This is a genomic window from Crystallibacter permensis (assembly GCF_025960875.1).
Lineage (GTDB): Bacteria > Actinomycetota > Actinomycetes > Actinomycetales > Micrococcaceae > Crystallibacter > Crystallibacter permensis.
The window spans coordinates 113500-170158 of sequence record NZ_JAODLR010000003.1; the positions used below are offsets into that span (position 1 = coordinate 113500).

General features: G+C 63.3%; 57 protein-coding genes, 2 tRNA genes, 1 other RNA gene and 1 pseudogene (1 of these 61 cut by a window edge). 43 read left to right on the forward strand and 18 right to left on the reverse strand.

Annotation, left to right across the window (positions count from 1 at the left end; translation table 11 throughout):
• Positions 1-8: 8 nt before the first annotated feature.
• The 3 genes from B0G38_RS04660 to B0G38_RS04670 all read right to left on the reverse strand — a co-directional run bounded on the left by B0G38_RS04660 (position 9) and on the right by B0G38_RS04670 (position 3530).
• Complete coding sequence (locus B0G38_RS04660; RefSeq protein WP_264668365.1) at positions 9-1031, reverse strand: 13E12 repeat family protein; 1023 nt, start codon at positions 1029-1031, stop codon at positions 9-11.
• A 198-nt stretch (positions 1032-1229) separates the two neighbouring features.
• Positions 1230-2027, reverse strand: coding sequence for a dioxygenase family protein (locus B0G38_RS04665; RefSeq protein ID WP_264668366.1), 798 nt, complete (start codon positions 2025-2027; stop codon positions 1230-1232).
• Positions 2028-2249: 222 nt separating this feature from the next.
• Positions 2250-3530 (reverse strand): MFS transporter, encoded by a 1281-nt coding sequence (locus tag B0G38_RS04670; RefSeq protein WP_264668367.1) that lies wholly within the window; start codon positions 3528-3530, stop codon positions 2250-2252.
• A gap of 177 nt (positions 3531-3707) precedes the next feature.
• Between B0G38_RS04670 and B0G38_RS04675 the strand changes: the two genes are divergently transcribed.
• Positions 3708-5006 carry an ammonium transporter gene (locus tag B0G38_RS04675; protein WP_264668368.1) on the forward strand — a complete coding sequence of 433 codons (1299 nt, stop codon included), beginning with the start codon at positions 3708-3710 and terminating at the stop codon, positions 5004-5006.
• Complete coding sequence (locus B0G38_RS04680; RefSeq protein WP_264668369.1) at positions 5003-5341, forward strand: P-II family nitrogen regulator; 339 nt, start codon at positions 5003-5005, stop codon at positions 5339-5341. Before B0G38_RS04675 ends, B0G38_RS04680 begins: the two co-directional genes overlap by 4 nt.
• Before the next feature lie 103 nt (positions 5342-5444).
• Here the strand turns inward: B0G38_RS04680 and B0G38_RS04685 are convergent, their stop codons facing one another.
• Positions 5445-6857, reverse strand: a complete 1413-nt coding sequence (locus B0G38_RS04685) for a glucose-6-phosphate dehydrogenase (protein WP_413542032.1) — start codon at positions 6855-6857, stop codon at positions 5445-5447.
• Positions 6858-7099: 242 nt separating this feature from the next.
• Between B0G38_RS04685 and ffh the strand changes: the two genes are divergently transcribed.
• From ffh to B0G38_RS04785, 20 genes are all read left to right on the forward strand, one after another.
• On the forward strand, positions 7100-8686 hold the full coding sequence (ffh, locus tag B0G38_RS04690) for a signal recognition particle protein (RefSeq protein ID WP_264668371.1): 1587 nt from the start codon (positions 7100-7102) through the stop codon (positions 8684-8686).
• A gap of 91 nt (positions 8687-8777) precedes the next feature.
• The gene (locus B0G38_RS04695; protein ID WP_264668372.1) at positions 8778-9311 is read left to right on the forward strand and encodes an NUDIX hydrolase; all 534 of its coding nucleotides are present in this window, start codon (positions 8778-8780) and stop codon (positions 9309-9311) included.
• Between the two features lie 9 nt (positions 9312-9320).
• On the forward strand, positions 9321-10031 hold the full coding sequence (locus tag B0G38_RS04700; protein WP_264668373.1) for an alpha/beta fold hydrolase: 711 nt from the start codon (positions 9321-9323) through the stop codon (positions 10029-10031).
• A gap of 23 nt (positions 10032-10054) precedes the next feature.
• Positions 10055-11284, forward strand: coding sequence for a hypothetical protein (locus B0G38_RS04705; RefSeq protein WP_264668374.1), 1230 nt, complete (start codon positions 10055-10057; stop codon positions 11282-11284).
• Positions 11285-11381: 97 nt separating this feature from the next.
• Complete coding sequence (locus B0G38_RS04710) at positions 11382-12269, forward strand: VOC family protein (protein ID WP_264668375.1); 888 nt, start codon at positions 11382-11384, stop codon at positions 12267-12269.
• Positions 12270-12343: 74 nt separating this feature from the next.
• Complete coding sequence (locus B0G38_RS04715; RefSeq protein ID WP_264668376.1) at positions 12344-12826, forward strand: hypothetical protein; 483 nt, start codon at positions 12344-12346, stop codon at positions 12824-12826.
• A 200-nt stretch (positions 12827-13026) separates the two neighbouring features.
• Positions 13027-13467 (forward strand): 30S ribosomal protein S16, encoded by a 441-nt coding sequence (rpsP, locus tag B0G38_RS04720; RefSeq protein ID WP_264668377.1) that lies wholly within the window; start codon positions 13027-13029, stop codon positions 13465-13467.
• A complete protein-coding gene (locus tag B0G38_RS04725; RefSeq protein ID WP_169996195.1) occupies positions 13468-13710 on the forward strand; it encodes an RNA-binding protein in 243 nt (80 codons plus the stop codon). It abuts the gene before it with no gap.
• A 111-nt stretch (positions 13711-13821) separates the two neighbouring features.
• Complete coding sequence (gene rimM, locus B0G38_RS04730) at positions 13822-14370, forward strand: ribosome maturation factor RimM (RefSeq protein WP_264668378.1); 549 nt, start codon at positions 13822-13824, stop codon at positions 14368-14370.
• Positions 14371-15162 carry a tRNA (guanosine(37)-N1)-methyltransferase TrmD gene (trmD, locus tag B0G38_RS04735; RefSeq protein ID WP_264668379.1) on the forward strand — a complete coding sequence of 264 codons (792 nt, stop codon included), beginning with the start codon at positions 14371-14373 and terminating at the stop codon, positions 15160-15162.
• Between the two features lie 233 nt (positions 15163-15395).
• Positions 15396-15755 carry a 50S ribosomal protein L19 gene (gene rplS, locus B0G38_RS04740; RefSeq protein WP_264668380.1) on the forward strand — a complete coding sequence of 120 codons (360 nt, stop codon included), beginning with the start codon at positions 15396-15398 and terminating at the stop codon, positions 15753-15755.
• A 121-nt stretch (positions 15756-15876) separates the two neighbouring features.
• Positions 15877-16503, forward strand: coding sequence for a signal peptidase I (gene lepB, locus B0G38_RS04745; protein ID WP_264668381.1), 627 nt, complete (start codon positions 15877-15879; stop codon positions 16501-16503).
• Between the two features lie 2 nt (positions 16504-16505).
• Complete coding sequence (gene lepB / locus B0G38_RS04750; RefSeq protein ID WP_264668382.1) at positions 16506-17261, forward strand: signal peptidase I; 756 nt, start codon at positions 16506-16508, stop codon at positions 17259-17261.
• A complete protein-coding gene (locus B0G38_RS04755; RefSeq protein ID WP_264668383.1) occupies positions 17258-17971 on the forward strand; it encodes a ribonuclease HII in 714 nt (237 codons plus the stop codon). The genes lepB (B0G38_RS04750) and B0G38_RS04755 overlap by 4 nt, the downstream gene beginning before the upstream one ends.
• 89 nt (positions 17972-18060) lie before the next feature.
• Positions 18061-18387 (forward strand): DUF2469 domain-containing protein, encoded by a 327-nt coding sequence (locus tag B0G38_RS04760; RefSeq protein WP_074702055.1) that lies wholly within the window; start codon positions 18061-18063, stop codon positions 18385-18387.
• Between the two features lie 130 nt (positions 18388-18517).
• The gene (locus B0G38_RS04765) at positions 18518-18874 is read left to right on the forward strand and encodes a YraN family protein (RefSeq protein WP_264668384.1); all 357 of its coding nucleotides are present in this window, start codon (positions 18518-18520) and stop codon (positions 18872-18874) included.
• The gene (locus tag B0G38_RS04770; RefSeq protein WP_264668385.1) at positions 18874-20421 is read left to right on the forward strand and encodes a YifB family Mg chelatase-like AAA ATPase; all 1548 of its coding nucleotides are present in this window, start codon (positions 18874-18876) and stop codon (positions 20419-20421) included. The genes B0G38_RS04765 and B0G38_RS04770 overlap by 1 nt, the downstream gene beginning before the upstream one ends.
• Positions 20421-21626 carry a DNA-processing protein DprA gene (locus B0G38_RS04775; protein ID WP_264668386.1) on the forward strand — a complete coding sequence of 402 codons (1206 nt, stop codon included), beginning with the start codon at positions 20421-20423 and terminating at the stop codon, positions 21624-21626. The genes B0G38_RS04770 and B0G38_RS04775 overlap by 1 nt, the downstream gene beginning before the upstream one ends.
• An 88-nt stretch (positions 21627-21714) precedes the next feature.
• Positions 21715-22668 carry a tyrosine-type recombinase/integrase gene (locus B0G38_RS04780; protein ID WP_413542027.1) on the forward strand — a complete coding sequence of 318 codons (954 nt, stop codon included), beginning with the start codon at positions 21715-21717 and terminating at the stop codon, positions 22666-22668.
• Positions 22669-22873: 205 nt separating this feature from the next.
• Positions 22874-23377 carry a DUF3145 domain-containing protein gene (locus tag B0G38_RS04785; RefSeq protein ID WP_264668387.1) on the forward strand — a complete coding sequence of 168 codons (504 nt, stop codon included), beginning with the start codon at positions 22874-22876 and terminating at the stop codon, positions 23375-23377.
• Between the two features lie 123 nt (positions 23378-23500).
• On the opposite strand, the gene fabF is transcribed toward B0G38_RS04785, so the two are convergent.
• The 6 genes from fabF to aceE all read right to left on the reverse strand — a co-directional run bounded on the left by fabF (position 23501) and on the right by aceE (position 31519).
• The gene (fabF, locus tag B0G38_RS04790; protein WP_264668388.1) at positions 23501-24736 is read right to left on the reverse strand and encodes a beta-ketoacyl-ACP synthase II; all 1236 of its coding nucleotides are present in this window, start codon (positions 24734-24736) and stop codon (positions 23501-23503) included.
• Positions 24737-24830: 94 nt separating this feature from the next.
• Positions 24831-25076, reverse strand: coding sequence for an acyl carrier protein (locus B0G38_RS04795; protein ID WP_264668389.1), 246 nt, complete (start codon positions 25074-25076; stop codon positions 24831-24833).
• Positions 25077-25197: 121 nt separating this feature from the next.
• Positions 25198-26250, reverse strand: coding sequence for a beta-ketoacyl-ACP synthase III (locus B0G38_RS04800; protein ID WP_413542033.1), 1053 nt, complete (start codon positions 26248-26250; stop codon positions 25198-25200).
• An 11-nt stretch (positions 26251-26261) separates the two neighbouring features.
• Positions 26262-27242 (reverse strand): ACP S-malonyltransferase, encoded by a 981-nt coding sequence (locus tag B0G38_RS04805; RefSeq protein ID WP_264668391.1) that lies wholly within the window; start codon positions 27240-27242, stop codon positions 26262-26264.
• A 94-nt stretch (positions 27243-27336) separates the two neighbouring features.
• On the reverse strand, positions 27337-28614 hold the full coding sequence (locus B0G38_RS04810) for a PucR family transcriptional regulator (protein ID WP_264668392.1): 1278 nt from the start codon (positions 28612-28614) through the stop codon (positions 27337-27339).
• A gap of 163 nt (positions 28615-28777) precedes the next feature.
• Positions 28778-31519: a pyruvate dehydrogenase (acetyl-transferring), homodimeric type gene (aceE, locus tag B0G38_RS04815; protein ID WP_264668393.1), complete on the reverse strand. Its 2742-nt coding sequence runs from the start codon at positions 31517-31519 to the stop codon at positions 28778-28780.
• A 398-nt stretch (positions 31520-31917) separates the two neighbouring features.
• Between aceE and B0G38_RS04820 the strand changes: the two genes are divergently transcribed.
• From B0G38_RS04820 to gndA, 6 genes are all read left to right on the forward strand, one after another.
• A complete protein-coding gene (locus B0G38_RS04820; protein ID WP_264668394.1) occupies positions 31918-32337 on the forward strand; it encodes a DUF3052 domain-containing protein in 420 nt (139 codons plus the stop codon).
• Between the two features lie 4 nt (positions 32338-32341).
• The gene (locus B0G38_RS04825) at positions 32342-32800 is read left to right on the forward strand and encodes a peroxiredoxin (protein ID WP_169996226.1); all 459 of its coding nucleotides are present in this window, start codon (positions 32342-32344) and stop codon (positions 32798-32800) included.
• A gap of 7 nt (positions 32801-32807) precedes the next feature.
• Positions 32808-33695, forward strand: a complete 888-nt coding sequence (locus B0G38_RS04830) for an NAD-dependent protein deacetylase (RefSeq protein WP_264668395.1) — start codon at positions 32808-32810, stop codon at positions 33693-33695.
• A 62-nt stretch (positions 33696-33757) separates the two neighbouring features.
• Positions 33758-33830: transfer RNA gene (locus tag B0G38_RS04835), tRNA-Val, on the forward strand.
• Between the two features lie 157 nt (positions 33831-33987).
• Positions 33988-34944, forward strand: coding sequence for a class A beta-lactamase-related serine hydrolase (locus B0G38_RS04840; RefSeq protein ID WP_264668396.1), 957 nt, complete (start codon positions 33988-33990; stop codon positions 34942-34944).
• 159 nt (positions 34945-35103) lie between these two features.
• Complete coding sequence (gene gndA / locus B0G38_RS04845) at positions 35104-36540, forward strand: NADP-dependent phosphogluconate dehydrogenase (RefSeq protein ID WP_264668397.1); 1437 nt, start codon at positions 35104-35106, stop codon at positions 36538-36540.
• Positions 36541-36607: 67 nt separating this feature from the next.
• On the opposite strand, the gene B0G38_RS04850 is transcribed toward gndA, so the two are convergent.
• From B0G38_RS04850 to msrA, 4 genes are all read right to left on the reverse strand, one after another.
• Positions 36608-37594, reverse strand: a complete 987-nt coding sequence (locus B0G38_RS04850) for a diaminopimelate dehydrogenase (protein ID WP_264668398.1) — start codon at positions 37592-37594, stop codon at positions 36608-36610.
• Between the two features lie 153 nt (positions 37595-37747).
• Positions 37748-38335: a serine O-acetyltransferase EpsC gene (gene epsC, locus B0G38_RS04855; protein WP_169996236.1), complete on the reverse strand. Its 588-nt coding sequence runs from the start codon at positions 38333-38335 to the stop codon at positions 37748-37750.
• A 43-nt stretch (positions 38336-38378) separates the two neighbouring features.
• Positions 38379-39314, reverse strand: coding sequence for a cysteine synthase A (gene cysK / locus B0G38_RS04860; protein ID WP_264668399.1), 936 nt, complete (start codon positions 39312-39314; stop codon positions 38379-38381).
• Between the two features lie 117 nt (positions 39315-39431).
• Positions 39432-39956 carry a peptide-methionine (S)-S-oxide reductase MsrA gene (msrA, locus tag B0G38_RS04865; RefSeq protein ID WP_264668400.1) on the reverse strand — a complete coding sequence of 175 codons (525 nt, stop codon included), beginning with the start codon at positions 39954-39956 and terminating at the stop codon, positions 39432-39434.
• Between the two features lie 100 nt (positions 39957-40056).
• Here msrA and B0G38_RS04870 point away from each other — a divergent pair, with 100 nt between their 5' ends.
• From B0G38_RS04870 to B0G38_RS23300, 3 genes and pseudogenes are all read left to right on the forward strand, one after another.
• Positions 40057-40971 (forward strand): Nif3-like dinuclear metal center hexameric protein, encoded by a 915-nt coding sequence (locus B0G38_RS04870; protein ID WP_264668401.1) that lies wholly within the window; start codon positions 40057-40059, stop codon positions 40969-40971.
• 84 nt (positions 40972-41055) lie between these two features.
• Positions 41056-41577: pseudogene (locus tag B0G38_RS23395) on the forward strand (zinc ribbon domain-containing protein); the annotation flags it as partial.
• Positions 41578-41682: 105 nt separating this feature from the next.
• On the forward strand, positions 41683-41796 hold the full coding sequence (locus tag B0G38_RS23300) for a C4-type zinc ribbon domain-containing protein (protein WP_413542034.1): 114 nt from the start codon (positions 41683-41685) through the stop codon (positions 41794-41796).
• A gap of 34 nt (positions 41797-41830) precedes the next feature.
• Here B0G38_RS23300 and B0G38_RS04880 read toward each other — a convergent pair whose 3' ends face one another.
• Positions 41831-42595, reverse strand: a complete 765-nt coding sequence (locus tag B0G38_RS04880; protein WP_264668403.1) for a YaaA family protein — start codon at positions 42593-42595, stop codon at positions 41831-41833.
• 69 nt (positions 42596-42664) lie between these two features.
• Here B0G38_RS04880 and rnpB point away from each other — a divergent pair.
• From rnpB to B0G38_RS04900, 4 genes are all read left to right on the forward strand, one after another.
• Positions 42665-43052, forward strand: an RNA gene (gene rnpB, locus B0G38_RS04885) — RNase P RNA component class A.
• A gap of 236 nt (positions 43053-43288) precedes the next feature.
• Complete coding sequence (locus B0G38_RS04890; protein WP_169996248.1) at positions 43289-44764, forward strand: glyceraldehyde-3-phosphate dehydrogenase; 1476 nt, start codon at positions 43289-43291, stop codon at positions 44762-44764.
• A gap of 121 nt (positions 44765-44885) precedes the next feature.
• A complete protein-coding gene (locus B0G38_RS04895; RefSeq protein ID WP_074702090.1) occupies positions 44886-45095 on the forward strand; it encodes a hypothetical protein in 210 nt (69 codons plus the stop codon).
• Positions 45096-45225: 130 nt separating this feature from the next.
• Positions 45226-46566, forward strand: a complete 1341-nt coding sequence (locus B0G38_RS04900; protein WP_264668555.1) for a glycosyltransferase family 2 protein — start codon at positions 45226-45228, stop codon at positions 46564-46566.
• A gap of 27 nt (positions 46567-46593) precedes the next feature.
• Here the strand turns inward: B0G38_RS04900 and def are convergent, their stop codons facing one another.
• The 3 genes from def to orn form a co-directional block, all read right to left on the reverse strand.
• Positions 46594-47166 carry a peptide deformylase gene (gene def / locus B0G38_RS04905; protein ID WP_264668404.1) on the reverse strand — a complete coding sequence of 191 codons (573 nt, stop codon included), beginning with the start codon at positions 47164-47166 and terminating at the stop codon, positions 46594-46596.
• 257 nt (positions 47167-47423) lie between these two features.
• Positions 47424-47496, reverse strand: a tRNA-His gene (locus B0G38_RS04910).
• 174 nt (positions 47497-47670) lie between these two features.
• Positions 47671-48285: an oligoribonuclease gene (gene orn, locus B0G38_RS04915; RefSeq protein WP_074702094.1), complete on the reverse strand. Its 615-nt coding sequence runs from the start codon at positions 48283-48285 to the stop codon at positions 47671-47673.
• A 238-nt stretch (positions 48286-48523) separates the two neighbouring features.
• On the opposite strand from orn, the gene mptB reads away from it, so the two are divergent.
• The 8 genes from mptB to B0G38_RS04955 all read left to right on the forward strand — a co-directional run.
• Positions 48524-50053 (forward strand): polyprenol phosphomannose-dependent alpha 1,6 mannosyltransferase MptB, encoded by a 1530-nt coding sequence (mptB, locus tag B0G38_RS04920; RefSeq protein ID WP_264668405.1) that lies wholly within the window; start codon positions 48524-48526, stop codon positions 50051-50053.
• A gap of 94 nt (positions 50054-50147) precedes the next feature.
• Positions 50148-50582 carry a DUF3224 domain-containing protein gene (locus B0G38_RS04925; protein WP_264668406.1) on the forward strand — a complete coding sequence of 145 codons (435 nt, stop codon included), beginning with the start codon at positions 50148-50150 and terminating at the stop codon, positions 50580-50582.
• An 87-nt stretch (positions 50583-50669) separates the two neighbouring features.
• On the forward strand, positions 50670-51518 hold the full coding sequence (locus B0G38_RS04930; RefSeq protein ID WP_169996735.1) for an ABC transporter permease: 849 nt from the start codon (positions 50670-50672) through the stop codon (positions 51516-51518).
• Complete coding sequence (locus B0G38_RS04935; RefSeq protein WP_264668407.1) at positions 51502-52293, forward strand: ABC transporter ATP-binding protein; 792 nt, start codon at positions 51502-51504, stop codon at positions 52291-52293. The genes B0G38_RS04930 and B0G38_RS04935 overlap by 17 nt, the downstream gene beginning before the upstream one ends.
• A complete protein-coding gene (locus B0G38_RS04940; RefSeq protein ID WP_264668408.1) occupies positions 52293-53366 on the forward strand; it encodes a glycosyltransferase family 2 protein in 1074 nt (357 codons plus the stop codon). The genes B0G38_RS04935 and B0G38_RS04940 overlap by 1 nt, the downstream gene beginning before the upstream one ends.
• On the forward strand, positions 53363-54187 hold the full coding sequence (locus B0G38_RS04945; protein WP_264668409.1) for a CDP-alcohol phosphatidyltransferase family protein: 825 nt from the start codon (positions 53363-53365) through the stop codon (positions 54185-54187). Before B0G38_RS04940 ends, B0G38_RS04945 begins: the two co-directional genes overlap by 4 nt.
• Positions 54188-54192: 5 nt before the next feature.
• A complete protein-coding gene (locus B0G38_RS04950) occupies positions 54193-55116 on the forward strand; it encodes a glycosyltransferase family 2 protein (RefSeq protein WP_264668556.1) in 924 nt (307 codons plus the stop codon).
• A 202-nt stretch (positions 55117-55318) separates the two neighbouring features.
• Positions 55319-56659, forward strand: partial view of a bifunctional glycosyltransferase/CDP-glycerol:glycerophosphate glycerophosphotransferase gene (locus B0G38_RS04955; RefSeq protein WP_264668410.1) — the 5' portion only. 1371 nt of this gene lie beyond the right edge of the window; only the first 1341 of its 2712 coding nucleotides appear in the window; it begins with the start codon at positions 55319-55321; its stop codon lies beyond the right edge, outside the window.

Genomic DNA, 56659 nt, shown 5'->3' on the forward strand with positions numbered 1-56659 from the left:
GGCGCCCCTTACCGGACTGCCGGCCGCCGGGTGATCTGTGCTGCCGTTCCCGGCGTCGATGTTGTCCGTGCCGACGCCGCCGTTCCCGTTGTCGGTGCCGGCCTCTTTGTCGGTGTCGCCGGTGCGGAGGAGGTCGCGGGGACGATGCCGTACCCGGCCAGGTGAGCCGGTTCGGAATCGCCTTGGAACAGGGTGCGGTCGGTCATGACCAGCTGGACTTCGATTTTTGCGGGGTTTTCCGCGGGCTGGCCGGTGACGCGTTCGACGAGGATGTCGGCCATCAGCTGGCCCCGGCCTCGTTCATCGCCCTGCGCCTTCAGCCGGTCGGCCTCCTTCACCAGGGCCGCGAGGACGGCCACGCCCTGCACCACCGGCAGCAGGCAGCTCACCTGGGCCATGGTGTCCGGCGCGGGACGGCAGGAGACATGGCGTTCGGTTTCGGCTTTCGCGGCCCGGCGGACCACCGACAGCGGGTCCAGCCGCAGCGCGGCCTGCTTCGCCAACGCCCCGATCCGCTTGTCCCCGCAGCCGCGCAGCGTCTTCGGATCCGAACACAATTCCTCATCGATGCGGGCGCGGTCTTCCACGCTCAGGCACGCGGTCTCGCGGACCAGGATGGTCGCCCGCCACTCATTCAGCCGGCCCTCGGCCAGCGCCTTATACGTGTGCGGCATTTCCCTGATCAGCGTGGTGGCCATACCCAGGTGCTTGCCGCCGCGATTCGGGGAGTCCTTGCGCGCGAGGCCGATCTCCTTGGCCAGGCCCCGCCCCCGCTTCTCCGCCGCGACCCCGGCCGCGGCCCGGGTCTCCTTACGGGAGGCGACAAACGCCTCCGTCTCGCGTGCCTGCGCGGCAGCGGCGGCGGATTTAAGTTCCTCCAGCGCGGTGATCCGGTCAATCCGCACCCCCTCGGAGACGTCCTGGTCCATATCCGCCAGTTCCACAATCGCGGCACGGACCAGCCCCGCACCCGGATCACCGGGAACCGGCTTCACCGGATCCATCTCTGCTGGAACGATTGACTCGAACATACTTTCTATTCTACCGTCGTGTGATGAAGCACACAAGGCATCTTCGAGGCTGTGGAGAAACCGCCGTTTTGGCCGGCGGTTGTGGGATTGTCCGACTCACGGCCGGTCTCGACATTCATGCACAGCACCTGATTTGAGTAGGCCGAGCCCAATGCCGCAAAATGCGCCTTGTCGCTTTCCCGTCTTCGGGGGTGGGGCTTAAGTCAGCGTCCAGGAGCGCTTGGACAGGCCAAACCAGAAGCCGTCGATAGCGGTTTTCGCTTCGATCCCACCCGAGCCGTAAGCGGCGCCGAGTGCTACATAAAGTGGCGCCCAGTGCTCGCTGCGCGGGTGGGCTTCCTGGGCTGCCGGCGCCTTGTTGAGGAAGTCCAAAATCGAGTCCACATCGCCGCGGGCCATTGCTTCTTCTGCCCAATGGTCGAATTCACTTGAGGCGGCCGGCGGTGTGGTGTTCGGGCCGGCGGCAGGGTTGAACCAGCGAAGATTGTGTGTAGTGAAGCCCGAGCCGACTATCAATGTGCCGCGGTCACGCAAAGGCGCCAAGGATTTGCCGAGCTCGAAGAGCCCCTGCGGTTCGAGCGTCGGCATGGACATCTGGACCACCGGCACGTCGGCGTCAGGGAACATTTCCACCAGCGGGACATAGGCGCCGTGGTCCAGCCCGCGGGTCTCATCCTGCTCGACGTGGTGGCCACGGTCTCCTACGAGCCTGGATACTTCTCCGGCCAGTTCGGGGGCCAATGGCGCGTCGTACGTGACGTCATAGTACTTCTGCGGGAATCCCCAAAAGTCGTACACCAGTCCGGTCTTCTGCTTGGTGGCGCTTAACGTCACCGGCGCATTCTCCCAGTGAGCCGACACCATCAGGATGTCCTTTGGCTTTTCAAAAGTGCTTGACCAGTCCGCGAGTTGGGTGGTCCAACGCTCGTCGTCGGCAAGCGGGGGAGCGCCATGGCTGAGGAACAGAACCGGAGGCTGGGTCATCGTGTGCGTCATGAGTCCACCGTACCGCCATTTACTTGAAGGTTCAAGTTAGAGTTGCGTCTCAGCTTCTAGGGCAGATGGTATCCTGGGCGGACGCCGGACGCCGGACGCCGGACGCCGGACGCCGGACGCCGGACGCGGGACGCCGGACGCGGGACGTCGGACGCGGGGCGTCGGACGCTGGAAGCCGGCAGCCAGAGACGGGTCTGGCCTCCTTGCTTCAAGCCGCGGAAATTAGGAGCGGGATCCGTCCGCAGAGGGTTCCGATTGTTGGACGGCGAGGGTCTCCCGGCCGAAAAACAGCCAGAACAGGGCCGCGAGGATGGTCACGCAGCCGGTGACTGCGAAGGCCCAGCCATAGTCCAGTCTGTCCGCGAGGGCGCCGGCGAGGACGGGCCCGACAATGGCGCCGGCATCTGTAGACATTTGGAACACAGCGAGAACTTTTCCACCGCTGCGTTGATTGCCGATGATGTCCGCGACCGCTGCCTGCTGGGCAGGTCCAAGCAGGCCTGATCCGAAACCGGCGATCACGGACACGGCGACAAATACCGGGACCGAGTCGGTAAAACCGATGGCGGCGATCGCCAGCCCTGCAACGGCAAGTCCGGAAATCACCATCGGCCGGCGTCCTATGGTGTCCGAGAGCTTGCCCGAAAACGTCAGCGCCAGCGCGTTGCCCACGGCAAACACTGCCAGGGCCAGTCCGGCGGTTTCCGGCCCTGCGCCCAGGACGGCACCCGCAAAGAGCGGAATCAACGACATGCGTACACCAAACGTGGCCCAGCCATTGGCGAAGGCGGATGCGATGGCGGCCCTGTACCCGGGATCCTTCATCGCTTCGCTCAACGGCATCGGCTGGATAGGGGAGTCCGTGCCGTCAGCGGAGCTGCGTTCGGGCTTCTTCAGCATGACAGCGACGACGGCCGCAGCCACCAGAAGTGCGACGGCGTACACCACGAAGGGAACGCGCAGGCCGAGACCGGCCAACAGTCCGCCCACAACCGGTCCGAGGATGCCGCCCATCAGGAATGTTGCAGCGTAGAGCCCGGAAACTCGTCCACGGCTGTCGGGTGGCGCGAGCCGGAGGATCAGCGCGGTGGCGGAAACGGTGAACATCGTGGAGCCCAGGCCGCCGAGCCCGCGGAACAGCAGCAACTGCCAGTAGCCCTGCGCCAGGGCACAGGCGCCGGTGGAGGCGGCAACGATCAGCAGTCCGGTGAGATAGACCCGTCGTTCACCCCAACGGCCCACGAGTGCCCCGCCCGCCGGGGCGAAGATCAGCCGGGTGAAGGCGAAAACGCTGACAATGATGGACGCTGCCGCGACGCCGACGTCAAAACTCGCCGCAAACTGCGGCAGTACCGGAGCCACGAGGCCGTAACCCAGTGCGATTACGAAGGCGGCTGCCACCAGTACTTTGATGTCGCGGGGGATGGGTGTGGGGCGCGGGCGTGCCGACCGGGGGCGGGCGGGCTCGGCCGAGGAACGGGCCAAGCGGCGGAAGAGGGGCATGGCATCAAGCCTATCCGTGCTGCGAAACATGGCTGAAACATGGTCGTGACACCGGATTTACGGTGGCCTCGTCCTTGTAACGCCCCTGAAACGAAGTGCCGGATCCGCGGAAACAATCGACCGGCAATCTGGAAACCAGATGCGGGATGGTCCCGCCTCGGACGAGAGGACGCGAAAATGGATCTGTCAGCAGGTCACGTCTGGGTGATGATTTCCGCGGCACTGGTGCTGCTCATGACGCCAGGCCTTGCATTCTTCTATGGCGGCATGACCCGTGCAAAAGCCGCCCTGAACATGATGATGATGAGCTTCATTTCCATCGGCCTGGTCGCCGTCGTCTGGGTCCTGTGGGGTTACTCCATGAGCGGCGGCGAGGGGATCGGCCAGCTCTTCGGCAACCCGTTCGCGGCATTCGGCATGCAGACACTGCTGAACACAGAGGACCTGATCGGCGCCGGCTACGGAGCTACCTTCGCGATCATCACCGTGGCACTCATTTCCGGCGCCATCGCCGACCGCGCGAAATTCGGCGCCTGGGCGGTCTTTGTTCCGGTGTGGGTCACCCTGGTGTACTGCCCGCTGGCTTTTATGGTGTGGGGCGGCGGCCTCCTGAGTGCAGAAGGTGCTGTCGGTGCCTGGGCCGGGGAGGCCATTGACTTCGCCGGCGGCACTGTGGTCCACATAAATGCCGGCATTGCTGGCCTGATCCTGGCCCTGATCCTGGGCAAGCGCAAAGGGTTCGGCAAGGATCCGGCCCAGCGTCCGCACAACATCCCGTTCGTCATGCTCGGTGCTGCACTGCTATGGTTCGGCTGGTTCGGCTTCAACGGTGGCGCCGCCGGTACTGCGGAGGAAGCGGGGCTCATCTGGGTCAACACCATGGTGGCGCCCGGTGCCGCGATGCTCGCCTGGCTCGTTGTCGAGCGCATCCGTGATGGTCGGCCGACTTCCCTCGGCGCCGCTTCCGGCGTCGTCTCCGGCCTGGTTGCGATCACTCCGGCCTGCGCGAATGTCTCTCCCATTGGCGCCATCGGTCTAGGCGTCGTTGCCGGTGCACTGGCCGCCCTCGCTGTGGGGCTGAAGTACAAGTTCGGCTATGACGACTCCTTGGATGTCGTTGGCGTCCACCTCGTCGCCGGACTGGTCGGCACGCTGGCCCTTGGCTTCCTCGCCCTCCCAGCGGACGGGGTCGGCGGCGGACTGTTCTACGGCGGCGGACCCGGCCAGCTAGGGGCCCAGACGGTGGCAGCGGTTGTGTCCGTTGTGTTCACCGCGATCATGACGATTGTCATCGGGCTGGCAGTGCACAAGACGATTGGCTTCCGCGTCACCGAGGACCAGGAGGTCATCGGCGTGGACCTGACGCAGCACGCCGAAACCGCGTACGAGTTCGGCGGGCTGGGCACCGGAGGCACTTTTGTGCCGCATCCGGCCACGGACCGCAGCGCGCATATCAAGGAAGAGGTCAAGGCATGAAACTGGTAACCGCTATCATCCGTCCCGAGAAGCTCGACGAGGTCCGCGGGAGCCTGGAAAGTTACGGGGTGCAGGGACTCACGGTCAGCCAGGCCAGTGGCTACGGCCGCCAGCGGGGCCACACCGAGGTGTACCGCGGCGCTGAGTACACCGTTGATCTGCTGCAGAAGGTGCGAGTGGAGGTCCTGGTCGCCAAGGAATGGGCCAACGACATCGTCGATGTCCTGGTTGCCACGGCCAACACGGGACGGGCCGGCGACGGCAAAGTATGGCTTATCGACGTCGAGGAAGCCGTGCGGGTACGCACCGGCGAGCGTGGGGAAGCCGCTATCTAGCCGGACGGCGAGGGGAAACGCTCACTGCACCTCCGGGAGCTGGAATCGAATCATCGGAGCCAGCTTTCGGAGGTGCAGCTTTGTGTGGTCCAGTGCCCTCCCATCAGGCCTCCGTGTCCACGGTCCGCATCGGCGTATCGTCCCTCGATGTTTCCCAGCCAGCCGGTCCGTTCGATCCTGCAGCGTACTCCTCCAGCGGCACTTCGTTGGCCTCCCATGCTTTCAGGACCGGCTCGACAATCCGCCAGCAATCCTCCGCGATGTCCCCGCGGACCGAGAGCATCGGGTCCCCGGTCAGGATGCCGTCCAGCACTTCCCCATACGGCAAGAGATCCGCGGAGTGCAGGTTGGTCTCCATCACCTCGCGGTCGAGCGTGAAGATGTCGCCGGGCCCGTTCACATCGATCTCCAGCCGGAGGGTGTCGGGGCCGAAACCGATCCGCAGGCGCGTGGGCGCATCCACGCCCTTAAACCCGGTGGGCAGATGGTTAACGGGTTTAAAGGTGACAATGGCTTCCTTCTGCTTCTTGCCCAACGCTTTGCCCGAACGCAGGATAAACGGAACCCCGGTCCAGCGGCTGTTGTTGATCGAGACCTCGATCTCCGCCAACGTCTCCGTGTTCCGCGCGGGATCGATCCCCTCTTCGGCCACGTAGTCGGGGATTTTCCGTCCGTCTACCTCGCCGGCCGTGTACCGGGCACGTCGCGTGCTCTTGGCGAAGTCCGGTTTGACCGAACTGGCGCGCAGAACACTGCCGATGTGGTCGCGCAGGTCGCGTTCGTGCAGCGTTGCGGGGGCGTTCAGCGCGATGAGCGCCATGATCTGCAGCAGATGGCTCTGGATCATGTCCCGCAAGGCACCGGCCTTGTCGTAGTACCGTGCCCGTCCTTCCAATGCCAGCGACTCGTCGTAGAAGATTTCGACCTTCTGCACATGCTCATTGCTGAACAGCGGCTCGAGCAACCGGTTGGCAAAGCGCAGGCCCAGGATGTTGAAGACGGTGGCTTTGCCCAGGAAGTGGTCCACCCGGTGGATGTGGTCCTCGGGGACCAACCGCAGCAGCGTCCCGTTCAGCGAGGCAGCCGAAACGCGGCTGGAGCCGAACGGCTTCTCCATCACCAGGCGCGTGCCTTCGGGCACGTCCTCGGGCTTGAGGACCTCGCAGGCCTGCTGGCTGACGGCCGGCGGTAATGCAAAATAGACCGCGGCCGGCCCCTTGACCGAGCTGAGCAGTTCCGCCAGAGCCCCCTCGGCGGTTACGTCCACCATGTGGTACTCGGTGTTTTCCTGTACTTTGCGCAATTCCCGCAGGCCGGCGTCGTTAGCTCCCTGAGTGCAGGACCCGAAGGCTTCGTCGACGCGTTCGCGCCACCGGTCCTGGTCCCAGTCATCGGATCCTGCCCCCACGAGGCTCAGGCCCTGGGTCCGCCCTTGGGCAATGAGCTTTCCGAGTCCGGGCAGCAGCAGCCGTCCGGTCAGGTCCCCGGAAGCGCCCAAAATGAGCAAGGTCCGGATTTCCACGTCTCCGCTGGTAGTTTCTGCGGATTCTGTCCCGGTTGAGGTCTGTTCGGCAGTCACCTTTCCTACCTTGCCATCTATGGCGCCCGATGTCGCCGGTTCGCTGCCATCAAGTGGTCCGGTCGCCGTCGTCGTCCGGAAATTGGGACATTGCCCGCCCGCAGTTGCTACCCTAGATAGTTGAACTCCGGCGCGGCCGGGGACTGTGAGCCTAGATCGACGAAAGAAGTACACGGCGCGTGTTCAATTCACTCTCTGACCGGTTGGCCTCGACCTTCAAGAATCTGCGCGGCAAGGGACGTCTCTCGGAGGCGGATGTCGACGCCACTGTCCGCGAGATCCGGCGTGCCCTGCTGGACGCGGACGTCGCCGTACCGGTGGTGCGTGAATTCGCCGCGCATGTCAAGGAACGTGCACTCGGCGAGGAAGTCTCCGGTGCGCTGAACCCGGGCCAGCAGATCGTCAAGATCGTCAACGACGAACTTGTCAACATCCTCGGCGGCGAGACCCGGCGCATCCGCCTGGCCAAGAACCCGCCCACCGTGATCATGCTGGCCGGCCTGCAGGGTGCAGGTAAGACCACGCTCGCCGGAAAGCTCTCCAAGTGGCTTAAGGGACAGGGCCACAGCCCGCTGCTGGTCGCCGCGGATCTCCAGCGGCCCAACGCCGTCACCCAGCTGCAGGTCAACGGCCAGCGCGCCGGGGTGCCGGTATTTGCACCGCACCCGGGCGTGCAGTCGGAATTTGAATCAGCCACGGGCGATCCGGTCGCCGTCGCCCGCCAGGGTGTGGAGGAAGCCCGCCAGAAGCTGCACGACGTTGTCATTGTGGACACCGCCGGCCGCCTGGGTGTGGACACGGAAATGATGCAGCAGGCCGCGGACATCCGCGCAGCCATCAACCCGGACGAGGTCCTCTTCGTCATCGACGCCATGATCGGCCAGGACGCGGTCAACACTGCCCAGGCGTTCAACGAAGGTGTGAACTTCACCGGCGTCGTGCTTTCAAAGCTCGACGGCGATGCCCGCGGCGGCGCCGCGCTCTCCGTCGCGTCCGTGACGGGCAAGCCGGTCATGTTTGCTTCCACCGGTGAGAGCCTGGACGATTTCGAGATCTTCCACCCGGACCGGATGGCCAACCGCATCCTGGACATGGGCGACATCCTCTCCCTGATCGAGCAGGCGGAGAAGTCCTGGGACAAGGGCGAAGCCGAGCGCATGGCGCAGAAGTTCGCCGACCAGGAAGACTTCACGCTCGATGACTTCCTCGCGCAGATGCAGCAGATCCGCAAGATGGGATCGATGAAGAAGATGCTGATGATGATGCCCGGCGCCGCCGGCATGCGTCAGCAGCTGGAGAACTTCGACGAGCGCGAAATCGACCGCGTCGAGGCGATTGTCCGCTCCATGACCCCGCACGAGCGGGTCGCGCCGAAGATCATCAACGGCTCCCGCCGTGCCCGCATCGCCAAGGGATCGGGCGTCCACGTCTCCGAGGTCAACGGCCTGCTGGAGCGGTTTGGCCAGGCCCAGAAGATGATGAAGAAGATGGCCCAGGGCGGCGGCATCCCGGGCATGCCCGGCATGGCTGGCCCGGGCGGCTTCAGCGGCGGCGCCCGCAAGGGCAAGCAGGTCTCGAAGGGCAAGAAGAAGGCGCGTTCGGGAAATCCGGCCAAGGCCGCGCAGGAACTGCGCGAAGCCGAGGAACGCCGCGCCAACGCCAAAAAGGCGTTGCCCACCGGCGCAGCTTTCGGCCAGCAGCAGGAAGACTTCGATCCGTCCGCACTGAACCTGCCCAAGGGGTTCGAAAAGTTCCTGGGCAAGTAGGCTCGCTGTGGTCTGCGCCGGCACCGGCCGGACCACGGCAGCATACCGTTCCGCATCCTGGTAAGAGTTGGGGCTTCTACGAAGGGCTTTTGTGAGCAGGCACGATCTGAGTGGATTCTATGGTTCCCAATGGAAGCGCCCTGCCAACGTGGCGGTGGTGGTACGCACCGTCAGCGGCTCCATTCTGCTCAGCCCCGATGCCGAAGGCCAGGCATCGTTGCCGGCGGGAATGGTGAAATCGGGGGAGGACCCGCGCTCAACGGCCGGACGCGTCCTGCAGGCAACCTCGCTGTCGCTGCCGCTGGGGCGCATTCTGGCTATTGATTACCAGCAGACGCCGGCCTCCCCGGCGGAAGCCATCACGTTTATTTACGACGGCGGAACCTACGACGGCGGTTCGCTCGCCGCAGTGGCGGGCGGGCAAGCCGAGTTCCTCGCGGCGGACTTGGCGCTGGCCGGACTGGGCTGTCCCCAAGCGGCCCAGCTGAAAGCCGCCCTCGACGCCCATGAATTGCTCTCGGTGCTTGAGCTGCGTGATGGCCAGCGGATCGATACGGTCCAGCGGGACGTGCCGCCACGCGAGCTGCTGCCGGACTTCGACAATACAGTCAGCTCCGGATCCTAGACTGCCCTCATGCAGCGCAGCCGCCCCAAGCCCCGTGTGGTCTTTGTACACGGAACCGGTCGCTTCGGCATCGCCGCCTGGCCGTACCAGCACCGTCTCGCCAGCGCCTACGACTGCCTGTTTGTCCGGCGGCACGGTTTCGCGCCGGATACCGCTCCACTGCGGACGGATTTCGCGGCAGATATGCAAATAGTCGTGGAAAACCTTGGCGACGGCGGCCATCTCGTCGCGCATTCCCAAGGGGCCGTTGCGGCCATGATGGCGGCGGTGGAACGGCCGGAACTGGTGGCCTCCCTGACCCTGTTCGAACCTGCGTGTTTGTCGCTGACCGCGGACCTGCCGGCAACAAAGGCACATCGGACGCGGCTTGAGCCTCTGTTCGCCGCGAGGGATGAGTTGGATGACGAGCAATATCATCGTGAGTTCTCGCGCCTCGTCCTTGGCACGGCGGCGAAGCCTCTGGCCTCGGCTGCGGACCGCCTGCAGGCCAGCCGGCTCCGGCTGCAGGATCCGCCTTGGACCGCCCCGCTGCACATTGTTCCCGGCGTCCGCACCCTCGTCGTGACCGGCGGCTGGGAGCCGCTGTATGAAGAAGTCGCGGAATATCTGGCTACCACCGGCGCGGTGCATCGCCATGCTGCCAACAACCACCGCCCGCAGGACACGCCGGAAGGCCATGGATTGTTGGTCGACTTCCTGGCCACTGGACAGCACAGCTAGCGGGACTTGCTAGCGTTGATGCCATGAGTGAATCAGCCTGGGAGCCCATAACCGGTGAACTTTGGTGGCCCTGGCCACTGGACGAGGCTGGTGTAGCGGCCCTGATGCAAGAGATCACGGACCGTTCGCTGCTCGGTGCTTTCGCGGCAGGCCAGCCGGAGGCGGGCCAAACAGTCATCGAAATGCTGCTCGCCCGAAATGCTGCCGGACGCGTCGCTGTCCTGGATCAGGGCGGCGAAGCCGCTCCCGGCCCCGACTACCGCATGCTGGCCCAAAGTTTCTCGCTGGCCCTCGGCGCGGCAGCGGACGTGGATGGCTTCAGCTACCAAGCCCCCGCAGCAGAGGCCGCGTTCCGGCTGGCCGAGGAGCCTGAGCTGGGAGAATCCGGTGGGACGGATGTGGAAGATCCAATGGTGCTGCGCACTGTGCTCGTGGGGAATATGCGCCACGAAGATCTGATCATGTTTGGAACGCTGAACCGCGTCGAACTCCAGGTGCTGGACGACAAAACCGTGCCCGGCCGCTCTGTGGTGGTTGTGGAAGGGGAAGCCGCGCCCGGGCTCTACAACTGGCCGGCCGAAACCAAGCCATTGGTCGCGTTAATGAATCTGGACGGACTGCGGGCCGTTGAAGTTTGGCTTCCCGGTGCGGTGAACGACCCGAGCAACAACTTGTGGCACGCATGGCAGCCGCAGCCGAAGCCGTTCGCAACCACCGATAAGGCCTCGGCAGAAGCTCTGCGATTGCTCGGAACATTGGTCCGATCCACGGAGCCGAGCACCGCCGGCATCGCCCAAGCCCTCGATCTGGATGCTGAGGCTGAGTCCCGGCTCAGGGACCTGATGCAGGGGCCGGAGGATGGCGAGGTCCTGGCCCGGACAGCGGTGGCCCTGGGGCTGCCGGAACTGGCCGGCCGGCTGGCCGAAGCGCCGGTGGCTGCCGTGGGTCAGCCGGTCATCGTGATGCCCCCGCTGCCGATGGCCAAGGCCTTGCTCGAAGTCATCGCTACTCCCACCTCCGGGCATTCTCCCTTCGCCAAATGGCACCGGACCGTGCTGGCGCACCCGGAGCTGCTGGCCGGAAGCGCGGCCGTGGCAGCCGGCGCCGCAGCAGTACTCTTCCGCGCGGCGGCCAGACACCGAAGTCCCCGCAACGGAATCATGCGCGCGGGAGCGCTGTCGCTGGTCACCGAGGCGGCAGGCGAACTCGTTTTCTACAGCTTCCTCAAGTCCCGGCGGAACCGCCGCCGCTGATCCTGGCCAGGGGCACAGCCGCGCCAGGTGGATGCAGTAGCCGGACCGCAAGCGGCTGGGACTGGAATAAACGTGAAGCTTCAAGTATTCTTTATACATGAACTTTCAAGCAAAGAACCAGGATCTGTTGGCAGGCGACCTCACCATGGGCACCGTAATGCTCAAGGTGGGGGATATGGCGAACATGACCAAGTACTACCAGGACGCCCTGGGCTTGGATCCTGTTGCAGAAGGTCTCGGCGGTGTGTATCTGGGCCGCGGCACCACGCCGCTGGTCCACCTGGCGCCCGCCGCCGGACTCCAGCTGCCGTCGCGCGGCGAAGCGGGGCTGTTTCATACCGCGTTCCTGTTCGACAATCAGTCGGACCTTGCCGCGACTGTCGCCTCTGCGGCCCAAACCGACCCCACGCGTTTCGTCGGCAGCGCCGATCACTTGGTGAGCGAAGCCTTCTACTTCACCGATCCCGAAGGCAACGGCATTGAGCTGTACTATGACCGGCCCCGTGAGCAGTGGGAATGGAATGAGACCGCCACAGGCAAGGAGGTCCACATGGACAGCCTGGCCTTGAACCCCCAGTCCTACCTGCAGAGCCACCTCACCGAGGACTCCGTCCGCCAGCAGCACGACGCTGGCGCGGCCATCGGCCACGTCCACCTGCAGGTTGGCGACACCTCGCTGGCGGAGCAGTTCTACGTCAACACCCTCGGATTCGAGCGCACGGCCGGCTGGCATGGCCAGGCGTTGTTTGTCTCCGCCGGCGGCTACCACCACCATATGGCGATGAACGTGTGGAACAGCCGCGGCGCCGGCCCGCGCAAGGACACCCTGGGCCTGGGGGAGGTGCTGATCCATGTTCCGAACGAGGACGAGGTCGGCGCCCTGGCCCAGCGGCTGGGGAGTGCCGGCGTCAGCCATCATCACACCGGTGCCGAGCTTCGGTTCGAGGATCCCTGGCGCAACCAGCTGCGCGTCGCCGTCTCCTGATCCTGCGCAGTTTGGCCGCGGCCCCGCGCAGGATAGGGTGAAACCAAATGCATCCAATCCGAGGCGGAGGCGCTATGTCCGGAATTACTGAAGTTTTTGTGGCCACCCACGACGCGGCGGTGCAGCGCGCCGCCGCACTTGATAAGGCGCTGGAGGCTGTTGGCGAAGGCGGAGCCCAGGTGGAAGTTCCGGATGCTCCGCACACGCGGATCAATGGCATCACGGATTGGGAAATCGAACGGCTGGGCCAGCTGGCAGGGCAGGCAGTCCATTCCGTCGGCGAGGACGAACTTGCCATTGCCGACGTCGCCAGCGAGACCCTCTATGTTGCGCCGGAATCGATGGTCCGTGCCTTGGCCGACCTGCTGGCCGAAACGTCCGACGACGGTGCCCCCGTCCTGCCTGATGTCGCCGCGGCGTGGGCTTCCGAAGAGGACATGCCGCTCAGTGGCGACGCAGCGGTGGAGTCGGTGAAGCGCATCGGCGAACTCGCTGCGGATGCCGCAGAAGATGGCCGCCAGCAGCTCTATGTCTGGAGCGGTACCGAGTCCGTCTGACCGGCATTCATGGCCGCTCGCGCAGCCAGGGGAGCCGAGTCGCGCGGATTGGGTTGTATCTGGCACAATAGACAGGTACTCGATCTGCGCGGCCCCTCTCTCCGTGCAAGTGTCTTGTCCTTTGAACCCCAACCACGGCCCGCCCCACGGGTGCAGACATACGGGTTCGCCCATTTTTAGAACCAGGAGTGACCACTAAAGTGGCCGTAAAGATTCGCCTTAAGCGCTTTGGCAAGAAGTTCTCAGCCCACTACCGAATCGTTGTCATGGATGCCCGCGCCAAGCGCGACGGCCGTGCCATCGAGGAGATCGGGCTGTACCGCCCCACCGAAGAGCCGTCGTACATCGACATCAAGTCCGACCGTGCACAGTACTGGCTCGGCGTAGGCGCCCAGCCGTCCGAGCAGGTTGCCGCCCTGCTCAAGATCACCGGTGACTGGCAGAAGTTCAAGGGTATTGAGGGCCAGGAAGGCACGCTCAAGACCAAGGCTCCCAAGGAAACTTTCGCTGCTCCCGAGAAGGAGTCTGTGATCATCCCGGAGGCCATCACCCCGAAGGCCAAGAAGGAAGAGGCCGCCGACGAAGCCGCTGCAGAAGCACCGGCTGAAGCGTCTGCCGACGAAACCGCAAAGGCTGAGTAAATGCTGGCTGAAGCGCTCGAACACCTGGTCCGTGGCATCGTTGACAGTCCCGAGGACGTCAAGGTCATGGTGAAGACCAACCGCCGCTCAGACATTATTGAGGTGCGGGTCCACCAGGACGATTTGGGCCGCGTCATTGGCCGTCAGGGCCGCACTGCACGCGCACTGCGCACCGTCATCGCCGCACTTGCGGGTGGCGAGCAGGTCCGCGTGGACGTAGTGGATACTGACCGCCGCCGCTGAGCACGCTTCACATCAGTTATCGCATCCGGCCCCGCACCAGATAATGGTGTAGGGCCGGATGTTTTTGTGCCCCGATTTTCGACCCTCAGACGTAGTTCGACAGGAGATTCCATGCAGGTCCAGATTGCGCGGATTGGCAAACCCCACGGCATTCGAGGCGAGGTCACTGTCCAGGTGATGACCGATGCGCCGGAGGAACGCTTCGTCCCCGGCGCGTCCTTTGTCGTTGAGCCGGCGAGTCTGGGGCCGCTGACGGTTGAATCGGCCCGTTGGAACAAGGACATCCTGCTGCTGGGCTTTGCGGAAGTGGTGGACCGGAACGGGGCCGAGGAGCTCCGCGGCGCCCAGCTGTTCGTTGATACGGAAGATGTCGACGACGATGAAGACGCCTGGTACGAACACGAGTTGGTCGGCCTGCGTGTGCTAGTGGATGAGCAGGAAGTCGGCAAGGTCGCCGCCCTGAATACGTTTCCCGCCCAGGACCTCCTGGTCGTCACTGCAGCCAACGGCGACGAAGTCCTGGTTCCCTTCGTGGAACAGATTGTCCCGGAAGTCGACGTCGAGGCCGGCTTCATCCGAGTCACCCCGCCCGCAGGTCTTTTCGAGCTCAACTCGGACGAGAGCCAAGGCACCCCCGACGACGGCGAGGGGGAGCGCTAAGTGCGCATCGACGTCGTTAGCATTTTCCCCGAGTATCTGGCTGCCCTGGAACTTTCCCTGATCGGCAAGGCACGCCAGGACGGTCTGCTGCAACTGGACGTGCACGACCTGCGGGAGTTCACGACGGACAAACACCGCACGGTGGACGACACACCGTACGGCGGCGGCGCCGGCATGGTGATGAAACCCGAACCTTGGGCGCAGGCCCTCGAATCAGTGCTGCCCTCGGAAGGGTCCCCCCGCCCCGTGCTGATCGTGCCGTCTCCGGCCGGAGAAGTTTTTACGCAGGCGGGCGCCCACGAGCTCGCGGAGGAAGAGCATCTGGTCTTCGCCTGCGGCCGGTACGAAGGCATTGACGAGCGTGTGCTGGACTGGGCCGCGGAAAGATTCACCGTCCGGCCGATGAGCCTGGGTGACTATGTCCTCAACGGCGGGGAGGTTGCCGTGCTGGCCATGGTGGAGGCCATCGGGCGCCTGATCCCGGGTGTGGTGGGCAACCCGGAATCCCTGGTCGAGGAATCCCACTCCGACGGCCTGCTCGAATATCCCGTCTACACCAAGCCTTCGCAGTGGCGGGACAAGGCTGTCCCAGAGGTACTGCTCAGCGGCAACCACGCCAAGATCGCCCGGTTCCGGCGCGATGAGCAACTGCTGCGGACTCTCCAGCGCCGTCCGGACCTGATTGCCCGGCTGGACCCCGCCACGCTGGACAAGGCGGACAAGGCCTTGCTCGAAAGTGCAGGCTACGCTGTTTCGGCAGCCGGCATCGCGCCGCGCCCAACCGCTGGTTGACCCAAGCGGGCTGAATTGGCGGTGCCCGCTGCAGTGTGGCAAAATAAAGACTTGTGTTTGCTGGGTTTGCGCCTGCCACAGGGGGCGTGGAGCCAACAGCCAGACACACCGGCCTGCCATTTCCGGACACGCCGGTCTAATAGATCTTTCGGTATTGATCGTCCTGCCGCGCGCCGGACCCTCATGCCGTGACCAAAGTGGATGACCTGTGGCGTTCACCAGGAGTGATACCAATGCATATCCTCGATTCAGTAGACGCCGCTTCACTGCGCAGCGACGTTCCCGAGTTCCGCGCCGGTGACACCGTCAAGGTTCACGTCAACATCATCGAAGGCAAGAACGCCCGTGTTCAGGTCTTCCAGGGCTTCGTGATGGGCCGCCAGGGCGACGGCATCCGCGAGACGTTCACCGTCCGCAAGGTTTCCTTCGGCGTCGGCGTGGAGCGTACCTTCCCGGTTCACTCTCCGATCATCGACAAGATCGAAGTCCTGACCAAGGGTGACGTTCGCCGTGCCAAGCTGTACTACATGCGCGATCGCCATGGCAAGGCTGCCAAGATCAAGGAAAAGCGCGACTTCAACACTTCCAAGTAGCCTTCCCTTTTCGTAGGGCAGCTTGAACTAAGTGGTGCAAGAAATTCCAGTTCCCCGGGCCTCGTCCGGGGAACATCCAAAACGCCGGTCCGGATTCCCGGGCTGGCGTTTTGTCTTTGCTGTGCTCGCCGCAGCAATCGTGCTCAGCGCGGTGGTGCGAGCTACCCTGATCGACGTCTACTACATACCGTCGGATTCGATGGAGCCGCTGCTGGATACCGGCGACAGGGTACTGGTGTCCCGAACGGATTATGCCTTTGGACCCATCCAGCGGGGCGACCTGGTGGTTTTCGACGGCCGCGGCTCCTTTGCGCCCTTCGACAGCGGCAACCCCGCCTACGTCGACGCGCTGCTGGGGCTGGGGCAATGGTTTGGACTCATTGGCAGCGATACGGTTTACGTCAAGCGGGTCATCGGGCTTCCCGGCGACACGGTGGAATGCTGTGCCCCAGACGGCCGGCTGGTGATTAATGGGGAAGCGGTTACTGAAGACTATGTGTATCCCGGAGATGCCCCCAGCGAGCAGGAATTCGCCGTTGAAGTGCCGCACGATAGGTTGTGGTTGATGGGGGACCACCGGTCAATCTCAGCTGATTCGCGCGTACTGCTGGGTGCGCCCGGCGGGGGTATGGTTCCCTTGGAAAGGGTAATCGGCAGGCCGATGGAAATCGTCTGGCCGCTGGAACGGTCCGGCCCGCTGGAGCGGACCGCTCTTGGCGCCGATCCCGAAACGGACAAAGGAAAGTGAACATGGAGCAGGCGGCAGACAAACGGAAAAACCCGGTTCTGGCGTGGCTGCGCGAAATCGCGGTCATCGTGGCGGTAGCCCTGTTGTTGTCGTTCCTGATCAAGACCTTCCTGTTCCGGGCCTTTTACATTCCGTCTACTTCCATGGAAAACACCTTGGAAGTCAACGACCGCATTTTCGTCAATCTGCTGGTGCCTGAGCCGTTCAGCCTCAACCGCGGGGACGTTGTTGTCTTCCAGGACGACCTCAGCTGGCTGCCTCCGGCCGAATCGAACGGCGACGATGGCTGGTTCCAGCAGGCCCTCACCTTTGTTGGGCTGCTGCCCGATAGCTCGCAGCAGCATCTGGTCAAGCGCGTGATCGGTGTCAGCGGGGACCGCGTGGTCTGCTGCGACGCGGACGGACGGATTACCGTGAACGGATATCCGCTCAACGAGCCGTACCTGCATCCGGAATCCGACAATGCACGCCAGCCCTTCGACGTCGTTGTTCCTGAGGGTAAAATCTGGGTCATGGGGGATAACCGGAACCATTCGGCCGATTCCCGCGAACACCGCGGCGAGGAATCCGGCGGATTCGTTGACATGGATGCGGTGGAAGGCAGGGCAGCCGTGATCGCCTGGCCGTTGGGCCGGATGAGTGTGCTGGGCAGCTATCCGGAAGTGTTCGACGCTGTCCCGGCACCGGACGAAGGGAACCCCGGTCAGGAATCGGGCTCCGTGGAAGAAACCGAACCGGCGCAGGCGGCCAGCCGATGACGCCAAAGGACCCGCACCTGCGCTTCGAGCGTTCGTTCAAGGCGCAGGGCCACCGGCTGATTGCCGGTGCGGATGAAGTTGGCCGTGGAGCCTTGGCCGGCCCCGTCAGCGTGGGCATGGTCCTGATCGACGCCACCACTGCCAAGGCGCTCAAAGGTGTGCGCGACAGCAAACTGCTCAGCGCGCCGGACCGCGAAGCTCTCGTGCCGGTGATCCGGACCTGGGCCGCCGCCTACGGCGTTGGCCACGCCTCTCCTGCTGAAATTGACAGCATGGGGCTGATGGCCGCGCTGCGCCTGGCCGGAACCCGCGCCTGGCTGCAGGTTCTTGCCGTATCCCGGCCGGATGTCGTGATCCTGGACGGCAACTATGACTGGCTCTCGGCACAGCCGCAGGCATCGCTCTTCGAGGTATCCGACGGTGCCGGGTGCGACGCGCCTGTGCACACGAAGATCAAAGCCGATTTGCAGTGCCTTAGCGTGGCCGCCGCCAGCGTCCTGGCAAAGGTGGAACGCGACGCAATGATGGTAAAGCTTGCCGATGACTACCCTGCGTATGGCTGGGAGGCCAACAAGGGCTACGCTACCGGCAGCCACCGGGCGGCCATTCTGGACAAGGGACCTTCAAGCCAGCACAGGCAGAGCTGGCGGCTGACGCCGGACAGTCCGTCCATGGCTGCCGTTGAACTGAGCGGAGCAGGACCGCTCTAACCGGTTCTTCACCCGCGATTACCGCCTCCCATGAGGACCGAAATACGGCGGGGACCACAGACCTAACCGAACTGCGAGAAGATGGTGGCATGAGCGCCGAAGATCTTGAGAACTATGAAACGGACATGGAGCTGCAGCTCTACCGCGAATACCGCGACGTTGCGGGTTTGTTCAGCTACGTTGTGGAGACCGAGCGGCGGTTCTACCTGGCCAACCATGTTGATCTGCAGGCCCGTTCGGCCGATGGCGAGATCTACTTCGACCTGACCCTGCAGGATGCCTGGGTCTGGGATATTTACCGCTCGGCACGTTTCGTCAAAAAGGTCCGCGTGCTGACGTTCAAGGACGTGAACATCGAAGAGCTGACCAAGACCGATGACCTGACGCTGCCCAAGGACGCAGACCTCGGTAACTAGCGTTTTCTCCGCCCGCGGACGGCCCGGTGGATTTTGCACTTTTCCTGCACAGCAATCACGGCCCGGAGCAACGTCCACATAAGTGCCAGGGTCCCTGTGCCACTGCCGTCCGTGCCGCGACGCTGGGTGTATGAGAGCCAAAGACAAACTGGGCAAAGACGGAGAAGACCTTGCTGCCAGGTATTTGGAACAGGCCGGGCAGCGGGTCGTGGACCGCAATTGGCGTTCCGGCACGGGGGAGATCGACATCGTTGCTCTGGAAGGGGCAACAGTTGTCGTTTCCGAGGTCAAAACGCGGCGGAGTCCGGACTACGGGCATCCTCTTGAGGCGATTACGCCTGCCAAGGTCCAGCGACTGCAGATCCTGACCCTGCAATGGCTGCGGGCGCACGGCATGTCGGGCACCGGCTACCGTATCGATGCCGTTGCCATTCTCCATGACGGGCAGACCCCTCCAGTCATTGAGCACGTGAAGGCCGTGGGCTGATGGGACTGGGCAGAACATTCTCTGTGGCACTGGTCGGCTTGTCAGGACACATGGTCGAGGTCGAAGCCGACATATGCCAGACGCTCCCGGCATTTGTCCTCCTCGGCTTGCCGGATGCGTCGCTGAATGAGGCGAAGGACCGGATTAAGGCGGCGGCGAAGAACGCCGGAATACCACTGAGCCGGCGCAAAATCACCGTGAACCTGATCCCGGCTTCGTTACCGAAAAAAGGCTCCGGCTTCGATCTGGCAATCCTGATGTCCGCCTTGCAGGCAGCCGGGGATGTCCGGCCAAGCGGCGGAACCGTGTTCCTCTCCGAACTTGGGCTTGACGGCAGGCTGAGGCCCATCCGGGGCGTGTTGCCGGCCGTCATGGCAGCAGTTGATGACGGCCACCCCGAAGTGGTCGTGGCGGCGGCCAACCGCGCGGAAGCGGAACTGGTCCCCGGCGTCAAGGTCCGGAGTTATGGAACGCTGGCTGAACTGCTCCTTGCCTATGGCGCGGATCCGGTCCCCCTGCTGCTCCCGGTGGGCGATGCAGAGGAAGCTCTGGCCGGACGCGAGAGCCCAACCGCCGGGGACTGTCGCGAACCCGACATGGCAGATATCGCAGGCCAGCACGAAGCCAGAACCGCCATGGAGGTTGCGGCCGCTGGGGGGCACCACGTCATGCTCGTCGGGCCGCCCGGGGCGGGCAAGACGATGCTGGCAGAGCGGCTGCCTGGTCTGCTGCCGGACCTGCCGGACCACCACGCCATGGAGGTCACTGCGGTTCATTCATTGAGCAATACTGCCGCGCATTTGACCCAGTTGTTGCGGCGTCCGCCATTCGAGAACCCGCATCATACGGCCACCACTGCTTCCATCATCGGCGGCGGTTCCGGAGTCCCGCGTCCCGGTGCTGCGTCGAGGGCACACCGCGGCGTCCTCTTCCTTGACGAGGCACCCGAATATGATCGCGCGGTATTGGATGCGTTGCGGCAGCCGCTGGAGAGCGGGAATCTGGTGCTCCACCGGGCAGCGGGCACGGCCGCCTATCCCGCCCGCTTCCAGCTGGTGCTGGCGGCCAATCCCTGTCCCTGCGGGATGGCCAGCGGCAAAGGGTTGGAGTGCAGTTGCACGCCCGTGCAACGCCGCCGGTACTTCGGCAAGTTATCCAAACCCCTGATAGACCGCATAGATCTTCAGCTGCGGCTCAACCGGCTGTCGCTCGCCGACATGGCCGGTGCAGCGGAGCAGGAAGCGAGCCGTACCGTCGCGGCGCGCGTGCGCGAAGCCAGGAGGGCTCAACGGGAGCGGTTGGGGCGTTGGGGCCACGAACTGAACTCGGAGGTTTCGGCCGAGCTGCTCAAGACCGAACTGCGGCTTTCGCCCACGGCAACAGTAGACCTCGACAAGGCCATGGAGCGCGATGTGCTGACCGGCCGGGGCTATGCCCGGGTGCTCAGGGTGGCCTGGACCATGGCCGATCTGGCGGGTCTGGCGGTTCCCGATCGAGACTGCGTCTGCACGGCGCTGGCTTTCCGTCAACAGGTAGGTGCGGCATGATGACGACGACTACACAGGCCGCCGACCGCAGGGCGCGGGCGGCCTTATCACGGCTCATGGAGCCTTCGGACTGGGTGGGACTCGCCCTTGTCGCGGCCGTCGGCGCCCTGGATGGGCTGCGTATCGCGACAGGCGAGGTGAAACCGGGACCGGAGCTGCAGGCTGAGCTCTATCGCCTGCTGAACCGGGAGCAGTCACGCAGCCAACAGGGAATGCTTTCCGAGGCTCTTCAGCGCTGGCATCCGCGGATCAAGGATCTGGACCCGGATCGGGACCTGGCCACGATCGAGCGCCTTGGTGGGGCCGTTCTGGTGCCAGGCGATGAGTCTTGGCCAGTGGCACTTGCTGATCTGGAGCTCGCAGAACCGCTGTGCCTTTGGATCCGCGGGCAACACTCGAACGGAATTCCCCCAGCAGAACGCACGGTAGCCCTGGTTGGATCAAGGGACAGCACGAACTACGGCAACTCTGCTACAGGCGACCTGGCCGCAGGCCTGACCCAGAAGGGCTACTGCGTGGCTTCTGGAGGTGCCTACGGCATCGACGCCCAGGCGCACCGTTCCGCCCTGGCAGCCGCAGAGCCAGGACGTTGGCCAGCCACCGTCGCGATCATGGCGTGCGGGCTGGACCGCTACTATCCGGCGGGGAATGAGGAACTGCTCCGCACCGTGGCCAGCCGCGGTCTTCTGCTCTCCGAACTGCCGCCAGGCGCCGCGCCCACTCGCTGGCGGTTCCTCCAGCGCAACCGATTGATCGCCGCACTGGCCGGTACCACGGTAGTCGTAGAAGCCCGGTGGCGTTCGGGAGCGCTGAACACGGCGCACCATGCTGCAGGACTGGGCCGTCCGGTCGGCGCAGTGCCGGGATCCATCTACTCGGCGAACTCGGCAGGCACGCACCGACTGCTGCGTGACGGCAGTGCAATCTGCGTAACCGACGCTGCGGAAGTCGCTGAATTGGCGGGGCCCCTCGATGCAGGGGCGGCCGCTGAGCAACACGTGCCGCTCTCCGACCACGATGGCCTCAGTGTGGAGGATCTGCTCCTGCTGGACGCACTGCCCGTGAGGCAGGGAACCACGGTCGAGAAGCTTTCGGCTGTAGCCGGATTGCCCATGAGGATGGTGCTGGCGGGGCTCGGGCGGCTGGAAATCATGTCCCTTGCCCAGCAGGATTCGTCCGGTTGGCGGCGGCAACGGCGGGGCTGAACGATGGGCGGTCTTAGCCTTCTAAGTCCTGCAGGAAGCCTACGTGTGGCGTCTTGAGTTCGAGACCGGGATCGAGGACAGTAGAACGATGAATGCTCGTGAGATGCCGGAAGCAGCTTCTAACAGGCCTTGGCCGGAAAGCTTCAGCTCGGCGTTCAACGGGTTTGAAAAGTACCTGACTGCCGAACGTGCTCATTCGGAACACACCACCCGTGCCTATCTGGCGGACCTCCAACAGCTCTTCAACTTCGCGGTGTGCAACTCCATAGCGGATTTAAGCGGGCTCAGTCTGCTGACTCTACGCGCCTGGCTGGGCAGCATGAATATCGACGGCCTGGCCCGGTCGAGTATCGCTCGCCGTGCCGCGTCCGCCCGAGTCTTTACCGCATGGGCCCTGCGCGAAGAGCTCATTGCAAGCGATCCTGCAGTGCGGTTGCAGGCTCCCAAGCGCCAACGGACGCTGCCCCACGTCCTGCAGCGGCGCCAGGTGGAACAGCTGTTCTCGACGTTGGCTTCGGAAGCAGCCGAGGGGCAGCCTGTTCCGCTGCGTGACCGGGCGCTGATCGAACTTCTCTACGCCACCGGAATTCGTGTTGGGGAGTTGTCCGGGCTGGACGTTGACGACCTTGACCAGGACCGCAGGCTGGTACACGTCCTGGGTAAGGGCAATAAAGAACGCGCCGTCCCCTACGGTGTTCCTGCCGCTACCGCGTTGGATGACTGGCTTCGCCGCGGGAGGGGAGCGCTGGCGACGGATGCCAGCGGCCCGGCGCTGTTTCTGGGCCGCCGGGGAAAACGGATCGACCAGCGGCAGGTGCGGGACGTTTCCGCACGCCTGTTTGCCGGACTCGGCGACACCGCGGCCACCAGCCCGCACGCATTGCGCCACAGCACCGCTACGCATCTGCTCGACGGTGGCGCGGGCCTCCGTGCCGTCCAGGAGATTCTTGGCCATGAATCCCTGGCGACTACACAGATCTATACACATGTCTCGGTGGATCGCCTGCGAGCCAGCTATAAGCAGGCGCATCCGCGTGCCTAGTGCGAACGGGAATGGCAACTTGGTAGTTACGCTGGCGGAATTCCCGGACATACGGCAGAATGAGTCACATAATCCATCGGGTTGACGAAATACTAATAGATGTATCGTCGAATCAACCTGAGCAATAGCAGCGTCGGAATCAGATAACTATCCGTGGGCTGAAGGTCGTTGGGGAAGACGTACCTACAGCAAATTGGAGGATGGGATGTCTGTTGTGATGACGCGTGGTGTGCTGTTTGTGCATTCGGCGCCTACAGCGCTATGCCCCCACATCGAGTGGGCCGTCGGATCCGTCGTGGACAAGCGAACGGATCTTGACTGGACCCCTCAACCTGCTGCGCCCGGAATGTTCCGGGCCGAACTCTCGTGGCTCGGTCCACAGGGGACAGGTGCTATGCTGGCGTCCGCCTTGCGCGGCTGGGCCCATCTGCGTTATGAGGTGACCGAAGAGCCGAGCCCCGGCGTGGACGGGGGCCGTTGGTCGCACACGCCCGAACTGGGCATATTCCACGCGGCAACAGATGTCCATGGCAACATCATGGTTTCAGAAGACCGCATCCGCTACGCCTACGAGACGGGCGCCGGTGATCCGGCGGCCGTTTACCATGAGCTCTCCTTGGCGCTCGGCGAGGCTTGGGATGAAGAGCTGGAACCCTTCCGGCACGCAGCCGAGGGCGCACCCGTCCGGTGGCTTCACCAGGTCGGCTGACACTTCTGCACCAAACGCCTTCGCCGCTCATCCAACAGCAAAGCAAAGGAGAGGCTGCTCAGCGATTCGCTGAGCAGCCTCTCCTTTGCCGGTCTGCGGCAGGGATTTTCCGTACCGGTAGGGTCAGGCGTTCCGGAACACGACGACGGCGTTGTGTCCGCCGAAACCGAAGGAGTTGTTCAGCGCCACAATGTCGCCGCTGGGCAAATCCCGGGCGGAGGTCACCACGTCCAGCGGGATCTCCGGATCCTGATTGTCGAGGTTGATGGTCACAGGTGCCTTGCGTTCGTACACGGCAAGGGCCGTCATGACCGATTCGACGGCGCCCGAGGCTCCCAAGAGGTGTCCGGTCTGCGACTTGGTTGCCGAGACCGAGACGTTGTCTACCTGGTTGCCCAGAGCAGCCTTGAGGGCCGTGTACTCGGGTTTGTCGCCCACCGGGGTGGAGGTGGCATGAGCGTTGACGTGGACCACGTCTACGGCCTGAGCGCGGGCGTCAAACATAGCTGCCTTGAGCGCTCGGGTCGCTCCAAGGCCTTCCGGATCCGGGGCAGTGATGTGGTACGCATCGGCGGTGACTCCGGAGCCAGCAAGTTCGGCATAAATACGGGCGCCGCGGGCGAGAGCGTGTTCCTCGGCCTCGAGGACGAGCGCGCCGGCTCCTTCGCCCATGACGAATCCGTCGCGGTCCAGATCGTACGGCCGTGAGGCGTGCTCAGGGTCGTCGTTGCGCTTGGAGAGTGCCTGCATGGCACTGAAGGCGGCAATCGGCATCGGATGGATGGCAGCTTCGGCGCCGCCGGTCATAACGACGTCGGCCTTGCCGGCACGGATGAGATCAACGCCCAGGGCGATGGCCTCGGTACCCGAGGCACAGGCGGAGACAGGAGTGTGGGCGCCGGCGCGGGCGCCCAGATCCATGCTCACCGCTGCTGAGGGGCCGTTGGGCATCAGCATGGGAACGGTCATCGGCAGGACCCGGCGGGGCCCCTTGTCCCGGAGGGTGTCCCAGGCATCCAGAAGTGTCCAGACGCCGCCGATACCGGTAGCGAAAGCCACGGCCAGCCGGTCGTGGTCGATCTCTTCGATGCCCGAGTCCTTCCAGGCTTCACGGGATGCAACAACGGCGAACTGTGTGGACGGGTCCATCCGCTTGGCCTCGACGCGGGTCAGTACTTCGTCCGGCTTGTTCGAGGCCCGGCAGGCAAAGGTTACGGGGAGTTCGTAGCGTGCTACCCAATCGTCTTCAAGGGTGCGGGCGCCTGACACGCCCTTGAGAGCGTTCTTCCACATCGTTGGGACGTCGCCGCCGATGGGCGTGGTGGCGCCAAGGCCAGTGATGACTACTTTGCGTGCCATTTACTCATTCTCTCCAAGGGTATGGGGCAAAAAATGCAAGAGTCGGCGGCCGGAACGAATCGCATCCGGCCGCCGGTCCCTGTGAAGGGAAAACTTACGCCTGGGCGCTGGCGATGAAGTCCACGGCGTCGCCGACGGTCTTGAGGTTCTTGACCTCTTCGTCTGGGATGCGGACGCCGAACTTTTCCTCAGCGTTGACGACGATCGTCATCATGGAGATGGAGTCGATATCCAGATCGTCGGTGAAGGACTTGTCCAGTTCGACAGCCTCGGGCGCGAGACCGGTTTCCTCGTTAACGATTTCGGCCAGGCCTGCCAGGATTTCTTCGTTGCTAGCCATTGAAGGCTCCTTTTCTAATGGTGCCGGCACGATGTCCGGCCGGGTTGTCAAACCGCTGAATACGGTTTGGAATGGAAAACTGTTCACATGCAGGGGAAATTGCAGCGGAACGACTGCGATACTACGGCAGAACGATGACCTGTGCACCGAAGACCAGCCCCGCGCCGAAGCCAATCTGCAACGCCAGACCTCCGCTGAGCTGCGGGTTTTCCTGCAGCAGGCGGTGCGCAGCCAGCGGAATAGAGGCTGCGGAGGTGTTTCCGGCGTCTGCAATGTCGCGGGCAACCGTGACGCTTTCCGGCAGCTTTAGTTGCTTGATCATCTCGTCGATGATGCGCATATTGGCCTGGTGCGGGACGAACGCGGCGAGCTCTTCCGGCTTGACTCCGGCTTCGTCCAGGGCGCGCTGGGCAACCTTCACCATTTCCCAAACGGCCCAGCGGAACACCGACTGTCCGTCCTGGCGCAAGGTGGGCCACAGCTTCTTGCCGTCTTCGTTCCGTTCTGCAGCAGCTGCGGAGAGAGAGCCTGCGGCCTCCGCAGCCAAGGAGAGTTCACGCACGTCGTTCAGCGAATGGGTCATGCCGATGACATCCCACTTGCTCCCGTCCGAGCCCCAGACCGATGGCCCGATGCCGGGAGTGTCGGAAGGGCCGATAACGACGGCGCCGGCACCGTCGCCGAGCAGGAAGGAGATGGTCCGCTCGGAGTTATCGATCACATCCGAGAGCTTCTCCGCTCCTACCACCAGAACGAATTCGGCTGCGCCGGAACGGACCAAGGCGTCGCCCTGGGCAATGCCGTAGCAGTAGCCTGCGCAGGCAGCGGAAATATCGAATGCCGGCGCGGGTGTTGCCCCAAGCCGGTCTGCCAGGGCAGCAGCGGCCGACGGCGTGGCGTACGGGTGCGAGACAGTCGAGACGATGACAGCTCCGAGCTGGGAGGCTTCGATGCCGGCCTTCTCGAGTGCTTCGAGGGCAGCGCCCTCGGCCATGTCCACAACGGAGGTATCCGCTCCGGCCCGGTGGCGCGTCACAATTCCGGTCCGCTGACGGATCCATTCGTCAGAGGACTCAATCCACTGGCAGACATCGTCGTTCGTAACGATGACACCGGGCCGGAAGGCTCCCAAACCGAGGATGCGGGAATGTTCGCGCAGTTGGGACTGGCGCATGACGGGGTTGCTCACTGGTGGATGTCTCCAGACTTATGTTCATTGGTAAGTGCGACGCCGGCCGGTGTCTGTTGGGTATGTTCGGCGATGAAGGCGCGGGCCTGCTCGAGCTGATCAGGGGATTTCAGGGCCATTGTAGCCACACCCTTCATGCCACGCTTCGCCAGCCCCGTCAGCGTCCCCGCTGGCGGCAGTTCGAGTAGGCCGGTCACGCCCACGGAGAGCAGTTCTTCCATGCACAGATCCCAGCGGACGGGCCTGGAGACCTGGGCGATCAGACTGTCCAGGTTCTGCTCGCCGCCGGCAACCGGTTCGCCGTCGTAATTGGACAGCAGCGTCAGCGCCGGTGAGTCAGGGGAAAGCTGCGGGCGCAGCGCTTCCAGAACACCTACGGCGGGCGCCATATGTTCGGTGTGGAAAGCGCCGGCCACCTTCAGCGGGATGACCCGGGCCTTGACCGGCGGATTATCCGCCAGGGTCTGGAGTTGCTCGAAGGTGCCGGCTGCCACGATCTGCCCGCCGCCGTTCGCGTTCGCGGCGGTGAGCCCTGCGGCGTCGATAGCTGCGAGAACTTCCGCCTCGTCTCCGCCGAGCACTGCACTCATGCCGGTCGGCGCCTGGGCCGCGGCCTGGGCCATTGCGTTGGCGCGTTCGCGGACGAAGGCCATCGCATCGTTTTCGGTCAGCGCGCCGGCAATGGCCGAGGCCGTAATCTCACCGACGGAGTGTCCGGCCACAACCGTGGAAAGATCCAGCGGTTCGTCCGCCGTCAGCGCTCTGGCCGCGATGAGGCCGGCGGCAACGATCAGCGGCTGGGCGACGGCTGTATCTTTGATGGTCTCTTCGTCGGAAGTGGTTCCGTGGGCTACGAGGTCCAGCTTCGCTATGTCGCTGAGCAAGCTCAGGTGTTCAGCGACGCCGGGGACGTCTAGCCAAGGGGAGAGGAATCCTGGGGTCTGGGAGCCCTGGCCCGGGCAGACAATTGCAAGCACTTATCCAGCTTTCCAAAGACGATGGGGTTATTAGGGTGTTTTGGCAAACGAAGCTCACCTGATCCCTTTGTAGGAAGTCTACAAGGGCAGGTTGTTACTGCCGAGTAGGCGCGCGCTCCTGGGCGGGCCGTGACGCGGCCACCAGGCGGCCAACAACGAGGGCTGTTTGCAGAACGAACGCCTCGCGGGGGAGCAGCGGATCCCAGCCGGTCACGTCACACACTCTCCGCAGGCGGTACCGCACGGTATTGGCATGGACGAAGAGTTCTCTCGCGGTTGCCTCCAGGGAATGGCCGAGAGATAGGTAACTGGAGAGCGTTTCGCTGAGTCCGTTTCCGGCATTGACCAGCGGCACGTAGATGTATTTGTACAGGTCGCGGCGTGCGGCATCGTCACCCGACATGACCCGTTCGGGCCACAGGTCGTTTGCCGCCACAGGACGCGGCGCGCCTGGCCAGGCCCGGGCGGCTGAGAGGCCGGCGAAAGCTGCCTGCGCCGACATGCTTGCGTCTACCAGCGATTTGGTTTCCGGTCCGTAGACAACGGGGCCGGGGCCGAACAGTTCGCTGAGCCGGATGAAGGCTGAGCCCTGGTCGGATATGCCGCCCAGTACCAGAATCAGCCTCTCGCCCTGGATCCCCACCAAGGTATCGTCGGCGAACCGTGAACTGGCCCGGCGTATTTCGGCGACGAAAGACGGGCTTGGTTCCGGCGGGGAACTACCCACCATGACGGTAATCCTGCCGGCAGATTTCCAGCCGACGGCGGCGATCCGCGAACGCAGGGCGTCCGAGCTCTCGCCGCGCAGGATAGCGTCCACGACAAGTGCCTCCAGCCGTGTGTCCCAAGCTCCGCGGGTCTCGGCGGCACGCGCGTAGACGTCCGCTGCGGCGAAGGCCACCTCCCGGGAATACCTCAGGACCGCCTCACGCAGCGATGCTTCGTCGCTGCCGCCCGCCAAGTCGCTGACCTGGTCTTCCACGGCTTCAACCACCACGCGGATCAGTTGCAGGGCGCGTTGCAGGCTGATTGAGCGGGTCAGCTCGGTCGGAGCTGTACCGAAAACGTCGTTCATGACCCAGGCCGGCGATGCCGGCCGCTCATACCAGGTCACGAAGGACGCGATCCCTTTTTGCGCAACCAGCCCCAGCGCGGCCCGCTCGTCGGGACGAAGGCTGCGGTACCAGGGCAACTCGCTTTCCAGCCGCTTGAGCGTAGTGGTGGACAGCGCGCCGATCTTCGACCTGAGCCGGTCAAGGGTGGCAGCGGTGGCCGGCGGCTGCTTGCTTGAGTATGGCTTGGCGCCGCGGACCGTGGTCTTCGGCGTCGTTTGCGGGGCCGGGGTTGCGGCATTGGTCCGGGGCTGGGGCATGCCTCGAGCATACGCACTCGGCGGCCTGTGCTCCATTCGCTCTTTTGTGTGGTTCCTACTAAAAAGGCACGGACTGTTCCCGAGGCCGAAGCTGTCGCGGGGACAAAAAGGCAGCGGGTCCCCTTCCGGAGATCCCGCTGCCTTTCTTGTTCTTGCCGCTTGGTCAGGAGTCGCCGCCGGCGTTTCCGGACGTACCGGCCGTGACGTCATTGAGCTTGTACCGGTCGAAGGCTTCCTTGGGAGCGTTCTGGTCCACTTCACCGCGACGGGCGAGCATTTCCAAAGCGCGGACCACGATCGAGTGGCTGTCGATCTTGAAGAAGCGCCGGGCAGCAGCGCGGGTATCGGAGAAGCCGAAGCCGTCCGCACCGAGCGTGGCGAACTCGTGGGGCAGGAACTGGCGGATCTGGTCCGGCACTGCCTTCATGAAGTCGCTTACGGCAACGATAGGTCCGGTGGCACCCTCAAGCTGTTCGGTGACAAACGGCTTGCGCGGCTCGGAGCCCGGGTTAAGGAAGGCTTCTTCCTCCGCCGCCAGGCCGTCCCTGCGCAGCTCGGTCCAGGACGTGACGGACCAAACGTCGGCAGAGACACCCCATTCGTCGGCGAGGATCTGCTGTGCCTCGAGCGCCCACGGCACCGAGACACCGGAAGCCAGCAGCTGGGTCCGGGGACCGTCTACCTTGGCCGGCGCCAGCAGGTAGATGCCCTTGAGCAGACCTTCGACGTCGAGCTCCTCGGGCTCTGCCGGCTGAAGGATCGGCTCGTTGTAGACCGTCAGGTAGTACATGACGTTCGGATCCTTGGAGTCCGGTCCGTACATGCGCTCCAGGCCGGACTTCATGATGTGTCCGATTTCGTAGCCGTACGCGGGATCGTAGGTCACGACCGCCGGGTTGGTCGAAGCCAGCAGCGGCGAATGGCCGTCGGCGTGCTGCAGACCTTCTCCGGTAAGCGTGGTCCGGCCGGCCGTGGCGCCGATAATGAAGCCGCGGGTCATCTGGTCCCCGGCGGCCCAGAAGGAATCACCGGTGCGCTGGAAACCGAACATCGAGTAGAAGATGTAGATCGGAATCAGCGGCTCGCCGTGGGTGGCATAGGCGGTTCCTGCTGCTGTGAAGGCTGCGGCGGAACCGGCCTCGTTGATGCCCGCGTGCAGGATCTGCCCGGAAATCGACTCCTTATACGCCAGGACGAGGTCGCGGTCCACGGACAGGTAATTCTGGCCCTTGGGGTTGTAGATTTTCGACGTCGGGAAGAACGAGTCCATGCCGAAAGTACGGGCTTCGTCCGGCACAATCGGGACAACCCGCTTGCCGAAGTCCTTGTCCCGCATCAGATCCTTCAGCAGGCGGACGAACGCCATTGTGGTCGCAGCCATCTGCTTGCCGGATCCGCGCTTGGCGACTTCGTAGGCCTTGTCGTCAGGCAGATGGATCGGCTCCGCGGTGTTCCGCCGTTCCGGCACGTAACCGCCCAGGGCCTTGCGCCGCTCCTGCAGGTACTGGATCTCGGGGGAGTCCTGTCCCGGATGGTAGTACGGCGGCCGGTACGGGTCGGATTCGAGCTGCTCGTCGCTGATCGGGATCCGCAGGTGGTCGCGGAACTGCTTCAGATCATCCAGGGTCAGTTTCTTCATCTGGTGGGTCGCGTTGCGGCCCTCGAAGTGGGTGCCCAAGCCGTAGCCCTTGACGGTGTGCGCCAGGATGACGGTCGGCTTGCCCTCGAACTCGGTGGCAGTTTTGTAGGCCGCGTAGACCTTGTGGTAGTCGTGGCCGCCGCGCTTGAGGTTCCAGATCTCCTCATCGGAAAGGTGGGACACCATTTCCTTGGTCTGCGGGGTCTTGCCGAAGAAATGCTCGCGGACGAAGCCGCCGGACTCGGCCTTGTAGGTCTGGTAGTCGCCGTCCAGGGTTTCGTTCATGACATCCACCAGAGCGCCGTCCTTGTCGGCAGCCAGCAGCGGATCCCACTCGCGGCCCCAGACAACCTTGATGACATTCCAGCCGGCGCCGCGGAAGAACGCTTCGAGCTCCTGCATAATCTTGCCGTTGCCGCGTACCGGGCCATCAAGGCGCTGGAGGTTGCAGTTGATGACAAAGGTGAGGTTGTCGAGCTGTTCATTGGCGGCCAGCTGGAGCAGCCCGCGGCTTTCCGGCTCGTCCATTTCGCCGTCGCCAAGGAAAGCCCAGACATGCTGCTGCGAGGTGTCCTTGATGCCGCGGTTGTGCAGGTAGCGGTTGGACTGCGCCTGGTAAATGGCATTCATCGGGCCGATACCCATGGAGACCGTCGGGAACTCCCAGAATTCCGGCATTAGCCGGGGGTGCGGGTAGGACGAGAGGCCGTGGCCGGCCTTGGACTTCTCCTGCCGGAAACCGTCCAGATCCTCTTCGCTCATGCGGCCTTCAAGGAAGGCGCGGGCGTACATGCCGGGCGAAGCGTGTCCCTGGAAGAAGACGTGGTCGCCGCCGCCGGGGTGGTCCTTACCGCGGAAGAAGTGGTTAAGTCCGACCTCATACAGGGTGGCGGCGCCGGCGTACGTAGAGATATGCCCGCCAACGCCGATGTCCGGCCGCTGCGCGCGGTGGACCAGCACCGCGGCGTTCCAGCGCAACCAGGCACGGTACTTGCGTTCGATCTCTTCCTTGCCTGGGAACTCAGGTTCCTGGTCGGCGGGAATGGTGTTGACGTAGTCCGTGGTGGTGACCATGGGCACGCCGACGCTCTGGGCGCCCGCTCGTTGCAGCAGGGAGCGCATGATGAACTGTGCGCGCTCAGTGCCTTGGGACTGAATCAGCTGGTCCAGCGATTCGATCCATTCCGCGGTTTCCTCAGGATCGCGGTCCGGGAGCTGGTGTGTCAGCCCGCTCAGGATGTGCGAGGTATCTTCTCCTGCGCTCACGTCCAACCTCTCTTATGTGCAGATTGTGTCTGCGCCGTGCATGGTCAAGCGTCCCGGCCGCGCTTACGGCGGGCAATGTCTCCGGCTTCAAGCGGAAGCATTGGTTGCTGAATCCCGGCGCAGTCCGGTTTGGACGCGCACGGATATTCTTCGTGCAACTCTAGCCGCTCATAGTGCCATAGCGTAGCCGCGGACCTGCCCGCGAACCCATTGATTACGCGGTGGAAGGACGCCCTATCACAATTGCGGCAGGGGCTGGCTTTTTCAGGTCGGACGCGGCGGCTGGCTTGATGCATCCGCAAATAGGGTGTTGGCTTGTAGTATCCATTAGAGGACCAACCCGGTCCTGTACATGCAGGTATGACAGTTGCAAGACAGTTCCAACCAGGAGGAGCACAGTGAGCGAGGCCGAGGCCGCCACGGTTGACAATGTGGCAGGCAAGTTGGGTTTCAAAGACGGAGACCTAATACAGGAGTTCGGCTACGACGAGGATGTGGATTTCGATCTGCGTGCCGACATCGAAGAGTTGACTGGCTCCGAACTGCTCACCGAGGACGACCAGGATTCCGTTGATTCTGCCATTCTCTGGTGGCGCGACGGTGACGGAGACCTGGTTGACGCGCTGGTGGATTCCCTCACTATGCTGGACGACGGCGGTGTGGTGTGGGTCCTGACGCCGAAATCGGGACGGGATGGCTACGTGCCGCCGTCGGATATCCAGGAAGCAGCACCCACGGCAGGACTGCACGTTACTACGTCCGCAGGAGTCTCCGATGACTGGGCAGCAGCCCGGCTCGTAAGCAAGAGGAATAAATAACCGTATGAGTTTTCCCGCCGTCGGCAAGGCTGCCCCGGATTTTGAGTTGTCCAACCAGTTCGGAGAGCCGATCCGACTCTCCGATCTCCGCGGCCAGTCCGTAGTTATCGTCTTTTACCCCTTCGCTTTCTCCGGGATCTGCACCGGTGAGCTGTGCGCGCTTCGCGACGATCTGGCGTCCTTTAAGGATCAAAACGCCCGATTGCTTGCTGTGTCCGTCGATCATAAGTTCGCGCTGCGGGCCTTTGCCGAGCAGGAAAGCTACGAATTCGACCTGCTCGCCGATTTCTGGCCGCATGGCGGCGTGGCGAAGGCATATGGCGTCTTCGACGAAGAATCCGGAATGGCAGGACGCGGAACGTTCATCGTGGATGCGGACGGAATCCTGCGCCATGTGATCGACAGCCCGCGTACCCAGGCGCGTGATATCCAGGAGTATCACCGCCTGCTGAAAGAGCTTTAGGCAGCGTATGGACCGGGGGCAGTTTGACCAGGCGATCACTGCCATGGCCGGCCGTCCTCTTGCTGTCCTCACCGGCGCAGGGCTCAGCACGGATTCAGGCATCCCGGATTACCGAGGGCCGGACTCCGTGCCGCGCAGCCCCATGACGTACCAGCAGTTCGTGTCGGATGAACTGCTGCGGCGTCGGTACTGGGCGCGCAACCATGTCGGCTGGCGCCACATGCACCGTGCGGAGCCGAATGCCGGACATCTCGCTCTGGCTGCCCTCGAACATGCGGGGATGATGACAGGGCTGATCACGCAGAATGTGGACCGTCTGCATGAAGACGCGGGCAGCATCAACGTGATTGACCTGCACGGGCGCTTCGACAAGGTCATCTGCCTGCAGTGCCGCCGGGTAATCGACCGCTCCGGACTCGCGGACCGGCTGGAAGCACTGAATCCCGGATGGCCCGACTCGTCAGCCGATCCCGGCGACGTAGCCCCCGACGCGGACGCCGACGTCGGTGACACGGCGAACTTTGTCATCGCGGACTGCGAAGTGTGCGGCGGGATGCTGAAGCCGGACTTCGTCTATTTTGGCGAGAACGTTCCCAAGGACCGCGTGGCCGCCGCCTACGCCATGGTTGACCGGGCCGAGGCACTGCTGGTGGCGGGATCATCGCTGACCGTCATGAGTGGGCTGCGGTTTGTCCGCCATGCGGCCAAAACAGGCAAGCCGGTGGTCATCATCAACCGCGGCAGCACGCGCGGCGATGAACTGGCGACGGTGAAGCTCGAGGCGAGCCTCTCGGAGAGTCTGAAAACCCTTGCGGCGGAGCTTCCAGCCTTGTTTGCCGATGATGCTGATGGTGCCGGTGGGTCCAGTTGGCACATCGGGCCGGTTATCCGGTAGAGTATTTCCTTGTGATGTTGCGGCGGATAACGCACTGCGGCACTGTACAAAACATCACCATTGGGTCTTTAGCTCAGCTGGTAGAGCGCCACGTTTACACCGTGGATGTCATCGGTTCGATCCCGGTAGGACCCACCCTCGCAGGGTTCCGGCAACGGAACCCTGCTGTGTTTAACGGCTAATGTGGCCAGGCTCTGCGTCGGCGTTCAGCTCGCGCACAGGTTGCGCAGAGACCCTGGCCATGTTGCTGTGGTAGCAAAGATGAAACCGGTTTTCGACCCGAAGGTAGTCAATGCCAAGCATCAAGCGTCGGCCGATCTTTGCCCTCGTGGGCAGTGCGGCCGCCATCCTCCTTGCCGCGCAGACTGTAGACGTAGCGGTCAACAGCAGGGCCGGGGACGAGGACTTGCAGGCCCAGGCCCTCTCCAGGGCAAGCCAGGTGGAGAATCTCCGGATGAGCGGCCAGGACAGCGCAAGCGCAAGCGCGGATGCGAAGGCGCCTGAACCCAGCCTGGATGAGCAGCAATTTTCCGCCGCCATGGATGAGTATGCAGCGGTAACAGGGAAGACGTTTTCCGCCGCGGTGTATGACCCGGCCACGGATGAGACCTGGACCTACAACGCCCGCCAGGGCTATATGGAAGCAAGCATCGTCAAGGTGTCCATGGTCCTGACGCTGATCCGGGAAGCCACGGAGGAAGGCCGGGGGCTGACTTCCGATGAGATGGACCTGTCGGCCAGGATGATTCAGTCAAGCGACAATGACGCGACCAACGAGCTCTACCGGCACATTGGCGCTGCCGAGGCGTTGCAGGAGACCTATGACCTGCTGGCCTTGACCAGCACGGAGGCAGGGCCGCTCTGGGGCGCGTCGACCACCACTGCGGCTGACCAGCTCAAGATCGTCAACGCTGTCATCTACGGAACGGACTGGCTGAATGAAGACCAGTTGACCTACCTCCAGAAATTGATGAACGGAGTGGAATCGTCCCAGTATTGGGGCGTGCCCTCCGGTACCACCCACGCCTCCGTGGCCCTGAAGAATGGATGGCTGCAGGACGACGACGGCAAATGGGATGTCAACAGCATCGGTTACGTCAGCGAGGACAGCACGGAGTACGGAATCGCCGTCCTCTCGTCGGGCAATCCCGAGATGGAAGACGGCGTCTCGCTGGTCGAAGACGTGGCGGGCATCATCCATGAACTCGAACGCAGCGACGCGGCCCGGGGGAGTGCCGGGTCCAACTGAGTCCCGCAATGCCGGCGGGCGCCAAGTGCCGGCCGTGCAAAATAGTGCAACGGCTTAACCGCCCGGGCACTGCCGGACTAGGCTGGAGCGTGGATACCTATCCCGGCTGCCCACGCGAGCAGGCCCGGGTCCACGCAAGTAAACAAGCACTGGAGAGTAATGAGCGCACACATCGGTGTGACAGGTCTGGCAGTCATGGGCGCCAACCTGGCACGGAATTTTGCCCGTAACGGTTACACCGTTGCCCTGCACAACCGTTCGGTGGAGAAGACCGATGCCCTGCTGGACCACCACGGGGATGAAGGCGACTTCGTCCGCACCGAGTCACTGCAGGAGCTGGTGGATTCCCTGCAGAAGCCGCGCCGTGTACTGATCATGGTCAAGGCCGGAAAACCGGTGGATTCGGTCATCGAGCAGCTGACTCCGTTGCTTGAAGAGGGCGACATTGTCATCGACGCCGGCAACTCGCACTATGAGGACACCCGCCGGCGCGAAGCCGCGCTGGCCGAAAAGGGCCTGCACTTCGTCGGGATCGGCGTCTCCGGCGGCGAGGAAGGCGCCCTGCTCGGTCCGTCCATCATGCCGGGCGGATCCCGCGAATCCTACGATTCCCTCGGCCCCATGCTGGAAAAGATTTCAGCAAAGTACGACGGCGATCCGTGCTGCCGCTGGATCGGCACCGACGGTGCGGGCCACTTTGTGAAGATGGTCCATAACGGCATCGAATACGCAGACATGCAGGTCATCGGCGAGGCCTTCGACCTGCTGCGGTCCGGAGCCGGGATCGAGCCTGCCGAGCAGGCGGAGATCTTCACCGAGTGGAACAAGGGTGAGCTGTCCTCGTTCCTGATCGAGATCACCGCCGAGGTGCTGGCACATACGGACGCCAAGACCTCAAAGCCGTTTATCGACGTCGTTGTTGATTCCGCCGGCCAGAAGGGCACCGGACGCTGGACGGTTGTCTCGGCGCTGGAACTGGGCTCGCCGGTATCGGGTATCGCCGAGTCGGTCTTCGCCCGCGGCTTGTCCTCGCAACGGGACCAGCGTGCCCTGGCGCAGGACGTGCTGGCCGGCCACGAAGAGCAGGTGCAGGTACCTGAGGGCTTCGTTGAAGACGTCCGCCAGGCGCTGTTCGCGTCGAAGCTGGTCAGCTACGCCCAGGGCATCGACATGCTCACCTCGGCCGCGAAGGAATACGGCTGGGAACTGAAGCTGGACGAAATCGCTTCGCTGTGGCGCGCGGGCTGCATCATCCGCGCGGAGCTGCTCGACGACATCATGAAGGCCTACGCCGATGAGGACCGCCCCGAGAACCTGCTGTTCGCTCCGGCCTTCGCCGAAGCCATCGCGGCAGCGGTACCGGCCTGGCGCCGCGTCGTGGCGACCGCCGTTCAGCTGGGCATCCCGGTTCCGGTCTTCTCCAGCTCGCTGGCCTACTACGACGGCCTGCGCCGCAAGCGCCTGCCGGCTGCCCTGACACAGGGCCTGCGCGACCTGTTCGGCGCCCACACTTACCGGCGCGTCGACGCCGAGGGCACCTTCCACACGCAGTGGAGCGGCGATAAGTCCGAGGTCGAGGCTGTCGACACGCACTAAGAATGCGAAGGGTCCTGCCGGAGCGGCTTCATGGGCCGCTCCGGCAGGACCGCCTGCTTCGGCCGGACTACAGCAGTTCGGCGCGCAGCTCGGCCGCCGGCTTCGGCGAGAGCAGCCCCGGCGGCACGTCCAGGACGGTCACGGCGCCGAACTTGCCTTGTTGGTTCAGCCGGTGCACCGCGCGGGCGTAGGCCACCAGGACGCTGGCGGTGAATTCCGGGTTGCTTTCCAGCGTGAGGCCGTATTCAATGACCTGCGCATGCTCGCCGCTGGTGTTGCCGCTGCGGATCGAGAAACCGCCGTGCGGCATCGCGCGGTGGTCGCGGGCGAGTTCCTCGGCCGTGATGAAGTGCACCGTGGTGTCGTACTGGTCGAAGTAGTGCGGCATCGTCACGATGGACTCTTTGACTGCCGCGGGGTCCGCGCCGTCTGCCAGCACCACGTAGCACTCGCGTACGTGCTTCTCCCGGGTCTCCAGCTGCGGACGGCCGCCATTGCGGACCTTGTCGATGGCCGTCTGCGAGGGAATGGTGTACTGGACGCCGCCGGCTACCCCGGGAACCCTGCGGACTGCATCGGAATGCCCCTGGCTCAGGCCCCGGCCCCAAAACGTGTACGTGTCGCCGTCGGGCAGGAGTGCCTCGCCGTATACCCGGTTGATGGAGAACATACCCGGGTCCCAGCCGGCGGAAATCAACGCGGTCTTCCGGTTGGCGCGTGCCGGCCGGTCCACGGCGTCGTAATACTCCGGGATGCGCGCATGGGTGTCAAAGCTGTCCACGGTGTTGAACCGCGCGGCCAACACCGGTCCCTGTGCAGGGAGGTCTACCTTGGAGCCGCCGCACAGGATCAGTACGTCGATGTCGTCCTCATAGGCTGCCAGGTCAGACATGGCGTAGACGGCGGTCCCGGGATGCAGCGGCACCAGGTCCGTCGGTTCGCGGCGCGTAAAAATCCCGGTCAGCTGCATGTCGGCGTTTTTTTCCACCGCGGCCTCCACGCCGCGGCCCAGGTTTCCGTAGCCGGCAATGCCGATGCGGATGGTTTCACCCATGGTTTGTCCTCTCGTCGGGTTCGCCCGCCGAGCAGAATGCGGCGGGCAGCACTTTCGTGCCAAGGTCAGCCGGCCCGAGCGGATGCGTGGCCGGAAACGCCGAAGGCCCCAGGCTGCCGCAGGAGCAGTCCGGGGCCTTCGGAAGTCAGCAGGTCAGATCCACATGGCCGGATCGATGTATTCGGCCGGATCCACGGCGGGCGTCGTTTCCCGTTGCGGATCACGGTGCCGGAACGTCGCGGGAATGCCGGTGATGATCGATTCCGGGGGTGCGTCCTTAACAACGACGGCGTTGGCACCCACGGCGCTGTCCGCGCCGATAACAACCGGTCCCAGCACCTTCGCGCCGGCCCCGATGACCACGCGATCCCCGATAGTGGGGTGGCGCTTGACCTTGGCCAGCGAACGGCCGCCGAGCGTGACGCCGTGGTAGATCATGACGTCTTCGCCGATCTCCGCCGTCTCGCCGATCACCACGCCCATGCCGTGGTCGATGAAGAACCGGCGGCCAATGGTGGCACCGGGATGGATCTCGATGCCGGTCACAAACCGCCCCAGCTGCGAGAGCAGCCGCGCAGGGAAACGCAGCGACGGATTGGCCCACATCTTGTGCGTCACCCGGTGGATCCAGATGGCATGCAGGCCCGAATAGGCCAAAAAGTTCTCTACGGAGCCGCGGGCCGCCGGGTCGTGTGACCGGGCGGTCTCGAGATCTTCACGCAGTCGCGCTATGAAACCCATGGAAGCTTTCTGATCGGCAGTAACCGCTGTGCGGTCGGACAACTTACCCGCGGATGTCGTCGTACAGGATGGTGGAGATGTAACGCTCTCCGAAGTCCGGGACCACGGCCACAATCAGCTTACCCGCGTTCTCCTGGCGCTTGGCTACCTCAAGGGCGGCCCAGACGGCGGCGCCGGCGGAGATGCCGCCGAGGATGCCTTCCTTGATGCCGAGCTGGCGTGCAACGGCTACCGAAGCTTCAGTGGGGGCGTCGAGCACCTCGTCGTAGACATCCGTGTCCAGGATTTCGGGGACGAAGTTCGCGCCCAGGCCCTGGATCTTATGCGGGCCGGGATTGCCGCCGGTGAGGATGGCGGAGTCCTCGGGCTCGACGGCGATGACCTGGACTGACGGCTTGCGTTCCTTCAGCAGGCGGCCGGCGCCGGTGATGGTGCCGCCCGTGCCGATCCCCGCAACGAAGATATCCACTTCGCCGTCGGTATCTGCCCACACCTCTTCGCCGGTGGTGGAACGGTGGATGGCGACGTTGGCCTGGTTGGCAAACTGCTGCGCCCAGATGGAGTTTTCCGTGGTGGCCACGATTTCCTTGGCCTTCTCGACGGCGCCCCGCATTCCCTCGGAACCCGGGGTCAGTACGATCTCGGCGCCGAAGGCGCGCAGCATGACGCGGCGCTCGGTGGACATGGTCTCCGGCATGGTGAGAATGACGTTGTAGCCGCGTGCGGCGCCCACCATGGCCAGCGCAATGCCGGTGTTGCCGGAGGTGCCCTCCACAATGGTTCCGCCGGGCTTGAGCGCGCCGGCCTGCTCGGCGGCATCCACAATGGCGACGCCGATCCGGTCCTTGACGCTGTTGGCCGGGTTGTAGAACTCCAGCTTCACGGCGACCTTCGCCGGCAGCCCTTCGGCCAGACGGTTAAGCCGAACCAGGGGAGTGCGTCCAACAAGCTGGGTTACGTCGTCGTAAATACGTGCCATTTTTGCTGATTCCTGCCTTTTCCGGCCCATGGCCGATCTGGATGTACACGCAGCGGGCAGTGCTGACACGCCCGGAGCAAAGATACGTTTAGCCTAGCCAGCGCTCACAGCGCCGGACTAAGCCGCCAGCCACTGGGCGTAATATTTTCTGGCTTTGGCCAGCTTCGGGTCGATTATGACGCGGCAATACCCCTGTTCGGGGTGCTTGGCGTAAAAATCCTGGTGGTATTCCTCCGCTGTGTGGAACGTCGGCAGCGCGGACACCTCGGTGACAATCGGGTTGTCCCACAGCGGCTGGGCACGCTCGATCGCGGCTTCGAACGCCTGCTTCTGCTCCTGGTCCGTGTAGTACATGACCGAGCGGTACTGGGTGCCGACGTCGTACCCCTGGCGGTTCAAGGTGGTCGGGTCATGGGAGACAAAGAACATGTCCAGAATGACGTCCCCGGGCACCACCGACTCCTCGAAGGTCACCGCCACGACTTCCGCGTGCCCCGTGGTTCCGGAGCACACCGCTTCATAGAAGGGGTTCTGCGTGTGGCCGCCGGTGTAGCCGGAAACCACTTCGGTCACTCCGCGCGTCTTCTGGTATACCGCGTCCAAGCACCAGAAGCAGCCGCCGCCCAAAACAAAAGTCTTCATGGTCCTTAACAATGTCAGACGGGCCGCCAAGATTCCCAATGTGTTCCACGTCACGAAAAAAACGCACACTCGAACCAGCCAATGGGGTAGAAAAGGACGTATGAACGACGACGAGCAGCCCGAGCCCAAGCAGGACGCCGAAGACACGTCCAGCGAACCTGCGCCGGACGCAGGTGGCACCCCTATTCTTGGCGACGTACTGCTGGCCATCGAAGAGCTGTGGCCCGAGTCCCTGTCCGAGCCGTGGGATGCGGTTGGGCCTGTGGTGGGCAGGCCTTCGGCAGAGGTAAAGCGGATCCTCTTCGCGGTGGACCCCACGGCGGAGGTGATCGCCGAAGCACTGGCGTGGGACGCGGACCTGCTGGTCACCCACCACCCGCTGCTGCTCAAGCCGGTGAACTCGGTGGCAACCTCGAACTTCAAGGGTGACGCCATCCACCGCCTGATCGAGGGCGGCTGCGCGCTGGTGACCGTGCATACCAATGGTGACAGCGCCGTGGGCGGGGTCTCCGACGTGCTGGCCGATGCCATGGGCCTGCGGGATGTGCGCCCGCTGGCCGCTGCCGAGAACGGCCTGCCCGAGGAAGGCATCGGGCGGGTCGGGGAACTGGCAGACGGGACGACGCTGGGCGAATTCGCTGCCGTTGTCTTCAGCATGCTGCCCGCGGTAGCCGGGGGAGTGAAAGTGGCAGGAGACAAGGACGGGATTGTCCGCACCGTGGCGGTCTGCGGCGGCGCCGGCGACTCGCTCTTCGACGCCGTCCGGGCAGCACAGGCGGATGTCTACGTCACCGCGGATCTGCGCCACCACCCGGCGTCGGAAGCCCGGGAGGGTGCGGTCGACGGGCGGCCCTATCTGATCGATGTCTCGCATTTCGGCAGCGAGTGGCTGTGGCTTACCCCCGCGGCCGATGCCTTAGACAACGTGCTCACGGACCAGGGGTACAACGTTGAGGTCAGCGTCAGCGGAATCAACACCGACCCGTGGGATTTCGTCCTGACTCCCGGGTCCTGATGCCGGGCCGGGGCATTAGGCGCAAAAGGATAGGCTAGAGAGCACGCCGGGCCGCAGGGGCCCGGCAGGATCCGGAGGATTGTCATGGCGAAAGCACCAGCATCGGAGCAGTTGCGGCTGCTTGACCTCCAGGCACTGGACAGCAAGGTAACCCAGCTGGACCGCCGCAGCGCCACCGTTGCCAAGAACGCGGACATCGATGCCCTGTTGGAGAAGCTGGCCACTGCCGATTCGGAACTTGTCACGATCAACACCGAAGTTGGTGACACGCAGCGCGAACTCCAGCGGGCCGAGACGGACGTGGAAATGGTCCAGACGCGGATCGACCGGGACCAGAAGCGGCTGGACAGCGGATCCGGATCACCCAAGGATCTCTCCGCCCTGCAGAGCGAACTCGTGTCGCTGAACAAGCGGCGTTCGGATCTTGAAGACGTCGAACTCGAGGTGATGGAGCGGCTCGAGGCCGTCCGGGTACGGCAGGCCGACCACCAGAAGTCCCATGATTCCCTTCGGGAGGAACTGGCCGCACTGGAGAAGACCCGGGACGAAGACCTGGCCGCCATCGCAGCCGAGCGCGCGTCCGTCGCGGCGGAGCGCGCCGAGCTGGCGGGCACATTCGAGCCAACTTTGCTGGCGCTCTACGAGAAGACCCGCGCCCAGCGGGGCGTGGGTGCAGCCAGACTCTTCCACGGGAAGTCGGAAGGCTCCGGCATGCAGCTCAGCCCGGGCGACCTGGCAGACATCAAAAAGGCCGCCGAGGACGACATCGTCTTCTGCCCCGACTCCGGCTGCATCCTGGTCCGCTCTAATGAGTGGGCCAGCTAACCCGGCAGGATCCTAAATAAGCCGGCAGGGCCAGCTAACCCGGCAGGATGATGTTCAGTGCGTGCGGCTTGCGCGCGGTTCCTGCCACCAGTTCCGCTTGCCATTTCTCCTGCGCGGCCTTGAGCAGGTTGGCCGGGGTCTCCGGCGCCTTGCCCCGGCGGGTGAGCAAATGGCGGGCGAGCTCGCCGCGGGTGTGCTTGGCAAAGTGCGAGACAGCCGTCCGCTTGCCGTTGCGCTCCTGGAAAACGTTGACCACTACCGTCCTGTCCGCGGCCGGCGACCACGCTGCGGCATAGCTGCTGGAGCGGCAGTCCACCAGCAGGTGCCCGTCCGCATGCGCGTCCAGCGCCGGGGGCAGCTGCTTTTTCCAGTAACTGGCGAGCTTCCCTGTTTCGGGCAGGCCAACCGACATGGAGAGCCGGTAGGCGGGAATGTAGTCCGGGAATCCGATGGCTCCCCACAAGGCAGAGACAATAACGACGGCGGCATCAGCCTTGCGCTTTTGCGCCGCGGTCATGGTGCGGTAACCCAGGGCGTCGTAAAGGACGCCTGAATAAACGGTGTGGGCGGCGGCCGACGGCTCGTCGTGCAGTCGCGTGTTGCGTTCCACTTCGGCGGCCAGGGACGCACCGACGCCGAGGCTGGCCAGCGCATCCGGTTGCGAACTGACGTGGGCCAAGGCGTTCAGGACTTCTTCGCGGGCTGGATTCAGCTCCGGAAAATGCAGTTCCGAGAGCTCAAAGGGATGACCCTTGGCAGCAGCGGTTTTACCTTCGGAGGGAGGAAGCAGAATCAGCACCCTACGAGCTTACAGATTCCGCCCGGGTCGCCCGAGCGTGGTGCCGCGGCCTGTATCCTTGGAGCTGGATGGGTTGGCTGGGCGATCGCGTTGGCAGGTGCAAACCTGCTGCCGAGGAAAGTCCGGGCTCCGCAGAGCAGAGTGGTGGGTAACGCCCACTCGGGGTAACCCGCAGGCCAGTGCCACAGAAAACAAACCGCCAGGACCGCCTATGGGCGGGATCTGGTAAGGGTGAAAAGGTGGTGTAAGAGACCACCAGTGTCCCGGGTGACCGGGAGAGCTAGGTAAACCCCACTCGGAGCAAGGCCATACAGGGTACGTTCGAGGGCTGCTCGCCCGAGTGCCCGGGTAGGCCGCTTGAGGGCATCGGCAACGGTGTCCCTAGATGGATGATTGCCACCCGGCGGCGGGCAACTGCCGCCGGCGACAGAACCCGGCTTAAAGGCCAACCCATCCCACAACCGGCAGCCCTGCAGCAGCTGCTTGTGAGTGACTTCACACGTATCTGGAACCAGTGCCCCTCCGGAGTCTCTAGAATAGATATGGGCATAGTCCTTAACACAGCTGCCGGCTACGGCGGGTGTGTGCTCTGCACGAAGTAGACGGATCTTCGTTGCAGGCGTCGCCGTGGATTGCGCGGCGAGTTCCAACCGGTCTCGAGGGAGAGTCCGGCTGATGTAGGAAGGTAATTCTGTGAACCAGAAGTCAGAAGCGGCCCTGGATACGTGGATCAATCGCGAGGCACTTGCCGAAACGATGATTCCGCTGATCGGGCGCCTGTACCGCGAGAACAACGTGGTCACATCCATCCACGGACGAAGCCTGATCAACCAGTCCGTAGTTGGCATCCTCAAGGCCCATCGGTTTGCCCGGCAGATCGATGACGTTGAACTGCCGCTGGAAGAAACTTTCCCGGTGCTTCAGGCCCTGACCGAGCTGGACCTCGGTGCCGGTTCTGTCGATCTGGCCCGCCTGCTGGTCAAGTTCAAGACCGAAGCCGCCGGCAGCGAATTGAAGGACTTCCTGCGGGAAGAGCTCGCCGAGATCGTCGGTAAGCGCGGAGCGGACGCCCGCGTCAGCACCGACGTCGTTCTTTACGGTTTCGGCCGTATCGGCCGTCTCCTGGCCCGGATTATGATCGGCCACTCGGGCGGCGGCCACGGCCTGCGCCTGCGTGCCATCGTGGTCCGCAAGGGGTCCGAGAATGACCTGGTCAAGCGCGCCAGCCTGCTGCGCCGCGACTCCGTCCACGGCCCGTTCGAGGGGACAATCTCCGTGGACGAGGAGCACAACACCATCCTCGCCAACGGCACGCTGATCAATGTGATCTACTCCAACGATCCGTCCACGGTTGACTACACCGCGTACGGTATCAACGACGCCATTGTTGTGGACAACACCGGCCGCTGGCGCGACGAAGAGGGCCTGTCGCAGCACCTGAAGAGCAAGGGTGTTTCCCGCGTTGTACTGACCGCGCCGGGCAAGGGCGGCCTGAAGAACATCGTGCACGGTGTCAACCACAAGGACATCACCTCCGACGACAAGATCGTCACGGCCGCGTCCTGCACCACCAACGCCATTACCCCGGTCCTGAAGGCCATCAACGACAAGTACGGCGTGGTCCACGGCCATGTGGAGACGGTCCACTCGTTCACGAACGACCAGAACCTGATCGACAACTTCCACAAGGGTGAGCGCCGCGGCCGTGCAGCCTCGCTGAACATGGTGATTACCGAGACCGGTGCCGCCAAGGCAGTCGCGAAGGCTCTGCCCGAGCTCGAAGGCAAGCTGACGGGCAACGCCATCCGCGTTCCTACCCCGAACGTCTCGATGGCCATCCTGAACCTGAACCTGGAAAAGGATGCCAACAAGGAAGAACTGAACACCTACCTTCGCGGTATGTCGCTGGATTCCGAACTGCACAAGCAGATCGACTACATCGACTCTCCCGAAGTTGTTTCGAGCGACTTCGTGGGTTCTCGCCGCGCCGGCATTGTCGATGGCCTCGCAACCATCGCGAACGGCAAGAACGCCGTCCTCTACGTCTGGTATGACAACGAATTCGGCTACAGCTGCCAGGTCATCCGCGTTCTGGAGGAAATGGCCGGAGTGCACCCGATGCTGTTCCCGGTTGTTGCCAAGGAACCCGTGGTTGAGGCGATCAGCTGACCTGACGGAATCTTGGTCGATCGAGAGGCCGGCGGCGTTTTAAACGCCGCCGGCCTCTCGGTATCTGCGGCACGCGGGTAACAGCTATGGCTTTTGCTAGGGGGCCTCCTAGAATGGGCCCATGACTGAAAAGACAGAGTTGTCGAGGTGGGAACAGGCGCAGGCCAACTACAAGGAGGCCCAGCGCTTGCTCAAGGAAGCGCAGTCGGCGTTCGCGCGCGGAGATGTCCAACAGAAGCGCGTTGACGAGCTGACCCGGTTGAAGGACATCGCCGAGGAAGACTATCTGCGGTGCGAGAAGGAACATAGGTCTGGATTGACGGACTCTTGATTTGAGGCTTCACGATAAGTTCCGTGCCGTTAAGCGCAGACTCAAGCGGGCCGTAGCCAAGAACCAAGGTCCGCGCGTTCCGGCGGGGGACAGCGGCCCAAGCGCCAGTGCCGCGACGGCGAAGGTGGCCGTGGTAATACCGGTCTACAACACGATGCCGTATCTGGCTGACTTGCTCGACTCCCTGGCAGGGCAGGATCTGGATCCAGCATTGTTTGAGATCGTCGCTGTCGATGACGGCTCCACGGACATGAGCGGGGAAGTGCTTGATGCCTTCGCTGCTGCCCACTCCAATATCCGTGTGATCCATCAAGAGAACAGCGGCTGGCCGGGTAAACCGCGCAATGTCGGCATCGCGGCGAGCCAGGCTCCCTATATCTTCTTTTGCGACGCCGATGACCTGCTGGGGCCCGAAGCCTTGCGTCGCATGGTGGATTATGCCTTGGCCAACGATGTGGATCTTTTGGTGCCGCGCATGGTGGGGCTCGGCGGCAGGGGCGTCCAATCAGGACTATTCCGGGAGACCTACCTGGACGTTGACCTGAGGAAAATTCTTGGTACCCTCTCGCCCCAGAAGATGTTCCGTCGGAGCATGCTGGACCGGCACGGGATCAGATTTCCCGAAGGGATGGTCAGGCTCGAAGACGGCCTGGTGTTGGCGCGATGCTATCTGGTTTCAGAGCGGACCTCCCTGCTCGCGGACTACGACTATTACTACCTTAGGACGAGGGACGACGGCGCAAACATCAGTTCGCAACGGACCAGTCCGGAGAGTTACACCCGCTCTGTTAGCGAGATTGCCAGGATCCTCACCGAAGGCGACCCCGATGGAGACCGGGCCAGCCTCTTGGCGCTGGACCTATACCGGCGTAAGTGCCTGAGGTTCTATGCGCCGGACCGTTTTCGCAAGATCAACCGCCGGCAGGCGCGGCGCTGGATGTCCGAGCACGCGAAGTTTGCGCAGCGCTACATTTCCCCGGCGCTGGAAGAACAGTTGTCCTTCCCCCATCGGCAGAGATCTGCGCTTGTACGCGCCGGCGACCTGGGCGGGCTGCGAAGACTGGCTGCTGCCGAACCGTTTGTCCAAGCCAAGGCAAGGGCTGTACGCGTGTCATGGGAATCTGATCAGATAAGCATGGAAGTGGCGCTGGATCCAGCCGGAGAACTGGACCGCTTGGAACTTGTGGTCCGCGGCCGCGGATCCAATAAGTGCAGCACCCAGTGGTTCGATCCTCTTCGGGCTGAACCCGGCAAGTACTTCGCCAACCTGGATAGTGTGTCTTTGGCAGGTTTCGGCCCCGTGATCGTAGATTTTTACGCTCGGGCAACGAAAGACGGATTCACAGGTGCGGAACATCGTATCGCCGTGGACACAAACCTGCCGCTGCCATCCCCGGCAGGCGATTTACGCACCTACGCCACGGTCAACGGCAAACTGAGCGTTGACATGCGGACCAAGCAACCAAGCTAGCGAGAAGGGGCCGCAAGGTCTGCTGGATCAGTGGCCGAACGGATCCGGGTCCACGCCCGGCATCCAGGTCAGTCCTTCTTTGGCCCAGCCCTGGTTCTTGATGTGCTTGCGCGCACGCCGGCCCCAGCGGTCATTGAGCCGATCGATGTAAAGCTTGCCGTCAAGATGGTCGTATTCATGCTGCATGACGCGGGCGAACCAGCCGGTGGCTTCGAAATCCACTGGCTGTCCGTCGACGTCGAACCCCTGGACTCTGGCCCATTCCGCGCGCTTGAGCGGGTAGCTCAGCCCAGGCACGGACAGGCAGCCTTCAACTTCCTCCTCGGGGTCCGGGTCGGCGCCGGAGATCTTCGAGAGCGTCAGCGACGGATTGATCAGCACGCCGCGCGGCGGTACGCCGTCGTCGTTGGCGAAGTCGTAGGTGAACAGGCGCAGCCCGACCCCGATCTGCGGCGCGGCCAGTCCCACCCCGTGGGCCTCGTCCATCGTCTCGTACATATCCTCGACGAGGGCGCGGAGGTCGTCGTCGAACTCGGTAACGGCGGCGGCGCGACGGTGCAGGACAGGTTCACCGGTGATGGTGACTGGACGGACGGGCATGCTTCTCCTCAGTGCGAAAGTCCTCAGTGGCGAAAGCTTGAACTACTGGCTGGCGATATCCCGGCCGGCGCCTTCGCACAACGATCTCACTGGTGCCGCCGAAGATCGTGAGCAGGCGTGCGGCCGGGTAAGGCTGGGCGACAGGGTATTCCGCCGACTGCCGGGCTTGACCGGCTGAACATGAAGAAAGCCGCCTGGATTATCTCCAAGGCGGCTTTCTTGCGAAGCTACCGGTGTAAGTCACCAGCCTCATTCGGGGTGAGTAACGGGGCTTGAACCCGCGACCTCCTGGACCACAACCAGGCGCTCTGCCAGCTGAGCTATACCCACCATATGCCTCTTTGTTCCTCCCGGCAGATCCCACTCTAGCGGTTCCTGCCGGTCTTCAACCACAAAAGGCAACGCAGATAAGTCTACATGCTTTCCGGGGTGCTTTTGACCGTCTTCCGCCATTTTGGCCCGAATCGACCAAAATGTGGTGCAGCTAACATCGCCGCCGTGGGGTCAGAGCACTGCCGATTGGGTGACCTCAGCAGCGATCTTCTTGGCGGTTGCCGAGTCGGGCCCGGGGGAGGGGACGAAGACTGCCTGGCGGTAGTAGCGCAGCTCGTTGATCGAGTCCTTGATGTCTCCGAGGGCCCGGTGGCCGCCGCTCTTGGCCGGCGACTGGAAGTAAGCGCGCGTGAACCACCGGCGCGACAGTTCCTTGATCGTGGAGACGTCGATGATCCGGTAGTGGAGGAAATCGATGACCTTCGGCATGTCCCTGGCCAGGAAGTTGCGGTCCGTGCCTACCGAGTTCCCGGCGAGCTGTGCCTTGCGGGGCTCCGGAACCCAAGCGGTGATGTACTCCATGACTATCTCTTCCGCCTCGGCCATGGTCATGCCATGCGGCAGTTCGTCGAGCAGCTTGGAAGTGGTGTGCATTTCCCGGACAAAGTCATTCATCTGGGTAAGAGACTCATCGGAGGGCTTGATGACCACGTCCACACCGTCCCCGAGCACGTTCAGCTCCGAGTCGGTCACCAGCACTGCCACCTCGATGAGCGCATCTGCCTCGAGGTCCAGTCCGGTCATTTCGCAATCGATCCAGACAATATGTTCATTAGAGATAGGCACCGCTCAAATGTACCGCGTCGGCAGCGGCACATGCCCGGACAGAACAAAGCCGCCGCTGCGGACCCTCCAGCGAAACGTCCGGTCCGCGATGCTAAAATCCACAACAAGCGCCCCGGAGAGCCAGCCGGGCTGCCTTCATTCGCCTGACCGTTCTGAGGCGTGCATTCTCCACGGCACCCGTGGCCAAGCCACGGGCTGCGAACGACGTACACACCCAGATTGATTGGACCGCATTTAGATGACCGCCAACATGCCCGCTACTGATCCCTCCACGCCTGCCGGGAGCGAAGAGGGCCCGGGGCGTTCGGCGAAAAGCATCATCGAGGGGACCATTGGTTCATTCATGATGTTTTTCGGCTCGCTGGGAGTGGGCTGGCTGGCGTCAGTATCGGACCTGCGGCGGTGGCCGCTGTTAATCTGGCTGCGGATTGAACCCGAAGGCGTCGTCGTCTCGGTTGTCCTCCTCGCCTTGGGCGGCATGCTGATGATCCGCTCCTGGCTGCGGCTGGGACAGCAGTTCACCGTCTGGGGAGCCGAAGCGCGCAAAGCCACTTATACAGCGATAGCTGCCTGGGGAGCCCCGCTTGCCCTGAGCATCCCGCTCTTCAGCCGGGATGTCTACGCCTACATTGCCCAGGGCAAAGTCATGGTCAATAACCTCAATCCGTACGTTGATGGTTATGACCAGCTTTCGAACTATCTGCAGACCGGTGCCGACGATCTCTGGGCCAGGAGCCCGACGCCGTACGGACCCATCTTCCTGTGGATGGAAGAATTCGTCGTCTGGCTGACAGGCGGCCACCCGGAGTACTCCATCATTCTTTTCCGCATCATCGCACTGGCGGGGGCCGCGATGTGCATCTACTACGGTCCGAAACTGGCCGAGCTGCACGGCATCAACCCCAACCGTGCATTGTGGCTCGCCTGCGCGAATCCGCTGTTCCTGACGACGTTCATCGCCAGCATCCACAATGATGCGCTGATGCTGGGCCTGGCCTTGGGCGGGCTGTATCTGGCGGCGACCAAGAAGCCGCTGCTGGGCGTCCTGCTGGTCACGCTCTCCATCGGTATCAAACCGATCACCATCATCTTCCTGCCCTTCATCGGACTGCTCTGGGCCGGGCGCGGGGCCAGCTGGCCCAGGAAATTCGGATTCTGGGTTCTTACCGCTGGATTATCGTTTGGTCTTTTGGGCATCCTCGGTCTCATGAACGGCTTCGGTTTCGGCTGGGTGGGAGCCTTGAGCACTCCCGGCAGCGTCTGGATCTGGTACGCGCCGATCGGGCTGCTCGGCGCCGTGCTCGGTGGGCTCGGCGGCGCGTTCTCGCTCGACGGGGAACTGATCACCTGGCTGGTACATAAGGCTGGCACGGTGGCGTCGATCGGCGTCGTGCTTTATCTGATCTTCCGTGGCAAACATGACCGGATAGTCCGCAGACTGGCTCTGGCTCTGGCCGCCGTCGTGTTTCTCGCCCCGATGATCCAGGCCTGGTATGTCGTCTGGCTGCTCCCGCTCTTTGCCGCCACGGGAATCCGGAATGATTGGCAGGTAAAAACCGTGTATTCCGTCACGTCCTTCCTGATGGTCTACGCCATAGCCGACCAGCTGGATATCTTCCCGTACATCGAGTTCGACCTTGGTGCTGCCCGGCTGCTGGCCGCTTTTGTCGCCGTCGCGTTCGCCGTCTATCTAGTGTTCTTTGACCCCAAGACGCGCACGCTTTTCCGGAAGAAATACGAAGACCCTGCCGATAACCGGCTGTTCTGATTTGACCTCCGGTGGTCCTTCCGACGGCGGGACGTAGGCCCGTGCGCGAACCCATCAAGATGCAACCGCCGGCAATACCGGAGATACTGGTGCAATGACCAGTGAGGCCGAAGAAGTAATTGCAGCAGATTTTGACGTCACCGAATGGGATCCGGAACCCTACGAAATTGAAGGTTCGAACTCCGACCTGAGCCGGGTCCGCGTCACCAAACTCTTTGACGGACTGATCATCGGCACCAGCCGGGCAGAGCTGCTGATGGCCGGAAACAGCCGCGGTGCCGGCTACGTTGCTTCCGAGGTATTCACCGGTACGGTGGACGGCAAAGAGGGAAGCATGATCATCCAGCACTGGGGCCTCGCCGAAGGCGAAGCCGCTGCCAGCGCCGGCCACATCATTCCCGGATCCGGAACCGGCGACCTGGAAGGAATCGTCGGCAAGGCCACGTACTCCCAGGACGCCAGCGGTCAGCACAGCCTGGAACTGCGTGTGTACTTTCGCACAGAGCCGGTAAACGGCCTGCCCGACTGAATCCTCTAAACTCGGTATGTGCGCCTCCGGCCCGAGTCCGGGCCAGGCGCCGCTCCAAACCATTCGCGCGTAAGGGAACTACCTGGCATGAGCCTTGCCGAATATGCGGACCGGAACCGACTCCACCGAGTCGGGGCCCGGCCGTCACTGCCCAGATATCTAGCTGATGCCTGGGGGCGCCGTGACTTCGCCATCGCCATGGCCAAGTACAAGATCGAGGCATCCAACCAGCGCAACCGGTTGGGCATGCTGTGGATTTTCATCAAGCCGACGCTGAACGCTCTGTTGTATGGGGCCATTTTCGGCATCCTGCAGGGCGCCAGCAGACCGGAAAACTTTCCGATGTATGTGGTTATCGGCGTTTTCCTGTTCGAGTTCTTTTCCACCTCGATGAATAACGGCGCCAAGTCCATCACCGGCAACGGTGCGCTGGTCCAGTCGCTGGCGTTCCCCCGCATCACGCTGCCCGTCTCCACGGTGATCCAGCAACTGATGACCTTGGTCCCGATGCTGGGCGTCATGGTTGTCTACATTCTGCTGCTGGGCGCGCCCATCACCGTGGAATGGCTGCTGATGATCCCGCTGGTTGCGGTTTTCACGATGTTCAACCTGGGCGTCGCGCTGATCGGCGCGCGTCTGACCGTGCATGTCCGGGACCTGACCCAACTGTTGCCATTGTTCACGCGGATCCTGTTTTACACCTCCGGCGTCCTCTTCTCGATCGAGACGATCCTGGCATCCCATCCGTGGGCGATCGCGCTGTTTGACTACCATCCGCTGCACGAGGTCCTGTCCATTGCCCGTGGCGCGCTGATGCCGGGGGTTGATTACGACCCGATGTACTGGCTGTACTTTTCGGTCTGGTCCGTAGCGGTCTTCGTTGCGGGCGTATTGTTCTTCTGGTCCGCTGAGGAGCGTTATGGCCGAGTCGACTAAAACGGGAGTGGATTTGGCCAACCAGGACGCGTCAGCCAACGGGCGGAAGCCGGTAGTAGTGGTTGATGATCTGCACGTCAAGTACCGGGTCTATGCGGGCGGCAAGCCCGTCAAAGGCACGGGCCGGTCGCTGCTCAAGCGCAGCGGCGGTGGGATCCGTGAAGTGCACGCTCTCAAGGGCGTCTCCTTCACTGCCTATGAGAACGAGTCCATCGGCGTAATCGGTTCCAACGGTTCCGGCAAGTCCACGCTAATGCGAACCCTGGTGGGACTGACGCCGCCCAGCGACGGCGCCGTCTACGCCTCCGCGCGTCCGAATCTGCTGGGAGTCGGTGCAGCGCTGATCCCGGACCTTTCCGGCGAGAAGAACATCCAGCTCGGCGGCCTTGCGCTCGGCTTTTCGAAGCAGGAGATCAACCGCCTGCGGGATGACATCGTGCAGTTCGCTGAACTGGAAGAATTCATCGATCTCCCGATGCGCACCTATTCTTCGGGCATGCAGGCCCGGCTGAAGTTTGCCATCGCCGCCTCCAAGCAGCACGAGATCCTGATCGTGGACGAAGCGCTGGCGGTGGGTGACCAGCGTTTCCGGAAGCGCAGCGAGGCCCGCATCCGCGAGATCCGAGAGAACGCCGGTACCGTCTTCCTGGTGTCCCACTCCATGAAGTCCATCCTGGATACCTGCAGCCGCGTCATCTGGATCAACAAGGGCGTCTTGCAGATGGATGGAGATCCGAAGGAAGTTGTCGACGCTTACCAGGAAACCAAGAAGTAGTGCCGTTGACGCCTGAACTCGCGCCGCTTGCCCCGCATCCCGGTGTCTCTTATGTCATGCCCGTCCTCAATGAGGCTGAGCACATTGAGGGTGCCGTCCGCAGCATCCTGGGCCAGGAGTACGCGGGCCCCAAGGAGATCGTGCTGGCGATGGGACCATCCACGGATACGACCGACGATGTTGTCCGGCAGTTGCAGAGCGAGGAACCGCGGCTGCGTACCGTCATGAGTCCCACTGGTCGGACTCCGGCCGGGCTGAACCTCGCGATCGAGGGCTCTCAGTACCCGGTCATCATCCGGGTGGACGCACATACTGAACTGGAGCCGCACTACACGGCCAGGGGAGTTGCCACCCTCCTGCGCACCGGTGCCGCCGACGTTGGCGGCTTGATGGACGCGCAGGGGAAGACGGCCTTTCAACGGGCGGTAGCAACGGCCTACCATTCCCCGCTCGGCCTAGGCGGCGCGGCATATCACAGCGGTGCTCCGGAAGGGCCGGCTGAATCCGCTTACCTGGGGATTTTCCGCCGTGAAGCATTGGACGCCGTCGGGCTTTTCGAAGAAACCCTTTGGCGCGGGCAGGACTGGGACATGTGCCTGCGCCTGCGCCAGGCAGGCTACGCCGTCTGGTTCGATCCGGAACTGACAGTCACTTATTGGCCGCGTTCAAGCTGGAACAAGCTGATCCGGCAGTTCTACGCGGCCGGCATCTGGCGTGCCGAGCTCGCCCGGCGCCACAAGGAAGGCAAGTCGGTACGGCATTTCCTGCCTCCTCTGCTTGTGCTGGGGCTCGCCCTGGGCCTCGTCGCTGAGATACTCCTGCTGGCGAAAGTCCCGGACACGTGGCCGGCCTGGCTCGCCGTGCTGGTGCTGCTGGCCGGCTTTATCCCGGCCCTGTACGCGCTCGGCATCATTTATGCCGCGCTCACCATCAAGGCGCGGCTGACCATGGCCGAACGCCTCAGACTGCTCATCGTGCTGCCCAGCATTCACATCAGCTGGGGTCTGGGCTACATCCGCGGCCGGATCTTTGGCGCCCACGGAACCGTGGACACCAGCAGGAGGAAGTCATGAACCGCACCGAGCGTCCCGCCAGGCCCACCCTTGAGCAGTTGCGCGCGGTGGCCCAGCCTCCGGAGGTGCGCAGCCGTAAAAACGCCGAGCACTGGACCGCGGAACTGTACCTGCGCCACATTTCGATCTACCTGACCAGCGCGCTGGTACGGACGCCGATCTCTGCAAACGGCGTCACCGGTCTGATGATTCTCTCCGGCTGGGCCATCTCCGCCTCGCTCCTGATCCCCGGGATCTGGGGACCCCTGCTTGCGGTCTTCTTTTCCCAGCTCCAGCTCTATTTCGACTGCAGCGACGGCGAAGTCGCCCGCTGGCGCGGAACCCAGAGCCCCAAGGGCATTTTCCTGGACAAGATCGGCCACTACACTACGGAGGGCCTGATCCCGTTGGCCCTGGGCCTGCGCTGCGTCGGCGACCTCGGCCTGCTGCAAACGGATCCGGGCATGGCGTACCTGCACCTTTTCCTCGGCGCCGTGCTGGCACTGGGCATCGTCCTGAACAAAGCCCAGAACGAGATGGTCCACGCCTCCCGTGCCTTGGCCGGAATGGACAAGCTGCCCGATACCTCGGCTGCAAAGGCCGTGCCGGCGGCAAGTTTCGTGGGGAGGCTGCGGAGACTGGCCCGGTTCTTGCCCTTCCACCGGGTGCTGCACTCGGTGGAGATGAGCCTGCTCATTCTGACGGCCTCGATCGTGTCCCTCGTCGCCGCGCAGCCGGTGCTGGGGGAGCGCTGGCTGCTCTACATCCTCGTACCCGGAGTGATTTTTGTGAATCTAGGCCATTTCGTCGCCATCATGGCCTCGCCGAGGCTGCGGAAGTGAGCGCCGTGGAAGGCACTAAAGAGAGTACGACGGCGGGGGAAGGGTCAGCAGCGCCGCCGACCTTCGGCGTCGTCATCCTGACGCAGGGAACCCGCCCGGAGGACCTGCAGCGTGGGTTCGCTTCGCTGCAGGCACAGCAGGGCGTTGCGCTCGATGTTGTGGTTGTGGGCAACGGCTGGCGGCCCGACGGATTGCCCGCGGGATTCAAGTCACTTCATCTGGAAGAGAACTTGGGCATCCCCGCCGGGCGCAATGCGGGGGTGCCGCACGTGTCGGGCGAGTACCTGTTCTTCCTTGACGACGACGCCTGGCTGCCGGACGCGCACTTCCTGTGCAAGGCTGCCCAGCTCTTTCGGAGCCAGACGGACATTGGCATGATCCAGCCGCGCATTGAAGACCCCGCTAACCCCGATGCGCCGCAGCGGTGGATTCCGCGTCTGAACAAGGGCGAAGATACCAAATCCAGCAACGTCTTCTCCGTTGTCGAGATGGCCATCGTCATGCGCCGGGATGTTTTTGACCGGACCAACGGTTGGCCTGCGACATTCTGGTACGCCCATGAAGGCATAGAGTTCGCGTGGCGTGTCTGGGACACCGGTTTCCGGACTTGGTATGCCGGCGACCTTAGCGCCGGGCATCCGGTGATCGATCCCCGCCGGCATGAGGAGTTCTTCCGGCTTAACGCCCGGAACCGGGTCTGGCTGGCACGCAGGAACTTGCACTGGCCCTTCAGTTGGATTTACGTCGCCTCCTGGACCTTGGTGCAGGTCGCCCGCTCCCGAAGACAACCGGAGCAGCTCAAGCCATGGTTCGCTGGTTGGCGGTCGGGCTGGCAGCAGAATCCGTGGGGACCGAATGAACGGCGCCGAAAGCTCAGGTGGTCCACTCTGTTCCGGATGGGAGCTGCGGGTCGCTGGCCTGTGATTTGACCCGTGGTTTTCGAAGCCAGTCTCCATCCTCGTTGCTTTAGACTGGCGAACAAAATACTTAGCCGCATAGGCCGCTGCATGCGGCGAGGCATAGACAAGACCGGGTCCAAATGAATCCCTCTGACAGGCCAAGGAATTCATTTGGAATACATATCCGTCAGGCAGCGCCTGATCTAGTTCGACAGTGCATGGGAGTGCAATTTTGAATATCCAACGTGAATCCGGGGCAGCTTCGCCGTTGTTCTCGGTTGTGACAGCTATATACAACGTCGCGCCATACCTGCCGGACTACCTCAAATCGCTTGAATCACAAACCTTTCCCCATGACAGACTGCAGATAGTCCTAGTGAATGATGGCTCGACAGATGATTCACTAGAGATCATTGAGGAATGGAAACGTCAGGTCGATGCTAACGTCCTCATTCTAACTAAGGAGAACGGGGGCCAAGCATCAGCCAGAAACCTTGGGCTGGAGCACGTTACGGGGGATTGGATTACGTTTTGTGATCCCGATGACTATATAGCCGAGGACTATTTCTCGGTTTTGAGTGAAAACATCGAAGCGGACACTCAGGGTCTGGCATCGATGTTGGCGACCCACCTGATTACCCACGATGAGGTGACCGGCAGGATTGCGGATACGCACGCGCTTAGACGGCGGTTTCGTGATGGCGACAGGATTGTCGACCTCCTTCGATCACCTGACTTTTTCCATATGAGCGCTGGGACAGCTGTCCTCAGAAGAGAGCACATCGAGCGACATGGGCTCAGATTTGAAGAGTCATTGCGCTTCAGTTTCGAAGATGCACACTTCATTTCCTCCTATCTTCTACGCTTGGAACGTCCGACGATCGGTTATGTTGCTTCTGCGAGATACTTCTATCGGAAACGAGCTGCGGGAGACTCGGCTGTTCAAACCGGAAGTTTGAAACGGGAAAAATACACTGATGTATTGCTCTACGGTCATATTGATCTAGTGGAACAAGCAAAGAGCCGGTACTCGCAAGTTCCGTTGTGGCTTCAGCTCCTCCTTCTTTACGACGTTTTCTGGTACTTCCGAGGTGACCGTCGGCCCGGGGCTCCGTCCCGGCTTCTAGACGATGCCACACTGGATGAATTCCATCGGCTCATCGCGCGCGTTATCGAGGGGATCAGCGAGGAGGCCATTTATACCTTTGATGTCATGGGTACGGACCGCGAGCTCAGGGATGCCCTGTTGCTCGGCTATAAATATCCCGACGCAAGAGCATCGCAAGTCGTTGTAGAACGGGTCGACACGGATCAAAAGCTGACACTCCTCAGGTATCAGTACTCCGGTGCTGTCCCTGACGAGGAAATTCGGGTCAAAGGATTGCGTGTTGCTCCTAGATGGGCAAAATCCCAGTCCGTCTCTTTCTTCGGCAGGACTCTATTCAGTAGACGGTATTTGTGGATTCCAGCAACAGGCACATTTAGCGTGACCTTAGACGGAACTCCGACCCCTCTCGAGCTAGGACGTGAACGAAGGCCGGTATACGTTCTCAGGCCGTACAAGGTCAGCAAG

Excerpts from the sequence above, each read along its gene's own strand:
- B0G38_RS04660 (WP_264668365.1), bottom strand. The coding sequence starts at position 1,031 with ATGTTCGAGTCAATCGTTCCAGCAGAGATGGATCCGGTGAAGCCGGTT.
- cysK (WP_264668399.1), bottom strand. The coding sequence starts at position 39,314 with ATGGCACGTATTTACGACGACGTAACCCAGCTTGTTGGACGCACTCCC.
- B0G38_RS23300 (WP_413542034.1), top strand. The coding sequence starts at position 41,683 with ATGCAGCTCAGCCCGGGCGACCTGGCAGACATCAAAAAGGCCGCCGAG.
- B0G38_RS04725 (WP_169996195.1), top strand. The coding sequence starts at position 13,468 with ATGCTGGCTGAAGCGCTCGAACACCTGGTCCGTGGCATCGTTGACAGT.
- B0G38_RS04930 (WP_169996735.1), top strand. The coding sequence starts at position 50,670 with ATGAGCCTTGCCGAATATGCGGACCGGAACCGACTCCACCGAGTCGGG.
- rplS (WP_264668380.1), top strand. The coding sequence starts at position 15,396 with ATGCATATCCTCGATTCAGTAGACGCCGCTTCACTGCGCAGCGACGTT.
- B0G38_RS04700 (WP_264668373.1), top strand. The coding sequence starts at position 9,321 with ATGCAGCGCAGCCGCCCCAAGCCCCGTGTGGTCTTTGTACACGGAACC.
- B0G38_RS04825 (WP_169996226.1), top strand. The coding sequence starts at position 32,342 with ATGAGTTTTCCCGCCGTCGGCAAGGCTGCCCCGGATTTTGAGTTGTCC.
- fabF (WP_264668388.1), bottom strand. The coding sequence starts at position 24,736 with ATGGCACGCAAAGTAGTCATCACTGGCCTTGGCGCCACCACGCCCATC.
- B0G38_RS04760 (WP_074702055.1), top strand. The coding sequence starts at position 18,061 with ATGAGCGCCGAAGATCTTGAGAACTATGAAACGGACATGGAGCTGCAG.
- B0G38_RS04765 (WP_264668384.1), top strand. The coding sequence starts at position 18,518 with ATGAGAGCCAAAGACAAACTGGGCAAAGACGGAGAAGACCTTGCTGCC.
- B0G38_RS04710 (WP_264668375.1), top strand. The coding sequence starts at position 11,382 with ATGAACTTTCAAGCAAAGAACCAGGATCTGTTGGCAGGCGACCTCACC.
- msrA (WP_264668400.1), bottom strand. The coding sequence starts at position 39,956 with ATGAAGACTTTTGTTTTGGGCGGCGGCTGCTTCTGGTGCTTGGACGCG.
- B0G38_RS04850 (WP_264668398.1), bottom strand. The coding sequence starts at position 37,594 with ATGGGTGAAACCATCCGCATCGGCATTGCCGGCTACGGAAACCTGGGC.
- B0G38_RS04665 (WP_264668366.1), bottom strand. The coding sequence starts at position 2,027 with ATGACGCACACGATGACCCAGCCTCCGGTTCTGTTCCTCAGCCATGGC.
- B0G38_RS04715 (WP_264668376.1), top strand. The coding sequence starts at position 12,344 with ATGTCCGGAATTACTGAAGTTTTTGTGGCCACCCACGACGCGGCGGTG.
- B0G38_RS04840 (WP_264668396.1), top strand. The coding sequence starts at position 33,988 with ATGCCAAGCATCAAGCGTCGGCCGATCTTTGCCCTCGTGGGCAGTGCG.
- B0G38_RS04810 (WP_264668392.1), bottom strand. The coding sequence starts at position 28,614 with ATGCCCCAGCCCCGGACCAATGCCGCAACCCCGGCCCCGCAAACGACG.
- B0G38_RS04670 (WP_264668367.1), bottom strand. The coding sequence starts at position 3,530 with ATGCCCCTCTTCCGCCGCTTGGCCCGTTCCTCGGCCGAGCCCGCCCGC.
- B0G38_RS04770 (WP_264668385.1), top strand. The coding sequence starts at position 18,874 with ATGGGACTGGGCAGAACATTCTCTGTGGCACTGGTCGGCTTGTCAGGA.
- B0G38_RS04680 (WP_264668369.1), top strand. The coding sequence starts at position 5,003 with ATGAAACTGGTAACCGCTATCATCCGTCCCGAGAAGCTCGACGAGGTC.
- B0G38_RS04755 (WP_264668383.1), top strand. The coding sequence starts at position 17,258 with ATGACGCCAAAGGACCCGCACCTGCGCTTCGAGCGTTCGTTCAAGGCG.
- B0G38_RS04780 (WP_413542027.1), top strand. The coding sequence starts at position 21,715 with ATGAATGCTCGTGAGATGCCGGAAGCAGCTTCTAACAGGCCTTGGCCG.
- epsC (WP_169996236.1), bottom strand. The coding sequence starts at position 38,335 with ATGGGTTTCATAGCGCGACTGCGTGAAGATCTCGAGACCGCCCGGTCA.
- B0G38_RS04675 (WP_264668368.1), top strand. The coding sequence starts at position 3,708 with ATGGATCTGTCAGCAGGTCACGTCTGGGTGATGATTTCCGCGGCACTG.
- mptB (WP_264668405.1), top strand. The coding sequence starts at position 48,524 with ATGACCGCCAACATGCCCGCTACTGATCCCTCCACGCCTGCCGGGAGC.
- B0G38_RS04785 (WP_264668387.1), top strand. The coding sequence starts at position 22,874 with ATGTCTGTTGTGATGACGCGTGGTGTGCTGTTTGTGCATTCGGCGCCT.
- B0G38_RS04935 (WP_264668407.1), top strand. The coding sequence starts at position 51,502 with ATGGCCGAGTCGACTAAAACGGGAGTGGATTTGGCCAACCAGGACGCG.
- gndA (WP_264668397.1), top strand. The coding sequence starts at position 35,104 with ATGAGCGCACACATCGGTGTGACAGGTCTGGCAGTCATGGGCGCCAAC.
- B0G38_RS04800 (WP_413542033.1), bottom strand. The coding sequence starts at position 26,250 with ATGCGCCAGTCCCAACTGCGCGAACATTCCCGCATCCTCGGTTTGGGA.
- B0G38_RS04795 (WP_264668389.1), bottom strand. The coding sequence starts at position 25,076 with ATGGCTAGCAACGAAGAAATCCTGGCAGGCCTGGCCGAAATCGTTAAC.
- B0G38_RS04830 (WP_264668395.1), top strand. The coding sequence starts at position 32,808 with ATGGACCGGGGGCAGTTTGACCAGGCGATCACTGCCATGGCCGGCCGT.
- B0G38_RS04775 (WP_264668386.1), top strand. The coding sequence starts at position 20,421 with ATGACGACGACTACACAGGCCGCCGACCGCAGGGCGCGGGCGGCCTTA.
- B0G38_RS04895 (WP_074702090.1), top strand. The coding sequence starts at position 44,886 with ATGACTGAAAAGACAGAGTTGTCGAGGTGGGAACAGGCGCAGGCCAAC.
- B0G38_RS04945 (WP_264668409.1), top strand. The coding sequence starts at position 53,363 with ATGAACCGCACCGAGCGTCCCGCCAGGCCCACCCTTGAGCAGTTGCGC.
- B0G38_RS04925 (WP_264668406.1), top strand. The coding sequence starts at position 50,148 with ATGACCAGTGAGGCCGAAGAAGTAATTGCAGCAGATTTTGACGTCACC.
- B0G38_RS04705 (WP_264668374.1), top strand. The coding sequence starts at position 10,055 with ATGAGTGAATCAGCCTGGGAGCCCATAACCGGTGAACTTTGGTGGCCC.
- lepB (WP_264668382.1), top strand. The coding sequence starts at position 16,506 with ATGGAGCAGGCGGCAGACAAACGGAAAAACCCGGTTCTGGCGTGGCTG.
- def (WP_264668404.1), bottom strand. The coding sequence starts at position 47,166 with ATGCCCGTCCGTCCAGTCACCATCACCGGTGAACCTGTCCTGCACCGT.
- B0G38_RS04870 (WP_264668401.1), top strand. The coding sequence starts at position 40,057 with ATGAACGACGACGAGCAGCCCGAGCCCAAGCAGGACGCCGAAGACACG.
- rimM (WP_264668378.1), top strand. The coding sequence starts at position 13,822 with ATGCAGGTCCAGATTGCGCGGATTGGCAAACCCCACGGCATTCGAGGC.